The organism is Bradyrhizobium frederickii (assembly GCF_004570865.1).
GTDB lineage: Bacteria > Pseudomonadota > Alphaproteobacteria > Rhizobiales > Xanthobacteraceae > Bradyrhizobium > Bradyrhizobium frederickii.
The window spans coordinates 57,308-113,171 of the sequence record NZ_SPQS01000019.1 but is presented as its reverse complement, the minus strand read 5'-3'; the positions used below and the strand labels follow the sequence as shown (position 1 = coordinate 113,171).

Sequence of the window (55,864 nt, the reverse complement as noted above, 5' to 3'; positions counted from 1 at the left end):
ATCAAGAACATCTACCGCAAGCTCGAGGTGCATACGCGCAGCGAGGCGGTGTTCGAGGCGGTGCAGCAGGGCCTGATCAAGCTGTGAGCGAGATCGCGGCCAAAGCACCTACGAAGGCACCGACGAAGGCAGCGGCCAAACCCGCGCGGCGCCGGCTGCTGGCCTCCCGCCTCGTGCCCTATCTGCTGCTTCAGGCCCTGATCGCGATCGTCACCATCCTCGGGCTTCGGCAGCTGCAGCCGAGCGATCCCGAAGACTTCGCGTTGAGCGATTTTTCGGCGCGGGAAGACGGCCTGATCCGCCCCGTGACGCTGCCGCATTTCACGTCGTCGCGCTACTCCCTGGCCGACCCGCCGTTCTACACCGGCGCCTTCACGTTCCCCGGCGGCGATGCGGCCTCGGGCTGGTCGGTCTATCTGCCGCGCTTCAGCAACGCGGTGGAGGTCGCCGTCAACGGCGTCGTCGTGCTCGACTCCCGGCGCGACGCCAATGCCAACCGGCCCGACCGCAACACGCCGCAGATCGCGGCCATTCCCGCTTCGCTGCTGCGCGAGGGCGGCAACGAGATCACTGTACGGCTGTTCGTGTGGGGACCGCTCAAGGGCTTTCTCGATACCGTCTATGTCGGCCCGGACGTCGCCTTGCGCCCGGCCTATGAGACGCGCACGCTGCTGTTCGTCACGCTGCCGGTGGTGTTCTCGGCCTGGCAGGCGATCCTCGCCGTCATCCTCGCAATCATGTGGCTGATGCGGCGTCATGAGCCGGTCTACGGCGTGCTGGCCGCGGCGATGGTGCTCGGCGTGGTGCAGGCGTTCGCGCCGCCGCCGGTGCCGCCGGCCGCCACGTCGCGGCTTGCCGCCGTGCTGCTGGCCTCCGCGCCGATCGAGAGCGCGCTGATCGTCGTGTTCGGCGTGCTGTTCTTCGGCTGGCGCTGGCCGCGCTACGGCACGCTGCTGTTCGTGCCCGGAATCGTCGTGTTCGTGGTCGGGCTGATCGGGGGCCCGCCGCTGCCGCGCATCCTTTTCCTGGTGCTCGGCATTCCGACGGTCGGGCTTTGCCTGGTCCTGATGGCTTGCATCACGGCAACAGCCGTGCTGCGGCGGCAGGACGCGGCGAGCTTCACGATCGGATGCGCCGTCACCATCGTGCTGACCTGCTGGATCCAGGACATGCTCACGGTGCTCGAGATCGTGTCCAACGACCGCATCTTCGTCTCGCGCCTGTCCTATTCGGCAATGCTGGTCGCGATCGGCGCCGGGCTGACCTGGCGCTTCGCCCGCGCCTTGAACCAGGTCGACAGCTTTGCCGGCCAGCTCGTGACGCGCGTGCGCGAGGCCGAGGAACGGCTGAAGGCGAGCTTTGCCCGCGAGGAGGAGCGCGCCCGCGCCGCCGCGCTCGCCAACGAGCGTACGCGCCTGATGCGCGACCTGCATGACGGCCTCGGCGGCCAGCTCGTCAGCATCGTCGCGCTCTCCGAGCGTGGCCATGAGGGCGCGATGATCACCGATGCGGCCCGTGCCGCGTTGAAGGATCTGCGTCTCGTCATCGATTCCATGGACGACATCGGCGGCGACCTGATGCTCGCCCTCGGCTCCTGGCGCGAGCGCACGACGGCGCAATTGCGACCGCACGACATCACGCTCGACTGGCGCGTGGCGACGCCGCAAGGCGTGCCGCTGCATCCTGAACTGCGGCCATGGCACGTCATCCAGATCGTGCGCATCCTCGACGAGGCCGTGACCAATGCGGTCAAGCACGCGCAGGCGCGCCGCATCGCGGTCACCATCGACACGTTCGACGCAGGCCGGGGACCGTACGGCGTGATCAGCGTGACCGACGACGGCCACGGCTTCGCGCCGGCCGGCAATGGCGAGGCCGCTCGCAACGGCCAGACCGCGCGCGGCCTGCGCAACATGAAAAGCCGCGCCGCGCGCTGCGGCGCCGTGCTCGATCTGAGTTCGGATTCTTCCGGCACGCGCGTGCGGCTGCAATTGCCGCAGCGTTTTCCCGACAGCGACATGGCGGCGGGCTGAAAGGCCCCCTCCCCGAACGTGTGGGGCGCACGGAGAGAGGGGACGGGCCGGGAAATTCGCCTGCGGAGGACGGGGGGTGTTCGTCCGCAGGCTCCGTTGGCCCGAAGCAATGCAATCAATTCAATGGAAATATCAGCGCACGCCGACGCGGTTGACCGGGCCGCCGCGATTCATCGGCGTTCCCGCGCGCACGCCGACACCGGGCGCGCCGACGCCGGGCGTTGCGACCGCCGCCGCGGCGACCGGCGCACCGGGCGCCACCACCACCGCCGCCGTCGGCCGTACCACGCAGCCCTTGGGCACGCCGACCGTCTTGCAATAGACCACCGCCTGCGCCGGGCTCGTGCCCAGCGACACCATCGCCGCGCCCGCGAGCGCCACGACCGTCAGCCCCGCGCTCAGCGCTCCAGCTCTCTTCGACATTCTGCTCTCCTGCTTCCCGTTCGGCGTCCCGATGCAATCACCGGTTTCGCAGCCGAGGTGCAGCTGAATGGCAAAAGACGGCGCGCGAATACATGCCATGAAGATGGGGGTACCGCGGCCGGGAGGGCTTGCCGGTACCATGAACATGGCATGGACCGGCGCCCGGCCTTTGCGGGATGGTCCGGCCCGGTTGATCCCGGTCGGGACCAACGAGAATTCCAAAGAGGTGCTTTATGAAGATTTCGGTTCTTGCCGCGCTGCTGCTCGCTGCCACCGCCCTGCCCGCTGCCGCGCAATCCGGTCCGTCGGTCCAGGAGCAGATGGCCTGCCGCGGCGACGCCGGCAAATTCTGCGCCGAACATGTCGGCAAGCCGCCGCAGATGAACGCCTGCCTGCGCGAGAACAAGTCGAAGCTCTCGGAGTCCTGCCGCAAGGTCGTTGAATCGCGCGGCGGCTAGTCGGTCGTCGTTCTCCGTCCTCATCCTGACGGCCCGCCAAAGGCGGGCGTCTCGGTGCTGCACCTAGGCTAGAGTGACCGGCGCCAGGGAGGCGTGACGCGGCGGCGCTAGGTTGGCTTGCGGCGCAGATGGACGATGACGTCGAACCGCGCGATCTCGTGGCCGGGAAGCGCCTCGGGGATCTTGGTGAAAGCGAGGCCGTCGGCAACATCGACCAGTACATCCTCGCCTTCGAGGTAGAAGTGCGGATGGACCGACGTGTCGGTGTCGAAGAACGACTTGATGCCGTCGGCCGCAATCCGGCGCAGCAGGCCGGCCTCGGTGAACTGGTTCAGCGTGTTGTAGACGGTCGCGAGCGACAGATACGCGTTCGCCGCCATCGCCTCTTCATAAAGGCTCTCGGCGGTGACGTGACGGTGGCCGCCCAGGAACAGCAACTGGCCGAGCGCGAGACGCTGGCGCGTCGGGCGCAGGCCGGCATTGCCGAGCAATTGCAGGCAGCGCTGCACGCCCTCATCCGGCGGTGGCTCGAGGCTGGCGGCATCAGCTCCGTTATCGTCAAACGCCGGGATATGGGTGGCCTGGATGTCCATCGATCGTCTCACGGCTCAAGGAAGCAGGACAGGCAGCGCCTGCCTTCCGCCAGTTGCTATTGGATCGCAAAAGCGGTGGCCCGACTTTGAGCCAGATCAAATGCGCAGGCTGCCTCTGACCTATCGCAAGGCGGCCCGGTCCATTCCCGGCCAGGATCGGCCGGTATCGATGAGGCTCATATGTCCAGAATGGTTCCCGACAAGGCAGAGGTCGCGCTCGAATATCCCGACAAGTTCTATGTCGGCACTTTCGAGCATTCGTCGCGCTTCGAGGCGCGGCTCGACGGCAGCGGCGTTGCGCTGACGCTGCAGCATCCGGGCGCTGCCGACGAGCGCAAATCGGTGCACCTGCACATCAATTTCGGCCTTCTCGCCGGAATCCTGCGTGAGCTCGCCGGCAGCGTCGCCGGCATACCCAAGGACGATATCGCACACCGCGAGCAGCTCGCAGAGGCGCTCGACGAATTGCGACGGGCGCTCAGCGCATCATGACGGCCTGATGCTTTTGGTCGCAGGCGCAAGCTTGTGCACCGCCTCCGCAAGACTCTCGACACGACCGAAGCCTCCTGATTGCTCCGTGCGCGAAGGCCTACGGGGAAAACAGGACGCGCTGTACATTTTTTGTGCTGATGCTGTCGAGACTTTCATCTTGCGGCGCCGAACGAGACTATGTGAGCCTCGATATCGGATGGGGACTGGGATGGGCCGGCCGTCGCTTTGCGCGCGAGGACGTTGCGAAGCGTTTTCGGCCGGCCTCGCTTGAGAAAGTTGCGATATGCCAAAACGAGTATTGCTTGGTCTCCTCCTGGCTTGCGGCCTTGCGGCCCCGGCTCTGGCGCAAGAGCCGAAGACAGGCGGTGTGATCAATGCCGTGATCCAGCCCGAGCCGCCCGGCCTGATGCTGGCACAGGTGCAGAACGGTCCGACCCAGATGGTGTCGGGCAACATCTTCGAGGGGTTGCTGCGCTACAGCCCCAAGCTCGAGCCCCAGCCGGAGCTCGCCGAGAGCTGGAGCGTCAGCGAGGACGCCAAGACCTACACCTTCAAGCTCAGGAAGGGTGTGACCTGGCATGACGGCAAGCCCTTTACCGCGGCGGACGTGCTGTTCTCGATCGAGATGCTGAAGCAGACGCATGCGCGCGCCCGCACCAATCTGGCGCAGGTCGACAAGGTCGAAGCGCCCGACGATCACACGGTGGTGTTCACGCTGAAGCAGCCGTTCGGCCCGTTCCTCGGCATCTTCGAAGTCGGCTCGATGCCGATGGTGCCGAAGCATCTCTATGAAGGCACCGACTGGAAGACCAACGCCTACAACAACGCGCCCATCGGCACCGGCCCCTTCATGTTCAGGGAATGGCAGAAGGGCTCGTTCATCCGCCTGGTCAAGAACCCCAATTATTACGAGAAGGGCAAGCCCTATCTCGACGAGATCTACTGGCAGATCATTCCCGACGCCGCGGCGCGCTCGGTGGCGTATGAGACCGGCAAGGTCGACGTGCTGCCCGGCGGCTCGGTCGAGAATTTCGACGTGCCGCGGCTGTCCAAGCTGAAGGACACCTGCGTCACCGGCGCCGGCTGGGAGTTCTTCTCGCCGCTGGCCTGGCTGTGGCTCAACAACCGTCAGGGTCCGCTCGCCGACAAGCGGGTGCGGCAGGCGATCATGTTTGCGATCGACCGCGATTTCGCCAAGGACGTGATCTGGAACGGGCTCGGCAAGGTCGCGACCGGCCCCTCGGCCTCGACCATCAAATATTACACCGATGACGTGAAGAAATATCCGTACGATCCGGCCAAGGCCAAGGCGCTGCTGAAGGAAGCCGGCTACAAGGGCGAGAAGATCCGCCTGCTGCCGCTCGCCTATGGCGAGACCTGGCAGCGCTGGGGTGAAGCCGTGAAGCAGAACCTCCAGGACGTCGGCATGACCATCGAGACCATCGCCACCGACGTTGCCGGCGGCAACCAGAAGATCGGCGACTGGGACTACGACATCGCCTTCACCTATCTCTATCAGTACGGCGATCCCGCGCTCGGGGTCGGCCGCAACTACATCTCCAGCAACATCGCCAAGGGCCAGGTCTTCAACAACGTCGAAGGCTATTCCAACCCGGAGATCGACAAGCTGTTCGCCGACGGCGCGGTCGCCACCCCCGATTCCAAGCGCAAGGAGATCTACGAGAAGGCGCAGAAGATCCTGGTCGAGGACGTGCCGGTGGCCTGGATGCTCGAGCTGCAATTCCCGACCATCACGCGCTGCAAGGTCAAGAACCTGATCACCACGGGGATCGGGGTCAATGACGGCTTCAAGGACGCATGGCTCGACAAGTGAGCCCTGCTCTTTTCACCTCTCCCCGCTTGCGGGGAGAGGTCGAATGTGCGCGAAGCGCATATTCGGGTGAGGGGGTACCGGTCCATCGGCATTCCCACGTGTGGAGAGAAGCCCCTCACCCCAACCCTCTCCCCGCAAGAGCGGGGCGAGGGGGCGCACCGTCAACGTGGCTTCAGATCACGCTCCAAGATATGACCGTTTAAAATGCTCTCCTTCATCTCCCAGCGTGTCCTCAAGGGCGTGATCGTCCTGCTCGCGATCGTCGTCCTCAATTTCTTCCTGATCCGGCTCGCGCCCGGCGACCCCGCAATCGTGATGGCGGGCGAGGCCGGCGCCAGCGATCAGGTCTTCGTCAAGCAGCTCCGGGAAAAGTTCGGCCTCGACAAGCCGCTGCCCGAGCAGCTCTTCATCTACGTCAAGGGCGTGGTCAGCCTCGACCTCGGCTTCTCCTTCCGCCAGCAGGCGCCGGTGGCAAAGCTGATCGGCGAGCGGCTGCCGGCGACGCTGCTGCTGACACTGACCGCGTTTGCGATTTCGCTGATGCTCGGCATTGTCTTCGGCACCTTCGCCGCGCGCTTCGCCGGAACCTTCCTCGACACCGCCATCACCGTCTTTGCGCTGATCTTCTACGCCATGCCGATCTTCTGGGTGGCGCTGATGGGTATCCTGCTGTTCTCGGTCACCATGGATTGGTTGCCGAGCTTCGGCTACGAGACGGTCGGCGCCAACCTCACCGGCTTTTCCCACGCGGTCGACGTCGCAAAGCACCTGATCATGCCGGCGATGACGCTCGGCCTGTTCTTCATGGCGACCTACACCCGCATGACGCGCGCCTCGATGCTGGAGGTGAAGCGGCTCGATTTCGTCAAGACCGCGCGCGCGAAAGGCCTTGGCGACGCCGTGATCCAGCGCCGCCACGTGCTGCGCAATGCGCTGCTGCCGGTGGTGACGCTCGCCGGCGTGCATTCCGGCACGCTGATCGGCGGCGCCGTCATCACCGAGACCGTGTTCGCCTGGCCCGGCATCGGGCGGCTGATGTACGACGCCCTGCTCCAGCGCGACTACAATCTGCTGCTCGGCGTGTTCGTGATCTGCTCCGCCATGGTGCTGATCTTCAACCTCATCACCGACCTCGTCTATCGGCTGGTCGATCCGCGCATCGAATTCGCCTCATGAGACAGTTCTGGAAATCGATGTTCAAGAGCCCGAGTGGCGTCATCGGGCTCGTCATCCTCCTGCTCGCGATCTCCGTCGCATTGTTCGGACCGATGCTGTTTCCGAATTCGCCATGGCGCATGGTGCAGCGGCCGTTCCTGCCGCCCTTCACGCTCTCGACCGTGCCGCTCGGCACCGACGCGCTCGGCCGCGACGTCTTTGCCGGCATGATTTTCGGCGCACGTGTCTCGCTATTGGTCGGTCTCGTCTCGACACTGGTCGCGCTGGTCGTCGGCATTCCCATCGGCGCGATGGCCGGCTATTTCGGCGGCAGGGTCGACGACGCCCTGATGCGCTTCACCGAGTTCTTCCAGACCATTCCGAGCTTCGCGCTCGCGATCGTGCTGGTCGCGATCCTGCAGCCTTCGATCTACTCGATCGTAGCCTCGATCGCGGTGGTGAGCTGGCCGCCGGTCGCCCGTCTCGTGCGCGGCGAGGTGCTGTCGCTGCGCACGCGCGAATATGTCCAGGCGGCAATCGTCACCGGACAGAGCAACACCTGGATCATCCTGCGCGAGATCCTGCCCAACGCGCTGTCGCCGGTGATCGTGCTGGCCTCGCTGATGGTGGCGACCGCGATTCTCCTGGAATCCTCGCTGTCCTTCCTCGGCCTCGGCGATCCCAATCTGATCTCCTGGGGCTACATGGTCGGCGCCGGCCGCACCGTGATCCGCCAGGCGTGGTGGATCACGGTGTTTCCCGGCATCGCCATCCTGATCTCCGTGCTCGGGCTGAACCTGATCGGCGAAGGCCTCAACGACGCGCTCAATCCGCGCCTGTCGCGGGAGGGACGCTGATGCTGATTGCCCCGCCTGCCGTCTCCATCAGGAACCTCAGGATCGCGCTGCCGAAGGGCGCCGAGCGGCCCTTCGCGGTCGACGGCGTCTCGCTGGACTTGCGTCCCGGCAAGATCGTCTGCGTCGTCGGCGAGTCCGGCTCCGGCAAGTCGATGTGCGCGCATGCGCTGATGGGCCTGTTGCCCGATACGGTGTCTGTCGCCGCCGGCGAGATCCAGTTCGAAGGCCGCGACCTGCTCAAGCTCGATGACGACGGCTGGCGCGACCTGCGCGGCCGCCGGCTGGCGATGATCTTTCAGGAGCCGATGACCGCGCTCAACCCGCTGATGCGGATCGGCGACCAGATGGCGGAGATGTTCGAGGCACACGGCCTGCTGACGCCGAAGCAGCGGCGCGCCAAGGCGCTGGCGCTGGCGCGCGAGGTCGGCTTGCCCGACCCTGAAAGGATCGTACGCGCCTATCCGCACCAGCTCTCCGGCGGCCAGCGGCAGCGCGCCATGATCGCGATGGCGCTCGCGCTCGAGCCCGCGGTGCTGGTTGCGGACGAGCCGACGACCGCGCTCGACGTCACCACGCAGGCGCAGATTCTCAAGCTGATCCGCAACCTCCAGCGCGACCGTAACATGGCCGTGATGTTCATCACGCACGATTTCGGCGTGGTCGCCGACATCGCCGACCAGGTCGTGGTGCTCCGCCATGGCAAGGTGGTGGAGGAAGGCCCCGCCTCTGCCGTCTTCAACGAGCCGCAGCACGACTACACCAAGGCGCTGCTCGCCGCCGTCCCCTCGATGGATCCGCCGGCACGCAAGCCCCTCGACGGTCAGGCCAGGGCGGTCGAGGTGATCGGTCTGGACAAGACCTATGTGACATCAGGCGGGTGGTTTCGCGAGGACCGCCGGGTCGATGCCGCGCGCGCGGTCAATTTCGACATCCTCAAGGGCGAGACGCTCGGCCTCGTCGGAGAATCCGGCTCCGGAAAATCATCGGTGGCACGCCTCGTGGTGCGGCTGATCGAGGCTGATCGCGGCACGGTGCGGATCGGCGAGACCGATCTCACCTCCCTCTCCGGCAAGGCGCTGCGCGCCGAGCGCCATCGCATCCAGATGATCTTCCAGGATCCGTTCGCCTCGCTCAATCCGCGCCGCAAGATCGGCCACATCATCGCCGCCGGCCCGATCGCGGCCGGTATCGATCCGAAGATCGCCTTCGACCGTGCCCGCGACCTGCTCAAGATGGTCGGCCTCGATGCCGGTGCACTCGAACGCTATCCGCACGAATTCTCCGGCGGCCAGCGCCAGCGTATCGGCATTGCGCGCGCGCTGGCGCTCGAGCCGGAGATCATCGTCGCGGATGAAGCCGTCTCCGCACTTGACGTCTCCGTGCAGGCGCAAGTCTTGAGGCTGCTCGAAGACCTCAAGGCACGCCTCGGCCTCTCCATGCTGTTCATCACCCACGACTTGCGCGTCGCCGCCCAAATCTGCGACCGCATCGCGGTGATGCAGCGCGGCGCCATCGTCGAGCTGAAGCCGACGGCACAGCTGTTCGCCGCGCCGGAGCATGCCTATACGCGCGAGCTGCTGGCGGCGGTACCGGGACGGAAAGAGCGCGCGCCGGCGGCGTGAACCCTGCCCGCATCAGATCGCCAAATCTCGGGCTTGTTCCAAAAAACTTGCATCCCCCGAAGGTGAAACATATTCGGGCCAACGGCATTTGCTTTCCGGAATAATCCTTGCTGATGAAAGCAGGGAGCAAGGCTGACACCGGCATTCGCTCGCATGGCTCCAAGGGGCCTTTTGCAAACGAATATGAACTGGTGAGCGGCTTCTCAACCCGGCGCATCAGGGCGCCGGATGTTTTGAGATGCCCGGGTGCGCTCACGCGGTTTTTATTCCGTCGTGATCGGCCGGGCGTTTCAAAGGCGAAGCCGGCACCATACATCGCGATGGAATGATTGACGTCATCTGATGACGGATGCCAATTGATACGGAGCCAACATGGGCGAAGTTATTCGATTTGTCTCGAAGTCCGAGCGCGAGCGGATGCGTCTCATCCAGGAGGCGCGCGCCATCTACGACAGCATCTTTCCTTCGGCTGATCCGGCCGGCGCAGGTCAGGATAAGGCGCCGCTTGGCCGGGCGTTCGTCGGCGACGGGAGCACCCGATCGTGATCAAGATCATCGCGGTGCTTTGCAGTCTGGCTTCTCCGACCAATTGTCACGAGCAGATCGTCACCACCTCGGATTTTGCCGAGGTCTCGGTGCAGTCCTGTCTGATGGGCGCGCCGCAGCTCGCCGACTGGATGAACCAGCATCCGACCGAGCGACTGGCAGCATGGCGCTGCGTGATCGGTCAACAGGTCCGCCGCGGAATTTAGCTGTTCGCGCCTTGCCGGCATCCGCTGATCGACGTCGCTCTATCGGGTGGTGTTGCTCCAGGTCGGAACGGAATTGGTCACGCCGACCGACGGCCAATTGTACGATCCGATCGACGGCGCCGTGACCGTGCCGACCGACGGTCCGGACGAGCCGTAGGACGCCCTCGGCTGCGCCGCCGGTGACGCGGCGCCGCCATAGTTCGGGGCCACCACGCCAGCGCCGTATTGTCTGCTCGAGCGCTGCTTTTTCGCCTCAGCCGTGAACGGCGCGAGCAGAAGTCCGGCCCCGATAAAGGCGGCAATGGCGAATTTGATGCCAGTGAATTTGATGCCAGTGAATTTGAATCCCATCATGGCTGATCCCTTCGAAGCTGGCGCCCTTGTAGCTATGTGTCCATTCAGCGGACGATATCCAGGGCCGCCCCGTTCATAACTCCGTGCGCGGGGGGAAGGTGCCCGGTCCGCCTTCGGATGGACCCGAATCAGCGTTAGTGCATTGGCCTCATCGACTTCGCGGATTGAGGCGACATGACCGGCCCTGAACTGAAGCAACTCCGCGCCGACCTCTCCGACGCCCTCGAGCGGGAGCTCACCGCGGTCGACATGGCAAAGCTCTGCGGATTGCCGGAGAAAGGCGGCGCCGACACCATCCGGCGTTGGGAGGTGAGCGGCCCGACGCCCTCGGCGACCAAGGTGCTGCACGTGCTCGCCATGGCGAGCGAGCGCTATCCGATCCTGGAGAAGTTCGACATCTTCGATCGCCATGACGTGCGCGAGGAGGACCGACCTGCAAAGCGCGCGGCGTTTCGCCAGCAGATGCGGGACGAGGCGCGCCGGCGGCTAGGTTAACGAAGTGCGCATGGACGTTACCGGAACGCTGCGGCGTTAAACCTTCCTTCAGCATTTCTTAAGCCGGCATTAAGCACGAAAATCAATTGCAGCCCAATAAGTTAGGTTGGGTCTCGCTGTGCCATGCATGTGACAGCATTTTCATCAAAAGCGAGCTATCTGCAAAACCAACGCCGGCGCGGAAAGCGCGCCTGCCGGGGAAATTGAGTGCTGGAGTTCAAGACGATGAAGAAGATTCTGTTTGCGATCGTGGCGCTGCTCGCGATGGGCGCGGCTGCACCGGCCGTCGGCGCCGATCTCGGCAACCGCAACTATTACAAGTCGCCCGCGCCGGCCTATGCCGCGCCGATCTACAACTGGACCGGTTTCTATATCGGCGGCCATGTCGGCGGCGCCTTCTCCAGCGACAACAATTTCAGCGGCCTCTCCACCGGCAACAACGGCAACGGCCGTTTCCTCGGCGGCGTGCAGGTCGGTGCGGACTGGCAGTTCCATCCGAATGTGGTGGTCGGCGTCGAGGGCCAATATTCCTGGCTCTCCGGCAGCGTCGGCGCCGTGTTTCCGGGCGGCATCGCCTACACCAACGACCAGCGCGGTCTCGGCTCGATCACCGGCCGCGTCGGCTACACCTGGGGTCCCGGCCTCGTCTACGTGAAGGGCGGCTATGCCTATTCGGACAACAACGAGAAGGTGACCGTCGGCGGCGTGCCGACCGGCTTCGTCATCACGGGCGATCACCGCAACGGCTACACCGTCGGCGCCGGCCTCGAATACATGTTCGCCCCGAACTGGTCGGCCAAGGCCGAGTACCAATATTACAATTTCGGCGACGCGCACTTCACCGCGGGCCCGCTTGTCGGCACCGGCAACTTCACCACCGACGACCACACCATCAAGGCGGGCGTCAACTACCGCTTCAACTGGGCAAGCCCGGCGGTCGCGCGCTACTGATCCGTTACCGCAACTTTACCATGAGGAAGGGCCGGCGCTGTCGCCGGCCCTTCTTTTTTCGCCCTGCGGAACGCACGCAACCGTTTGCGGATATTGCGATTTTTTTAACCGGCGGTGCCGATACTGCCGGCCACAAAGAGAAGCAAGAACGTTGGGGGAATTTTCGATGGCGATCCGTCTGGGCGTTGGCCGTTTGCTTGGTCGATTCAAACCTCGATTCAAGATGCCGACATGGGGCGTGCGCGGCAGCCTGTTTGCGGCGTTCGCGGTGATCGCGGGCATGGGCCTCGTGATCGCAGCCGGCGCCGGCCTGGCGCTGCAGAATCTCGGCGGACGCATGACCGAGCTGAGCGGACGGGACATTCCGCGCCTGACCGCCAGCCTGCAATTGTCGGCGCTGAGCGCGAGCCTTGCGGCACAGGGACCGGCGCTGCTCGCGGCGCAAAGCGAGGAAGCCCTCAACGAGCGCACCAAGAAGCTCAAGGAATTGCAGGAGCAGACGCAGCAAAAGCTCACCGAGATCATCCAGCTCGGCGGCGACAAAACCGTCGTCTCCGGACTGAGCGAGACGATGAAGAGCATCAACGAGGCGGCGCAGAGCCTGGCCAAGGCGGCCCGCGAACGGCTGGATATCGCTGCCCTTCACGACAAGCAATATGACGCGCTGCGCAACGCGCAGGGCGCCTTCGTCGGCGCGGCCAGCCCGGCGATGCTCGACGCGCAGACCCGGGTCAACGCCATTCTCGGCTCGGCCGACCTGTCCGCCGCGGATGCTTCCGACGCCGCGCAGACCGTCGGCCAGCTCGGCAACGTCGTCGCCAGCGGCAATCTCGCGGCCGCCGACATGAGCGCGGCGCTGTCGGCCAACAGCAGCGACAAGCTCGACGACATCCAGAAGGAATTCAAGACGGCACAGGGCCGCCTGCGATCCAACCTCGATCTGCTGCCGGACAACCAGGGCAACAAGATGCTGCGCGAGACGGCGGAGAAGCTGCTGGCGCTCGGCACCGGCAAGACCGGCGTGTTCAATCTGCGTGAGAAGGAGCTCGACTCCATCGACTACGGCCAGACCATCCTGGACGAGACCCGCAAGCTCAATGTCGGCCTCGGCATCAGCGTGCAGCAGCTCGTCGACGGCGTGCAGAAGGAGACCAACGCCTCGACCTCCCAGGCGCAGCAGGAGACCTCGCTCGCGACGACCGTGATGCTGGCGCTCGGGGCCTTGATGCTGGTCGGCTCGGCGCTGTTCGTCTGGCTCTATGTCGGCCGCAACATTCTGCGCCGGATCCGTGAGCTTCAACGCGCGATGCAGCTGTTGTCGGCCGGCGACCTCGACACCGAGATCGTCCGTTCCCGGCAGAACGATGAGATCGGCGTGATGAAGGAAACGCTGACCGTGTTCCGTGACAGCATGATCGAAGCCCGGGCGCTCGCCGGCGAGCAGGAAAAAGACCGCGTCGCCAAGGCCGAGCGCGCCGCGCGCATGGAAGCGAAGATCGCGGAGTTCGAGAACACGGTCCGCGCCGCGCTCGACAACCTGGCGCAGTCGGCCAATTCGATGCAGTCGACCGCGCAGAGCATGTCGACCACCGCCGACCAGTCCAACGCGCTGGTCAACGCGGTCGCCTCCGCCGCCGAGGAGACCTCGGTCAACGTGCAGACCGTCTCGTCGGGCACCGAGCAGCTGTCGTCCTCGATCGAGGAAATCAGCAAGCAGGTCGTGACCTCGGCCGCGATCGCCAAGAAGGCGGTCGACGAAGCCGGCGCGACCGACGCCACGGTGCAGAGCCTCGCCGACAGCGCGAGCCGCATCAGCGTCGTGGTCGATTTGATCCAGACCATCGCCTCGCAGACCAATCTGCTTGCGCTCAACGCCACCATCGAGGCGGCGCGCGCGGGCGAGGCCGGCCGCGGCTTCGCCGTGGTCGCCTCCGAGGTGAAGAGCCTCGCGAGCCAGACCGCCAAGGCGACGGAGGAAATCCGCACTCAGATCGCCAGCATGCAGGACATCACGACCTCGGCGGTCGGCGCCATCCAGGGCATCGGCCGGATCATCGGCGAGATCAACGACGTGACCACGACGATCGCGGCCGCGGTCGAGGAGCAGGGCGCCGCCACCCGCGAGATCGCGCGCAACATCCAGCATGCGGCCGGCGGCACCAGCGAAGTCTCCAGCAACATCGTCGGCGTCTCCACCGCCTCCGCCGAAGCCGGCGCCGCGGCGAGCGAAGTGCTGGGCGCCTCCGACGCGCTACGGCGCGAGGCCGACCTGCTGCGCGGAGAGATCGACGCGTTCCTCAACAACATGCGGGCGGCGTAGAACGCCGCGGCATCGGCACTGCGCGCCCTCTCCCGCAAGCGGGAGAGGGTCGGGGTGAGGGTGTCTCCGCAATGGGATTGTCACGGTGTATCGAGAATATCCCGGTGTGGAGAAAGCCCTCACCCGGCGCTTCGCGCCGACCTCTCCCGCAAGCGGGAGAGGTTGAGGGAGCCCGCGTCTCGCAGTCCCACATCACGGAAAAAGCCCCCGGTATGACCGCCATGCGCAGACCCCGCCCCGTCCTTTTTCGGCTGGCGCCCCGCGCGCGCTGGGTTTAAGCGGATAGCATGAACGCGAAAACCGACACCGCACCGTCCTCGGCCGAGGCGCTGCGCTATCCCTGGGACCAGCATCCCGGCCACGACGAGATCGTCGAAGTCAAGCCCGGCGTGTTGTGGGCGCGGCTGAAGCTGCCGTTCCGCCTCAACCACGTGAACATCTACCTGCTCGCCGACGGCGACGGCTATGCGATGGTGGATACCGGCTTCGGCAACGAGGAGACGATCGAGGCCTGGACCAAGCTGTTCGACGGGCCGCTGCAGGGCGTCAACATCACGCGCCTGATCGTCACCCACTCCCATCCCGACCATGTCGGACTTGCGGGCTGGGTGGTCGAGCGGTTCAACTGCCCGCTGGTGATGTCGCAGGTCGAGTATCTGCAATCGGTCTATCATCAGAACCGCGGCACCGCGGAGCGGCAGGAGGCGCAGCGGCTGTTCTTCCGCCGTCACGGCATGGACGAGTCGCTCACCGAAAAGCTGCTGGGCCGCGGCCAGGATTATCTCAAGCGCGTCTCGGTGCTGCCGCCCTCCTACCGTCGCATCTCCCATGGCGACGACGTCGTCATCGGCACGCGCCGCTTCAAGGTGATCACCGGCGGCGGCCACGCGCTCGACCAGGTGATGCTGTATTGCGCCGACGACAAGCTGTTCCTCTCCGCCGACCAGGTGCTGAGCAAGATCTCGCCCAATGTCAGCGTCTGGGCGGTCGAGCCCGATCAGAACTCGCTCGGCGAATACCTGGCCTCGCTCGCCAGCCTCACCACGACGCTGCCCTATGACGTGCTGGTGCTGCCCGGCCATGGCGTGCCGTTCTACGGACTGAAGACGCGCATCAAGCAGCTCGCCGACCACCATGAAGAACGCTGCCGCCTGATCGCGGAAGCCTGCCGCGAGCTGCCGCAGACCTCGCGCGCCCTGGTGCCTGTGGTGTTCAACAAGCATGTGCTCGACGAGCACCAGATGGGCTTTGCCGCCGGCGAGCTGGTCGCCCATGTCAACTACATGATCGTCGAGGGCCGGCTGACGGCCGAGACGAAGGACGGCGTGCTGCAATTCAGGACGACGTGAGTCTTTGCCTCTCTCCGCCTGCGGGGAGAGGCCGGAATGCGCGCGCAGCGCGGATTCCGGGTGAGGGGGACTCTCCGCGAACTCGACTCTTACCGTGATTGCGGAAACAGCCCCTCACCCCAACCCTCTCCCCGTAAGAACGGGGCGAGGGAGCGCACCGCCGCCCTCGCGAGCATCTCACTTCATATTCGCGATGGCGTGCAGCGCCGCGATATAGCCGAACGGGCCCAGGCCGCAGATCACCCCGGTCGCCACGAACGAGATCTTGGAGTGGCGGTGATATTCGTCGCGGGCGTGGATGTTGGAGATGTGGACTTCCAGCACCGGGCCCTCGAACGTCTTGATCGCGTCCATGATCGCGACCGAGGTGAAGGAGAAGCCGGCCGGATTGATGACGATGGCGTCGGCATCCTGCCGCGCCGACTGGATCAGGTCGACGAGCACGCCTTCATGGTTGGACTGGTGGAAGGCGAGCTTGAGGCCGAGCTTGGCCGCCACGTCCGCGCAGCTCGCGTTGACCTCCGCGAGCGTCGTCGTGCCATAGATATGGGGCTCGCGGATGCCGAGCATATTGAGGTTGGGACCGTTGAGGATCATGACACGTTTCATCGGGCGTCCTTTCGCATGAGCTTGGCGGGCACCGATCCGCGTCCCGACGAAAACGAGACAACGAAGTCGGCGCGACCGGCTCGGCCATCATGGACGCAGGGCGGCCCATGGACAAAATGTCCAAGCCGGCCGCAGCGGTCTCCGGCTTTCGCAGGGACCGCAATCCACGGCGGCGGGCAGGCGTTAGGCGTTTGATCCACATCAACTATCGCCTGCGAGACGACGCTATCAATATACCCGCGCAGCTCGCACCAAATGTGTGCTGGCGCATAGACATTGGAGCTGGAAAAGCTCTAAAAATGAGCGGCCGCCGTGGCCGGGTTCCGTTGCAGGTCTTGCCGATGGATTACAACCAGTTCTTCGATTCCGCCCTCGATCGTCTCCACGCCGAGCGGCGCTACCGCGTATTCGCGGACCTCGAGCGCACGGCCGGCCGGTTCCCGCACGCGGTCTGGCACTCGCCCAAGGGCAAGCGCGACGTCGTGATCTGGTGCTCCAACGACTATCTCGGCATGGGCCAGCACCCGAAGGTGGTCGGCGCCATGGTCGAGACCGCGACGCGCGTCGGCACCGGGGCCGGCGGCACTCGCAACATCGCCGGCACGCATCATCCGCTGGTCCAGCTCGAGGCCGAGCTTGCCGATCTCCACGGCAAGGAAGCCGCGCTGCTGTTCACCTCGGGCTATGTCTCGAACCAGACCGGCATTCCGACCATCGCAAAGCTCATTCCGAACTGTCTCATTCTGTCGGACGAGCTCAACCACAATTCGATGATCGAGGGCATCCGCCAGTCGGGCTGCGAGCGGGTCGTGTTCCGCCACAACGATGTGGCGCATCTCGAGGAGCTGCTTAAAGCGGCCGACCCGCACCGCCCGAAGCTGATCGTCTGCGAAAGCCTCTATTCCATGGACGGCGACGTCGCCCCGCTCGCCAAGATCTGCGATCTCGCCGAGAAATACGGTGCGATGACCTATGTCGACGAGGTCCACGCCGTCGGCATGTACGGCTCGCGCGGCGGCGGCATCGCCGAGCGTGACGGCGTCATGCACCGCATCGACGTTCTCGAAGGCACCCTCGCCAAGGCGTTCGGCTGCCTCGGTGGCTACATCGCCGCTAGCGGCCAGATCATCGATGCCGTGCGCTCCTATGCGCCGGGCTTCATCTTCACCACCGCGCTGCCGCCGGCGATCTGCTCGGCCGCGACCGCCGCGATCAAGCATCTGAAGACCTCGAACTGGGAGCGCGAGCGCCACCAGGATCGCGCCGCCCGCGTCAAGGCGATCCTCAACGCCGCCGGGCTGCCTGTGATGTCGAGCGACACCCACATCGTGCCGCTGTTCGTCGGCGATCCCGAGAAGTGCAAGCAGGCGTCCGATCTCCTGCTCGAGGAGCACGGCATCTACATCCAGCCGATCAACTATCCGACGGTCGCCAAGGGCAGCGAACGGCTGCGCATCACGCCCTCGCCCTATCACGACGACGGCCTGATCGATCAGCTCGCCGAAGCCCTGGTGCAAGTGTGGGACCGCCTCGGCCTGCCGCTGCGCGCCAAGTCGCTGGCGGCGGAGTAGGCTGTTCTTTCGCCTCTCCCCGCTTGCGGGGAGAGGCCGGATCGCATCGTCAGATGCGATCCGGTGAGGGGGACTCTCCGCGAGTCCAACTGCCACCGTCCCCGCGGAGAGCCCTCCTCACCCCACCTCTCCCCGCAAGCGGGGCGAGGGAGACTGGCAGCTCGCTCCGGACCCTTAACGACAACCCCAGTTCCCGCCCCAGCCCGGCATTTCGCTGTCGCCTCGCCCCGTCCAACGCGCTAGATTTGCAGGGAAAATGAGCTCGGGCGCCACCGGCGCCCAGGGAGAAGCGTGCTCGCCATGCTGCACGACTGGGGCGTGATCGCCGCGGCCTTCGGCTATATCGGCTTTCTGTTTCTGGTGGCGAGCCATGGCGACCGCCGTTCGCCGGCCGGGCGCGGCCGCACCCCCGGGCTGATCTATCCGCTGTCGCTGGCGATCTATTGCACCTCCTGGACCTTCTTCGGCTCGGTCGGCTTCGCCACCCGCACCTCGACCGACTTCCTCGCCATCTATGTCGGCCCGATCCTGATGATCGGGCTCGGCGTCGGCGTCCTGCGCCGCGTGATCCAACTGGCGAAAGCCCACAATATCACCTCGATCGCCGACTTCATCGGGGCCCGCTACGGCAAGAGCCAGGCGGTGGCGGCCACCGTCGCCGGAATCGCGATCATCGGCTCGGTGCCCTACATCGCGCTTCAGCTCAAGGCGGTCGCCTCCTCGCTGGAGACGATCCTGAGCGAGGACCAGGCCTTCTCCCACATTCCGATCGTCGGCGACGTCGCGCTGATGGTGACGCTGGCGATGGCGGCCTTCGCCGTGCTGTTCGGCACCCGGCAGACCGACGCCACCGAGCACCAGCACGGCCTGATGCTGGCGGTCGCGACCGAATCCATCATCAAGCTGGTCGCCTTCCTCGCCGCCGGCATCTTCGTCACCTTCTGGATGTTCTCGCCGCAGGAGCTGATCGAGCGCGCCATGAAGACGCCGGAGGCGGTGCGCGCCATCAACTACTCGCCGTCGATCGGCAACTTCCTCACCATGACGCTGCTGTCGCTCTGCGCGATCATGCTGCTGCCGCGCCAGTTCCACGTCAGTGTGGTCGAGAACTCCTCCGACGCCGAGGTCGGCCGCGCGCGCTGGCTGTTCCCGCTCTACCTCGTCGCCATCAATCTGTTCGTGATCCCGATCGCGCTCGCCGGCCTCGTCACCTTCCCATTCGGCACGGCCGAACCCGACATGTACGTGCTGGCGTTGCCGATGGAGGGAGGTGCGGATCTGCTCAGCGTCGTTGTGTTCGTCGGCGGCCTGTCCGCGGCGACCGCGATGGTGATCGTGGAATGCGTCGCGCTCTCCATCATGGTCTCGAACGACCTCGTGGTGCCCCTGGTGCTGCAGCGGCGGCCTGAGGGGCGCACCGGCGGCGCCGATTTCAGCAACTTCCTGCTGCGCTCGCGGCGGCTCGCGATCTTCGCCATCATGGTGATGGCCTATTTCTATTACCGCGCGCTGGGCAATACCCAGCTCGCGGCGATCGGCCTGCTCTCCTTTGCCGCCATCGCCCAGCTTGCACCGAGCTTCTTCGGCGGATTGTTGTGGCGGCGCGCCACCGCGCGCGGCGCGATCGGCGGCATGCTGGTCGGCTTCGCGGTGTGGCTCTACACGCTGTTCATGCCGAGCTTCATGGATTCCTCGACATCGGGCATCCTGTTGCTCCAGCACGGCCCGTTCGGCATCGAGGCACTGCGGCCGCGGGCGCTGTTCGGCTCCGACCTGCCGCCGCTGATGCACGGCGTCATCTGGTCGCTGTCGCTCAACATCCTGACCTATGTGCTGCTGTCGCTGGCGCGAAGGCCCTCGTCCATCGAGCTGTTGCAGGCCGATCTGTTCGTGCCCGATACGCTTGCGCCGATCTCGCCCAGTTTCCGGCGCTGGCGCACCACCGTCACCGTGCAGGACATCCAGACCACGGTGGCGCAATATCTCGGACCCGACCGTGCGCGGCATTCCTTCGAGGCGTTCTCCGCGCGGCGCAATCTGCGACTGGAGTCCGGAGCGCCAGCCGATTTCGAGCTGTTGCAGCACGCCGAGCACCTGATCGCCTCCTCGATTGGCGCCGCCTCCTCCCGTCTCGTGATGTCGCTGCTGCTGCGCAAGCGGACGGTTTCGGCCAAGGCCGCGCTGAAGCTGCTCGACGATTCCCACGCGGCGCTGCATTTCAACCGCGAGATCCTGCAGACCGCGCTCAACCACGTCCGCCAGGGCATCGCGGTGTTCGATGCCGACCTGCAGCTGATCTGCTCCAACCGGCAGTTCGGCGATCTCCTCAATGTGCCCCCGCACATCGTCCAGTTCGGCACGCCCCTGCGCGAGATCCTGGAATTCATGGACGTGGGCGGTCCGGACCGTCAGGCCGACAGCGAGGCGATGATCGAGCAGCGGCTCGCGGCCTACACCACCGACAGCGAGCCCTATCTCGAACGCCTGCCGGAACGCCACATGGTGATCGAGGTGCTCACCAACCGCATGCCAGGCGGCGGCTTCGTCATCACCTTCACCGACGTCACGCCCAGCTTCGAGGCGGCCGAAGCGCTGGAGCGCGCCAACGCGACGCTGGAAAAGCGCGTGCGCGACCGCACCGAGGAGCTGACGCGGCTGAATTCCGAGCTCGCCCTGGCCAAGAGCGCGGCGGAAGACGCCAGCATCTCCAAGACCCGGTTCCTCGCCGCCGCCAGCCACGACATTCTCCAGCCGCTCAACGCGGCCCGGCTCTATGTCACGAGCCTGGTCGAGCGCCAGCACAGCGGCGAGGAGACCCGGCTGGTCGAGAACATCGACGAATCGCTGCAGGCGATCGAAGAGATCCTCGGCGCGCTGCTGGACATCTCGCGGCTGGACGCCGGCGCGATGACGACCTCGATCTCGAGCTTCAAGATGGCCGATCTGATGCGCTCGCTGGAGATCGAGTTCGCACCGATCGCGCGCGCCAAGGGCCTCGAGCTCGTCTTCGTGCCCTGCTCGCTGCCGGTCGAATCGGATCGGCTCCTGCTGCGGCGCCTGCTGCAGAACCTGATCTCGAACGCCATCAAATACACCCCGCGCGGCCGTGTGCTGGTCGGCTGTCGCCGCCAGGGCCCTTCGCTCAAGATCTGCGTCTACGACACCGGGGTCGGCATCCCGCCGATCAAGCGCGGCGAGATCTTCAAGGAATTTCATCGCCTGGAGCAGGGGGCGCGCATCGCGCGCGGCCTCGGCCTCGGGCTCTCGATCGTCGAACGGCTGGCGCGGGTGCTCAAGCACGGCATCGCCATCGACGGGACCGCAAGCGGCGGCTCGGTGTTCTCCGTGACGGTGCCGACGGCGAAGGCGATCACCCACACCGCGGCCGTGACCAGCGCGACGCCGCTGGCGCGCACGCCGATCTCGGGCGCGCTGATCGTCTGCATCGAGAACGACGCGGCGATCCTCGACGGCATGCGTACGCTGCTGAAGGCGTGGGACGCCGAGGTGATCGCGGTCGCCGATCCCGAAGGCGCGATCGCCGCGATCGAAACCGCCGGCCGCCGCGTCACCGGCCTTTTGGTCGACTATCATCTCGATCGCGGCAACGGCATCGCCGCGATCCGCGAGATCCGCCGCCGTTTCGGCGACGGCATCCCCGCGATCCTGATCACGGCCGACCGCAGCCCCGCCGTGCAGATCGCCGCCCGCGACGAAAAGGTCGCGGTGCTCAACAAGCCGGTCAAGCCGGCCTCGCTCCGCGCCCTGCTCGGCCAGTGGCGCACGCAGCAGATGGTGGCGGCGGAGTGAAGCCGCCTTCCTGACGAAACCCAGCAGGCCCACCTTCGCCGCTCGGGGCGCGAGCCGGCGGCGGAAGTGCCTATCCCGCCGGGGTGCCCTGCTTCCACTGGCCGCCGGCGATCTTGGCGGCCGCGATCACCGCCTGGGTGCGGCTTTCGACGCCGAGCTTTTGCAGGATCGCCGAGACATGCGCCTTGATGGTGGCCTCGGAGACCCCGAGCTCGTAGGCGATCTGCTTGTTGAGGAGCCCCTCCGACAGCATCATCAGGACCCGGACCTGCTGCGGGGTCAGTGTCACCAGGCGGTCGCGCAGGCGCGTCATGTCGGGGTCGCTGGCCGCGGACAGGTCGGTGTCGGCGGGAACCCAGACGTCGCCCTCCATCACCTTGAGGATGGCATCGCGCAAGGTCTCGACGCCGAACCGCTTCGGGATGAAGCCGGAGGCGCCGAAATCGAGCGAGCGGCGGATCGTGGCACTGTCGTCGGACGCCGAGACGATCACCACCGGGATCGCCGGATATTGCGCGCGCAGATAGATCAGGCCGGAAAAGCCTGAGATCCCGGGCATCGAGAGATCGAGCAGGATCAGGTCGACATCCGAGGTCTGTTCCAGGAGCTTGGTCAGATCCTCGAACGATCCGGCCTCGTCGATTCTGGCCGAGGTCAGGACGCCGGCCACCGCCTGCCGCAGCGCGTCGCGGAACAGGGGATGGTCATCGGCGATGACGAGATGGGTCGATGGAGCGTTCATCGTTCTCTTGCTGTCGTTCGCAGGCCGGCGCACCGATCCCGGGCGTGGCAATTCTTCCCCGAGCGGCCGTGGCATGCAAGTGGACATTATCCCTTTGCTGCAAAGGGGTTAATCCGCATCCCCCGGGATTTGCGCACCGGCGCCCGATACCGCACGTCAGCTGCAGGTCAGTGCGCAAGGCCGAAAGTCGTATTGGGGCGGGTTTCACGCCGATGTTACCTTACGGGCAAGACCTGGATTGATCCGGCATGTCCGGACATCTGGGGACGCGAGGAAACACGTTTCGGGGAGCGACTCAACATGTCGACAATGGCTGTATCTCAAGCAGGCGCAGGAGGGATGACGAAGGACGAACGGTTCGTCATTCTCGCTTCCTCGCTCGGTACCGTTTTCGAGTGGTACGATTTTTACCTCTACGGCTCGCTGGCCAGCATCATCGGCGCGCAGTTCTTCTCGGCCTATCCGCCGGCAACCCGCGACATCTTCGCGCTGCTTGCGTTCGCAGCCGGCTTCCTGGTGCGTCCGTTCGGCGCGATCGTGTTCGGCCGCATCGGCGACATCGTCGGCCGCAAATACACCTTCCTCGTCACCATCCTGATCATGGGTCTGTCGACCTTCATCGTCGGCCTGTTGCCGAACGCGGCGACCATCGGCATCGCGGCTCCGATCATCCTGATCGCGCTGCGCCTCGCCCAGGGCCTGGCCCTCGGCGGTGAGTATGGCGGCGCGGCGACCTATGTCGCGGAGCACGCTCCGAACGGCAAGCGCGGCTATTACACCTCCTTCATTCAGACCACCGCGACGCTCGGCCTGTTCCTGTCGCTGCTGGTGATTCTGTTCACCCGCAGCGCCCTCGGCGAACCGGACTTCGCCGCCTGGGGCTGGCGCATTCCGTTCCTGGTCTCGGTGCTGCTGCTCGGCATCTCGGTCTGGATCCGGCTCCGCCTCAATGAATCCCCGATTTTCCAGAAGATGAAGGACGAGGGAAAGAGCTCGAAAGCGCCGCTGACCGAAGCCTTCGGCAACTGGCAGAACGGCAAGCTCGTGCTGCTCGCGCTGCTTGGCGGCGTGATGGGCCAGGGCGTGGTCTGGTACACCGGCCAGTTCTACGCGCTGTTCTTCCTGCAATCGATCCTGAAGGTGGACGGCTACACCGCCAACCTGCTGATCGCCTGGTCGCTGCTGCTGGGCACCGGCTTCTTCATCGTGTTCGGCATGCTGTCCGACAAGATCGGCCGCAAGCCGATCATCCTCGGCGGCTGCCTGATCGCGGCACTGACCTTCTTCCCGATCTTCAAGATGATCACCACCAACGCCAACCCGGCGCTGGAAAAGGCCATCGCGCAGACCAAGGTCGAGGTGGTGGCCGATCCCGCGGGCTGCGGCGACCTGTTCAACCCGGTCGGCACCCGCGTCTTCAGCGCACCTTGCGACACCGCACGTGCGTTCCTGTCGCAGTCGTCGGTCAAGTACACGACCACGGCAGGCGCGGCCGGCTCGGGCGTGAAGGTGACGGTCAACGGCAAGGAAATCGCCTACACCAACGCCAAGGACAGCAACCCGGCAGTCCTCGCCGCGGTGCAGGCGGCCGGCTATCCGAAGACCGGCGATGCCGGCATCGTGAAGATGGCGCATCCGCTCGACATCTTCCGTCCGCAGGTGGCGGCGATCATCGGCCTGTTGTTCGTGCTCGTGGTCTACGTGACCATGGTGTACGGCCCGATCGCGGCGATGCTGGTCGAACTGTTCCCGACCCGCATCCGCTACACCTCGATGTCGCTGCCCTACCACATTGGTAACGGCTGGTTCGGCGGCCTGTTGCCGGCGACCGCCTTTGCCATCGTGGCCTCGACCGGCGACATCTATGCCGGCCTCTGGTACCCGATCATCTTCGCCTCGATTACCGTCGTGATCGGCTTCTTCTTCCTGCCCGAGACCAAGGACGTCGACATCAAGGGCACCTGATCGAACCGATCTCAACCGACACCAACCGGCCGCGGTCTCCGCGGCCGGTTTTGTTTATGTCAGTTCTTTGCTTTGACGCGCTTTCTTGGCGCGAACCGGCGCCCGCCTGGCTCGAAAGCGCTCTACTGATTGCTGCCGACGAATTGCAGCACCACCTCGCGCCGGTGCGGGCGCTTGCGATGCTCGATCAGATAGATCGCCTGCCAGGTGCCGAGCGCGAGCCTGCCGTTCAGAACCGGGACCTGCAGCGAGCTCCCGGTCAGCATCGTCTTGACGTGGGCCGGCATGTCGTCCGGTCCTTCGGTGTCGTGGGTCCACCCGGCATTCTCCGGCGCGAGCCGGGACAGCGCCGTGGCGAGGTCGACGAGCACGGAAGGGTCGGCGTTCTCCTGGATCGTCAGCGAGGCCGAGGTATGGCGGATGAACAGCGTCAAGGCACCGTCGCGCGCGCGAACCTCGTCGATGAATTTGGCAGCTTCGCTGGTGAGATCGGTGAAGCCATGGCCCGATGTCTGCACCGCCAGCAGTGAGGATGAGATGGTGGTGGCTTGCACCGTCGATGGCGCCGAGCGTGTGACGGATTTGCCTGATGTCATGGAAGGTCTCTCAACTCGGAAAGCCGCCGTAGGTGGGCAAAGCGAAGCGTGCCCACCAATCCGTGCGACAATATCAAGATGGTGGGCACGGCGCTTTGCGCCTTTGCCCACCCTACGGCGCTTTCATCGTGGAAACATGGTGGGCACGGCGTAAGAACGCCTTTGCCCACCCTACGAGAGCTTCAACGCGTGGATAGCGCGTAGGGGTCCTCAAATCCTTCCCGACACATCCTTTTGCACGCGGTTGGCCATGTCGATCAGCCGCCGCCAGGCCTTTTCCAGAAACGACATCACGCGATCGACGTCCTGCTCGCTCGGCAGCGGGATCTCGATCTTGCGCTCGCCCTCGGCGCTCCTGGGCTCGGCTTTCTTCAGCGGGTCGGATTTCGGCAGCGCCTCGTCGACCTTGCCCGACACCGTCGGCCCCGCCGCGAGCTGCCCCTTCAGCTTCTCGACCTCGGCCTGGAGCCTGCCGATCTCGGCGTCGAGCGCGGTCCGTTCGTCGGGCACCGCATAGCAGGCCCAGCCGGCGCCGTTCTTGGTGCAGGTCGAGACCGTGCCGGTGCGGGTGTCGAGCCGCAGCACGCCCTCGGGGATGGGCGTCATGCTGTAGCGGCCGTTTTCGCCGTCGGGCGCGGATTGCGCAGCCACAAGATCACCGCCGATCGCCATCGCCGCGGCAAACGCCGCCGCCGCAAGCCAGGATGTTGTGGATGACGTTGCTGGTCTCATCGCGCTCTCCGCCACGGCGTGCAGGTGGTAATCTGGCAAATTCTACACCCCGGCGAGGTGATCCGCCGCCCAAAACGCACACCGACATCAACGATCGCGGCGGCGTCTTCGATCCCGGCAGCGCGGCGAAAGGGCGGCCGCATCCGCCGATCATGCGGCGAGCTGCTGCGGTGCGGCGTCACGCTGTGTGCAGCGCTGCCGTTCACGCCAATATTGTCAAATAAATCAGTTACATAACCGAAAGCGACGCAATCGTGACTTGGCTTGACTTGATTATAGGCCATCAGTATGGTCCGCGCGGCTTTTGAGGGTGGCGGGCGTAATTTCCATTCAGCCGCGGCGTTTCGGGTCTTCGTTGCATGACACAGGGCACGGGGCACGGCGAGAATGGGGATCGCGATAGATCGTCCGAGGAAGCTGCGCTTTCCGAACGGCTCGGAAGTCTTGATCACAGGTTGTCCGAACTTCGCGACCGCCGGATCAAGACCGAGCAACCCGCAGGTGACGGTGGAGACGGAGCGGCCAGAGCCTCGGCGATGGCGCTTGGTTTCCGACTATCCTCGGAGTTGATCGCCGGCGTCGCTGTCGGAGGGGGAATTGGCTGGGGTTTCGACCGCTTGCTGTCGACCTCGCCTTTCGGGTTTATCGTGTTCCTGTTGCTGGGCTTCGTCGCCGGCGTAGTGAATGTGGTGAGAACGGCAGGCGCGGGTCAGAATAGGCGCGGTGGATCTTAGCCGATCCGCACCAGAAGAGTGATCGTGCCGGCCTTGCCGGTACGGGCCGGCCCGGCCGGCAGACCGAGACCCGCCGGCATTGCCCGGCAGACAAGAGATGCCGCGCTGATGAAAATCGATCCGATCCACCAGTTCAACATCGAGCCTCTCTTCACCCTGGGCCATATCGGCAATCACACGATCGCCTTCACCAATTCGTCGCTCTATATGCTGGTGGCGGTGGCGATCATCTCGCTCCTGATGCTCGCCAGCGGCACGCAGCTGATTCCCGGGCGCCTGCAGTCGGTCGCCGAGATCTCCTACGAATTCGTCGCCTCGACCATCCGTTCGACGGCCGGCACGGAAGGCATGAAGTTCTTCCCGCTGATCTTCTCGCTGTTCATGTTCATCTGCGTCTCGAACCTGGTCGGCATCATCCCCTACACCTTCACGGTGTCGAGCCACCTGATCGTCACCGCAGCGCTCGCACTGCTGGTCTTCTTCACGGTCCTGATCTACGGCCTCTACAAGAACGGCCTGAAGTTCTTCAAGATTTTCGTTCCCCACGGCGTCCCCATCTACATCCTGCCGCTGGTCATGTTCATCGAGATCCTGTCGTTCTTCCTGCGGCCGGTCTCCCACAGCGTCCGTCTCTTCGCCAACATGCTGGCCGGCCACATCGCGCTGAAGGTCTTCGCGGGCTTCGTCGCCATGCTCGGCTTCTCGCTCGGCGCCCTCGGCTGGGTCGGCGGCGTGCTGCCGCTGGCGCTCACGGTCGCGCTGACCTCGCTGGAAATCCTGGTCGCGTTCCTGCAGGCCTACGTGTTCGCGATCCTGACCTGCATCTACCTCAACGACGCCATTCATCCGGGACACTGAACGGTCCGGGGAATTTCCACCCACAACCCAATCTTTCTTCCAAGGAGTCTAAAATGGATCCGGCAGCAGCAAAACTTATCGGCGCGGGCATCGCGTGCATCGGCATGGGCGGTGCGGGCGTCGGCGTGGGCGTGATCTTCGGCAACTACCTCGCCGCAGCCGTCCGCAACCCGTCGGCCGCTCAGGGCCAGTTCGGCAACCTGATCTTCGGCTTCGCCGTGACCGAAGCGCTCGGCATCTTCTCGCTGCTGATCGCACTGTTGCTGCTGTTCGTTCCGCTCTGAGGACGACGTTTTTCGCGCCGTTCCAATCCCTGGGACGGCGCGTGTGACAGCAACAGGAGAACTCCATGGCTGAGAGTCATGGCGGCGCAAAAGGTCCGGCGGCGGGCGCTCATACCGCGGCTGACGGTGGTCACCACGGTGGCGGCTTTCCGCCGTTCGAGAGCAGCACCTACGCTTCACAGCTGGTGTCGCTCGCGATCTTCTTCGTCCTGCTTTACGTGATCGTGTCCAAGCTCGCTCTGCCGCGCATCGGCGGTGCGATCGAGGCGCGTCAGAACAAGATCGAGGGTGACCTCGCCGAGGCGCAGAAGCTGAAGGATCAGTCCGAGGCGGCGCTGAAGGCCTACGAAAACGAGCTCGCTGCGGCGCGCTCGCGGGCGCAGGCGATCGGCAACGAATCCCGCGACAAGGCGAATGCGCAGGCCGAAGCCGAGCGCAAGGCGCTGGAAGAGCAATTGGCGGCCAAGCTCGCCGGGGCGGAGAAGACCATCGCCTCGACCCGCGCCGCCGCCATGAGCAATGTCCGCGGCATCGCGGCCGATGCGGCCGGCCAGATCGTGCAGCAGCTGACCGGCGTCGTTCCCGACGCCGCGTCGGTCAATGCCGCGGTCGATGCGTCCCTGAAAGGTTAGTCGAAATGTTCTTCGAACCTGAATTTTGGGTCGCCGTCGCCTTCGTGATCCTGATGGTCGTGTTCGGCTATCTCGGGGTCTTCAAGACGGCGATGACCGCGCTCGATCATCGTGCCGCCCGCATCAAGGCCGAGCTCGACGACGCCCAGCGCCTCAAGCAGGAAGCCGCAAAGGTGCTTGCCGACTACAAGGCGCGCACCGCCTCGGCCGAACGCGAGGCCGCCGAGATCATCGCCAACGCCAGAAGCGAAGCCGAGCGCATCGCGACTGAGGCCAAGGCGAAGATGGAAGACTTCGTCGCCCGCCGGACCAAGACCGCGGAGAGCAAGATCGCGCTCGCCGAGGCCCAGGCGCTGGCCGACGTCCGCGCCGCAGCCGCGGAAGCCGCCGTCCAGGCCGCCTCGACGATCCTGTCGCAGTCGGTCAAGGGTCAGGTCGCCGACGATCTGCTGGCCAAGGGCATCAGCGAAGTCAGGCAGAAGCTGAACTGAGGGTCTTGCCTCACCAATCAAAAAGCCGGCGCGATGAGCGCCGGCTTTTTTGTTGGTCGATCTGGAGCCGCAAACTGGGTGTCATCGCCCGCGAAGGCGGGCGATCCAGTACGCCGAGGCTTCTCGGTTCAAGCACCGCGGCCTCCGGAATACTGGATTGCCCGCCTTCGCGGGCAATGACAGCTGAGATTGCCGCAACACCTCGCCTACTTCTTCTTCCGCCCCTTCGGCTCGGGCGAGAGCGCCTGCGGATCGAAGCCGACATAGAAAATGTAGTTATCGGCGACCGCGGGTGCCGGCACCGGATAGGTCATATCCTCGATAACGAACGTAAAGGGCACGCTGCCCCCCGGGGTCATGTCGACCGTGGTCCGGTAGGCCTTCGAGGCGATCACCTTCTCGCCGACGCCGCCCTCCACGACGGCGAAGCGCAGGGGCACTTCGACGGAAGCAGGCGCACCGGCGGGACCGGCGATCACGCGGCCTTGGATGCCAATCCGGGCTGTGATGCCGGCGCTGCTACGGACACATTCGCGCGCCATCTTGGTGATCGAGGCCTGGAAGCGAACCTCGTTGCCGGCGGCCGGCTTGCCGGCGGCGCCAACTGCGTAGGTCGAGGCACCCGCACGCACCGTGACCTGCGGGCAATCGAGCTCGTCTTCGGCCGGCTGGCCGGGCGCAGGCGGTGGCTTGGGCTGGGCCGGCTCGTCGGAGTTGCCGCCGAACAGGCTCTTGAAGCGGTCGGTCAGTGACTGGGCCTTCACCGGCGAGACCGAGGCGAGCACTACCGACAATGCCAGCGCGATTCCCCCTCCCAGCCGCAACGCATTCCGCGATGACCGAAGCTGCTGCACCATCGACGCTTATACTCCAATGACAATTGCCCGGCCGATCGCCGTCCGGGCATGCGGTTATATCGCCAAAATCGGCGAACCCAAGGCAGCAAAAAGGGGACTTGGCCGCCGGCGCGGCTCAGCCGCGGAAATCCTCATGGAGCAGGCCGAACAGCAAGTGATCCTGCCAGACCCCGTTGATGCAGAGATAGCGGCGGGCGAGCCCCTCGCGTGAGAAGCCGCACTTTTCCAGCACCCGGATCGACGGCGCATTGGTGGGGATGCAGGCGGCCTCGACCCGGTGCAGATTGAGCTCGCCGAACAATGTCGGCAGCAGCACCCGCAGCGCGGCCGTCATGTAGCCGCGATGGGCATGAGGCTGCCCGACCCAATAGCCGATGGTGCCGGCCTGCACGATGCCGCGGCGGACATTGGCCAGCGTGATGCCGCCGACCATGGCGCCGTCGAGCTCGCGGAAGATCAGAAAGGGATAGGAACGATCCGCGGCGATGTCCTCGGAATAGCGGCGCAGACGGCGGCGGAAGCCCGAGCGGGTGAGATCGTCCGACGGCCAGATCGGCTCCCAGGGCGTCAGGTAGTCGCGGCTGGACTCGCGCAGATGAGCCCATTGCAGAAAGTCCGACATCTGCGGCGCGCGCAACAACAGCCCGTTGCCGCGCGGTGCGAGGGCGGCGGGTCCACTGGACGGCAGGCGAAAGAGGGCCATGGTGATGCTTTCCGGGGCGGTCCGCCGTTGCGCGGCTCCTAGTGCAGCCGGGCCTTGGCGCGCGCCCGGGTCAATCCTTCCGCAAAAGACACCGCCGTGTCCAGACCCCTGCCACTGCCCAATGCGACAACGGCAGGCCGGCTCCGTGACAACAGCGCACGCGCGGCGTCCCGGGTCGATTCGACGCTGACGGCATCGATCCGCCCGACCAGTTCCTCGACCGTCTGCGGCCGGCCATAGGCGAGGACGTGCCGGGCGAGCTGCTCGGCGCGGGAAGAGCAGCTCTCCAACGCCATCAGCAGACCCGCCTTCATCTGCGCCTTGGCGCGCGCGATCTCTGCCTCGGTCAACGTTTCCACCGAATCATTCATGATGTCGACCACGACTTCCATCATCTCCGGCGCATCGGCCGGGTCGGTGCCGGTGTAGAGGCCGAAAAACCCGGTATCGGTATAGGGCGCGTGGAACGAATAGATGGAGTAGCAGAGGCCGCGCTTCTCGCGCACCTCCTGGAACAGGCGCGACGACATTCCGCCGCCGAGGACGTTGGTGAAGACCTGGAGCGAGAACAGCGACAAATCGCTCTGCGGCACGCCTTCCAGCGCCAGCGTCAGATGCGCCTGCTCCAGCTCGCGATGCACCACCTTGGCGCCGCCCTTGCCGAACTGAGCGGTTTGCGGCTTCGGGCCAGGCGTCGCCTCGAAACTGGCAAAGCGCTTCTCGGCCTCGGCGACCACCTGATCGTGATCGACCGCGCCGGCCGCCGCCACCACCATGTCGGGCCCGCGATAATGCGTCGAGAGGTAACCGCGCAGCATGTCGCGGTTGAAGCTGCGCAGCGTCTTGGCCGTGCCGAGCAGCGAGCGGCCCATCGGCTGGTCGGGATAGCAGAGCTCGTTGAGATGCTCGAACACGACGTCGTCGGGCGTATCCTGTGCGGCTCCGATCTCCTGCACGATGACGTTCTTCTCGCGTTCCAGCTCGTCGGGCTCGAAGGCGGGATTGGCAAGGATGTCGGCGAGCACGTCGAGCGCGAGCGGCACGTCGGCCTTCAGCACCCGCGCATAATAGGACGTGGTCTCGGTCGAGGTGCCGGCATTGAGGTCGCCGCCGACCGCCTCGATCTCCTCGACGATCTCGCGCGAGGAGCGCTTCGTGGTGCCCTTGAACGCCATGTGCTCGAGCAGATGCGAAATGCCATGCTCGTTCGGCTTCTCGTCACGGCCGCCGACGCCGGCCCAGACGCCGAGCGCCGCGGTCTCGAGTTGCGGCATCTTGTCGGTGACGACGGTGAGGCCGGAGGCAAGCTTGGAAATCTCGACACTCATCCGGCAACTCCCTGCTTTGCGGCGCGGCTGACCGACAGCACAAAGCGCTCGACCTCGGCCTGATCGTTCTTCATCACCTTCATGTGTTCGGATTTGGTCATCAAACCGTCGAGCCAGGCCGGCAGTTGCGGCCGCTGGCCGCAGGCCGCTTCGACGGCGTCGGGGAATTTGGCCGGATGGGCGGTGGAGAGCACGATGCTCGGCACCCGCGTGTCCGTGGTGTCGCGGTCGGCGACAGCGAGCGCCACCGCCGTATGGGGATCGACCAGCTCGCCCGCCTCGCGCCAGCCGGCGCGGATCGCGGCCGCGGTCTCGGTCTCGTCGGCGCGCCCGGCGTCGAACTCCTCGCGGATGGCGGCCAGCGTCGCATCGGGCAGCACGAAACGCCCGGACTGCTTCAGCGAATCCATCAGGCGGCGCACGCCCGCCGCATCGCGCCGGCCGGCCTCGAACAGCAGCCGTTCGAAATTCGACGAGATCTGGATATCCATCGACGGCGACGCCGTCGCGTGCACCTCGCGCACTTCGTAGATCCCCGTCTTCAGCGTGCGCGCCAGGATGTCGTTGACGTTGGCGGCGATGCGCAGGGTCCGCACCGGCAATCCCATCCGCTTGGCGACGTAGCCGGCAAAGATGTCGCCGAAATTGCCGGTCGGCACCACGAAATCCACCGCGCGCGCCGGCGCACCGACGGCAACGGCCGAGGTGAAATAGTAGACCACCTGGGCGACGATGCGCGCCCAGTTGATGGAATTGACGCCGGAGAGAGAGGTGGCATCGCGGAAGCGATGGTTGTTGAACATCCCCTTCACGAGCGCCTGGCAATCGTCGAAATTGCCCTCGATGGCGAGCGCATGGACGTTGGCCGCGCCCGTCGTCGTCATCATCCGCCGCTGCACCTCGGAGATGCGGCCGTGCGGAAACAGCACGATCAGGTCCACGTTCTCGAGGCCGGCGAAAGCCTCCACAGCGGCGCCGCCGGTATCGCCTGACGTCGCGACCACGATGGTGGTGCGCTGGCCGCGCTTGGCGAGCACATGGTCCATCAGCCGCGAGATGAGCTGCATCGCCACGTCCTTGAAGGCGAGCGTCGGACCGTGGAACAGCTCCAGCACGAACTGGTGCGGCGACATCTGGCGCAGCGGCACCACCGCCGGGTGGCGGAAGGTCGCATAGGCCTCGTTCGCCATGCGGCCGAGCTCGGCGTCGGTGATCTCGCCGCCGGTGAAGGGACGAATCACATCGACCGCGACCTCCCAATAGGGACGGCCGAAGAAACCGGCGATGGTCTCGGTGGAGAGCTGCGGCCAGATGGTTGGCACATACAGGCCGCCATCGCGCGCGAGCCCGGTCAGCATCACGTCGCAGAAGCCGAGTTCGGGGGCCTCGCCCCGGGTCGAGATATAACGAGTCAAACTGCCCTCCAAAGGCCGGGCGGCCTGGGCCGCCCGTTAAGCCTTTGATTTCACGAAATTACTTGTTAGCGGCCAGAGGCTTTGAGCCACCATAAAGTGTTTTGCGGCATCAGGAAACCGCTTCCCACCTGGACCCGGTCCAACGAAAAGGGGCTGCGGTCGTACCGCAGCCCCTCTCTTGGAAGGTCTGTCGTTGATGTGTGCAGACCGGTTTGCCTGTCGGGGTCGCCGCCCCGTCAAAACTGTTCGCGCAACCTTTCGTCGCCTGTCACGAAACCGTCAAGGGTGAAAACGATGCGGAGGAGAAAATGTTCCTATTTTTCCCGACAAAGATCCGGACCCGGCAAGCGCAGCCAGGCAGCGACACGCCGCGCATTGCCGTTATTTCCCGAACTCTCGGAGATCTCCGGAACCAATGCCGCCCTCCCTCCACTGGGATCGGCGGATGGGTGTCGACGGTGTCCATGCATTGCCCGGCTGCACCCTGACACCGATCCGTTCCGCCGAACCGGCTGCGTCCTGGAGCGGCCGGTTCGGTGCTTCCGGGCCGCCAGTGTCCGGGCCGCCAGTGCCCCGGGCCGCCAGCATCCAGGACGTCAATTCATCCCGATTTCCACTGCGATCCTGATCAGGTCGGAATGGTTCTTGGCCCCCAGCTTCTGCTTGAGCAGGGACGTGGTGTTGGCGACCGTCTTGTAGGAGATGCCAAGCGCCTTCGCGACTTCCACGATCTTGTCGCCGCGTCCGAGCAGGCGGAGGATCTCGAGCTCCCGCGGCGTCATCTGCGAGGCCGGGTTGGCCTTGATCGCCGCGCCGGAAAACGTCACGGCTTCCGCGAGTTGCGGTGAGATGAAATTGTCGCCCGCGACCACCTTGCGCACCGCTTTCAACAGGATCCTGGGATCGTCGCCCTTGGAAACATAGCCTTGCGCCCCAAGCTCGACGGCCCGCACCACGAAGGCAGGATCGTCGTTCATGCTGAACATGATGATCTTGGCGTCAGGATCGTCCTTGCGGATTCGTCGCATCAGCTCGAAACCGGAGACATCCGGCAGGCTGATGTCGATCACGGCGACGTCGGGCCGCTTGCTGACATAGGCACGATGCCCGGATTTGGCGTCCGTTGCCTCCTCGATACGGATCGAGTGGTCGGAAGCGAACAGGGTGCGGCAACCGGACAGCACCACGGGATGGTCGTCGACAATCAGGACCCTGGTCCCCGGCTTCGCAGTCTCTTGCATCGCGCGCTCTCTTGTTTCTCGATTCATAGACCGGCGGGAACAAATGGAAAGAGCAAATTCCGCCGATGCGCGTTAGAATTGACCTAATGTGGCAACGACTCTCGTTCAGAACGCAACTGTTTCTTCCGCTCGGCGCGAGTTTTCTGGCGGCGCTGATCCTGGGGGGCATATTGCTGCAGATATTTGCAGCCGGGCAGCTCGACGACGAGCACGAGCCCGCTCGACGTTCCATCCGAACGATCGCCACCGCACTCAACGACACTTTGCGGGCGTCGGACCATCCGCAGAAGACCCTGGATGCCTTCGTCCAATCCCTGGCCGGATCCTCGGACATCCACTTCCGTTCTGCGGAAGGCGTTCCTGTGCCTTCGCCAAAGGACGCCATGCGAAATCCGCAAGGGGTACCGCAGTGGTTTGTCGACCTGCTCATGGTGCCGGACACGGACGCTGCGGCGCCGGTGCTGATCGACGGCAGACATATCGGCGATATCGTGTTCTTACCGGACCTGTCAGCCGACCTGTTCGAGAAGTGGATCGGCTTCCTCGCGCTGACCAGCCTCGTCGCCGTGCTGATGGTGCTCACCGGAATCATCGCCTACATCTTCGCGGGATCGGCGCTACGACCGTTGCAGCATCTCGGCGAAGGCCTGACGCGGATGCGGCGTGGGGATTACGCAAAGCCGATCCCGGTCGGGGGACCGCCGGAGATTCGGCAGAGCTGTACGGAAGCAAATGCGCTGGCTGCAACGCTTGCGCAATTGAGCCAGGACAATCGCGATCTGATGCATCGCCTGGTGTCGCTCCAGGACGACGAGCGGCGCGATCTCGCCCGCGAGCTGCACGACGAGCTCGGGCCGCTGCTGTTCAGCATCCGCGCGGGCACGATCGCGCTGGTGGAGGCCGCGCCGTCGGCGGGAAATCTCGGCAACCCGGCTCAGCAAGTGCTGCAATCGGTCGAAGCGCTCCAGCAGACCAACCGCCGCATCCTCGACCGGCTGCGGCCGCTTTACATCGAGGAGCTGGGCCTCGCGACCAGCGTGCAGACGCTGCTCCGGAATTTTCGCAAGCAGGCACCCCATATCAACCTGACGGATACGATCGATCCGGATCTCAACGTGATCGACGGACCGCTGGCCCGGACCGTCTATCGGGTGATCCAGGAGGCACTGACCAACGTGCTGCGCCACGCCAAGGCCGGCAGCGCCCATGTCCAGGCGACCATCGCCGGTGAGACGCTGGTCATCGAGATCTCGGACGACGGCGGCGGCTTCCCCGCCGACAATGTCTTCGGCCGCGGCCTGACCGGCATGCACGAGCGCGTGCGCGCGCTCAGCGGATCACTGTCGCTGCTGCGGGTGGACGAGCGAACCTATGTACGCTGCCGCCTTCCGGCTGCACCGACGCGCGAGGCGCCGGTCAACCGCTAAAGCACGATGGAGTGAGGTTCGATCGGCGCGGGCGATGACCTCTCCCCGACGGGGAGAGGTGATCCGAGTTCTCCGCACGCATCGATTCAACCAAAACCCATTCCGCTTTAGCACGCGCAGCCGTTATGCGCGTTCTGCCGCGCGGGCTCGCACAGCGTGCTGTGGATCTTGCCTTCCGGACTGAAGCGAAACGAGGCGCGAATACGCAGCGCACCGGCGACCGAATATTCGAGATCGACGCCATGTGGCATCGGGTGGATCTCCTCCAGCCCGAAACCCGCCAGCGAGAACGCGCTGAGCCGCGGCTGCCAATAGGCCTCGAGCTCGCTCCGGCCGCGGTAACGCCGCGCGCCGTTACACATGCATTCGACCTGGGCGTCGTCGGCATAGAGGTCGAGCAACGTCGCGAGGTCGCCGCTCCGGCAGGCATCCACCCAGTCGACGACAATTCCCATCTGATCGAAATCACTCACGCCGCAATCCTGTCTGCCGCGGAAAACCACCGGCGGCTTAGGGCCACCCTCGTGAATGTGCGCTGAATAATAAACCCCGGGCGATACCGGGTTCCGGCGCGGAGACCGACCATCTCAGCTCCGTCGCCGGCCTCTGGCCCACACGGCGAAGGCGATCAGCACGGCGCCGGCGAGCAAGAACCAGGTGACGGCGTATTGCAGGTGGTCGTCCTTCAGGTGCACGTCGAGCGGCCCCGGACGCGGAATTCCGTTCTCGGGCGCTGGCTGCTCGAGATCGACATAGAACGGCGCCACCGCGCCCCAGCCGAGCGCGCTTGCGATAGCCCGATGATCGCGCACGAACCAGAGCCGTTTGTCACGGTTTTCGGCGGGCGTCAGCCAGCCGGGCGCCTCGGGAAAGCGCAGATAACCGGTCAGCGCGACCGGCTGCCCGGTCACGAGCTTCTTCACCGCCCGATCCTCGACGCCGCGGTCCTGCATCGTGTTCTCGACGAAGCCCGCGTCGATCACGACCGTCTCGCCGCTCGGCAGCCGCGCCGGCAGGAAGGCCCAGGTGCCGGGGCCGGAGGCGTCCTTGCGCACCGCCGAGCCGGACGAATAGACCATCGCATCCGGCAGGGCTGCGTAGGTCGCGGTGAAGCTGACGCGGCGGAATTCATCGCGCGCGGGATTGAGGCCGGCCCATAGCGCCGGCGGCGGCAGCGGGACCGGCGCTGTGGCCAGGCGCTCGGTGAGCGCCGCGACCAGCTCGTGCTTGGCGGCCCGCCGCTGCAACTGCCAGACGCCGAGTGCGACGAAGACAGCCGTCAGGAACAGCGTGAACAGCGCGAAGCCGGCCACGCGGGGCTTGCGCGCAGGGTGGTTCATTTCGCGCGGTCGACCAACCGGCCCGGCGCCGCCTTGTGGTGGAATTGCAGCGCGATCAGCAGCGACTTCATCGCACGCAGCGGCAGGAGCGTGGTGGCCAGGATCAGCGGCAACCACAGTACCGCATGCAGCCAGTACGGCGGCTGGTATTTGACCTCGACGATGAGCGCTGCCGCAACGACGATCCCACCGGCCAGCATGATGATGAAGATTGCCGGACCGTCGCCGGTATCGATGAAGGCGTAGTCGAGACCGCAGCGGTCGCAGGCGGGCGCGAGGGTCAGGAAGCCTGCATAGAGCTTGCCCTGGCCGCAGCGCGGACATCTGCAGGCAAGCCCGCGCAGCGCGCTCTGCAGGACAGTGGTCTCTGGCTCGGACTTGCCGGCGGTCTCGTTCATGATGGCGGACTCTAGCACAGTTTTCGCCGAAACTTTCCGGCGGTCCAAAAACGAAGGGCGGCCCTGCGGCCGCCCCTTCTGGTCGATTCCTCGCGGCTCAGTGCGCGCCGTGGGCCATGCTCTCGGCGCCGCGTCCCCAGACGTAGATGCAGAGGAACAGGAACAGCCAAACCACGTCGACGAAGTGCCAGTACCAGGCGGCGAACTCGAAGCCGAGGTGCTGCTTCGGCGTGAAGTGGCCGGCATAGGCGCGGAACAGGCAGACCAGCAGGAAGATGGTGCCGACCAGCACATGGAAGCCGTGGAAGCCGGTCGCCATGAAGAAGGTCGCGCCATAGACGTTGCCGGCGAAGGAGAACGCCGCGTGGCCGTACTCATAGGCCTGCACGCAGGTGAAGAGCGCGCCCAGCACCACGGTGAGGATCAGGCCGTATTTCAGCCCCTGGCGGTCGTTCTCGAGCAGTGCGTGGTGCGCCCAGGTCACGGTGGTGCCCGAGGTCAGCAGGATCAGCGTGTTCAGGAGCGGCAGGTGCCAGGGATCGAAGGTCTCGATGCCCTTCGGCGGCCAGGTGCCGGGGACCGCGCAGGCGCCGGGCTGGGTGCCGAGGCCGCAGCCGAACACGGCGTCGCGGGTGGCGTGGACGGCGTCGGCCGGAAACAGCGCCGCGTTGAAATAGGCCCAGAACCAGGCGACGAAGAACATCACTTCGGAGGCGATGAACAGGATCATGCCGTAGCGGTGATGCAGCTGCACGACGCGGGTGTGGTCGCCCTTGTACTGGGCTTCCTTGATCACGTCGCCCCACCAGCTCGCCATGGTGTAGAGCACGCCGACGGTGCCGACGCCGAACACGATCGGCGCAGCCGAGAACATGTGATGCATCCAGGCGATCGCGCCGACCGCCATGATGAAGGCCGAGAGCGAACCGACGGCCGGCCACGGAGAGGGATCGACCAGGTGATAGTCGTGATGCTTGGTGTGCGCCGTTGCCATTTGCGGTCTCTCTCCTCAATCCCGTGCCTGTCAGGCACTTATCCCCTTGTTTCCGACCTTGCGAGCGCGAGCCCGGCGGTCAGAGATTACCCTTGCGCTTGTCGCTTTCGCCCGATGCCAGCGGCTTCACCACGGGATCCTTCACCGGATAGAAGGTGTAGGACAGCGTGATCGTGTTCAGCCCGTCGTTCTCGTGATCGTCGGCGATCGACGGATCGACGTAGAACACGACCGGCATTTCGCGCTTCTCGCCCGGCGCCATGGTCTGCTCGGTGAAGCAGAAGCAGTTGATCTTCTGGAAATAGGAGCCGACCGTCAGCGGCGCGACGTTGTAGGCAGCCTGCGCGGCCGTGGTGCGCGCGGCCTGGTTGGTCACGGTATAGAAGACGGTCGTGACCTCTCCGATATTGACCTCGATCTCGTTCTGCTCCGGCTCGAATTTCCAGGGCAGGCCAGGCGCGACGTTGGAATCGAAGCGCACCGAGATCTTCCGCGCGATCGGCCCGGTGGCCGGCGCGGAGGTCGCCACTTGCGTCGTGCCGTTGAAACCGGTGGCGCGGCAGAACCAATTGTAGAACGGCACCGCCGCGTAGGAAGCGCCGACCATCAGCGCGACCACGCCGCCGCAGATGGACGCAACCACCGCATCGCGACCCAGCCCGCGGCGCGTGCCAGGCTTACGATCGGCCGGCCTGGCGCGCTCATCCTGCGATATGGTCGGCCCCTGATTCATCTTTGCTACATCGGCCGCACGAGAACTGCCGGTCCCTTGACCATGGTGACGGCGAAGAACAGCACCACGAGCACGCCGAGCGCGAGTGCGATCGCAATCGAGCGCTGACGACGGCTCTTCTTCTGCGCCTCGGTGAGGACGATTCCACCTGTCTCGGGTTTGTCGGCCATCGCTGTGATCATGCGCCCCCTACCATCGGAGCAAGCGCCCGGACCACGACCTCGGCCAGCAGGGTCGCGAACAGCACGAACAGATAGAGGATCGAAAAGGCAAACAGCTTGCGGGTCGCGCGCAGCGACGCAGCTCGCTCGCGGCGCAGATAGACGTTGATCGCGAGCCCCAGCATGCCGGCCCCCAGGATCAGCGAAACGATGCCGTAGACGGCGTCGAAATAGCCAAGCGCCCAGGGTGCGGCGGCGACCGCGATCAGCACGACGGTGTAGAGCAGGATCTGAAGCCGCGTCGCATCGGGACCGGCGACGTTGGGCAACATCGGAATGCCGGCGCGCGCGTAGTCGTCGGAGCGGAACAGCGCCAGCGCCCAGAAATGCGGCGGGGTCCAGAAGAAGATGATGGCGAACAGCAGCAGCGGCTCGACGTCGACCGTGCCCGTGACGGCGGCCCAGGCCACCACCGGCGGCAGCGCGCCGGCGGCGCCGCCGATCACGATGTTCTGCGCGGTCCAGCGCTTCAGGACCATCGTGTAGATCACGACGTAGAAGAAGATGGTGAAGGCGAGCAGGCTGCCTGCGATCCAGTTGACGAGGATGCCGAGCGTCATCACCGAGAAGAAGGACAGCGTCAGGCCGAACGCCATCGCCTCGGGTCGGGTGATGCGGCCGCGCGGGATCGGCCGGTTCGCCGTGCGCGACATCTTGGCGTCGATGTCGCCTTCGAGCGCCATGTTGAGCGCGCCGGAGGCGCCGGCACCGACGGCGATGCAGAGCAGCGAGGTGAACGCGAGCACGGGGTGGAAGTGTCCCGGCGCCATCGCCATCCCCACCAGCGCGGTGAAGATCACCAGCGACATCACCCGCGGCTTCAAGAGCGCGATGTAGTCGCCGACCTCCGCCTCGGAGATGCGGGGATTGATGTCGATGGCGTTCTGGTCGAGGACGGACACGAATTCAACTCGCTTCGTTATAAGAGCCGCGGCGCCCGTCACGGGCGCCGCGGTGATCGCTTATTGCACGCGGGGCAGCACTTCGAACTGATGGAAGGGCGGCGGCGAGGGCAGCGTCCATTCCAGCGTGGTCGCGCCCGCACCCCACGGATTGTCGCCCGCCGGCACCTTCTTCATGAAGGCGTCGACCACGCAGTACAGGAAGATCAGCACGCCGAAGCCGGAGATGTAGGAGCCGAGCGACGAGACCAGGTTCCAGCCCGCGAACGCATCGGGATAGTCGACGTAGCGGCGCGGCATGCCGGACAGGCCGAGGAAGTGCTGCGGGAAGAACACCAGGTTGACGCCGATGAAGGTGACCCAGAAGTGCGCCTTCGCGAGCCCTTCATTGTACATGTAGCCCGACATCTTCGGGAACCAGTAGTACCAGCCGGCGAAGATCGCGAACACCGCGCCGAGCGAGAGCACGTAGTGGAAGTGCGCGACGACGTAATAGGTCTCCTGCAGCACGCGGTCGACGCCGGCGTTCGCCAGCACGACGCCGGTGACGCCGCCGATCGTGAACAGGAAGATGAAACCCACGGCCCAGATCATCGGGGCGCGGAATTCGATCGAGCCGCCCCACATGGTGGCGATCCACGAGAAGATCTTCACGCCGGTCGGAACCGCGATGACCATCGTCGCGGCGACGAAATAGGCCTGCGTCGCCGACGACATGCCGACCGTGTACATGTGGTGCGCCCACACCACGAAGCCGATGCCGCCGATCGCGACCATGGCGTAGGCCATGCCGAGATAGCCGAACACGGGCTTGCGCGAGAAGGTCGAGACGATCTGGCTGATCATGCCGAAGCCGGGCAGGATCAGGATGTACACCTCGGGGTGACCGAAGAACCAGAACAGATGCTGGAACAGCACGGGGTCGCCGCCGCCGTCGGGTGCAAAGAACGTCGTGCCGAAATTGCGGTCGGTGAGCAGCATGGTGATCGCGCCGGCGAGCACCGGCAGCGACAGCAGCAGCAGGAACACCGTCACCAGGATCGACCACACGAACAGCGGCATCTTGTGCAGGGTCATGCCCGGCGCGCGCATGTTGAAGATGGTGGTGATGAAGTTGATGGCGCCGAGAATCGACGAGGCGCCCGCCAGATGCAGCGACAGGATCGCGAAGTCGACGGCCGGGCCCGGATGCCCGGAGCTCGACAGCGGCACGTACATGGTCCAGCCGGCGCCGACGCCGTTGGCGCCCGGCTCGCCCTCGACGAAGGTCGACATCAGGAGCAGGGCGAAGGAGGCAGGCAGCAGCCAGAACGAGATGTTGTTCATGCGCGGGAACGCCATGTCGGGCGCGCCGATCATCAGCGGAACGAACCAGTTGCCGAAGCCGCCGATCATCGCGGGCATGACCATGAAGAAGATCATGATCAGACCATGCGAGGTCACGAACACGTTATAGGTGTGGGTCTCGTGGAAGACCTGCACGCCCGGATACATCAGCTCGGCACGGATCGCGATCGACATCACGGCGCCGATGACGCCGGCGATGACCGCGAAGACCAGGTACATCGTGCCGATGTCCTTGTGGTTGGTCGAATAGACGTAGCGGCGCCATCCGGTCGGATGGGCATGCTCGTCATGTCCGTGGGCGTGATCGCCGTGTGCCGCTGCGCTCGTTGCCATTTTCAAATCCTGCCTTGCGTCCCATTCGGACCTTTGGAGGTCCCGCCCTTATATCGCTTCCAGTGCCTCAAGCCCTCACCCGACGCTTACTGCGTCGGGCCGGCCGCGGAGGCGTAGGTGCTGGCGCCGCCGCTCGCATATTTCTTCTTCGCCGTCTCGACCCAGGAGGCGAATTCCTGGTCGCTCACCACGCGCACGGCGATCGGCATGAAAGCGTGGTCCTTGCCACACAATTCCGAGCACTGACCGTAATACATGCCGGTCTTGGTGGCCTTGAACCAGGTCTCGTTCAGGCGGCCCGGAATGGCGTCGATCTTGACGCCGAAAGCCGGCACCGCGAAGGCATGAATGACGTCGGCGCCGGTGGTCTGGACGCGAATCACCTTGTTGACCGGCACCACCATCTCGTTGTCGACGCCGAGCAGACGGGGCTGCTTGTCCTGCGCCATCAGCGAGTCGAACTCGAACTTGCCGTTATCGGGATAGGCATAGGACCAGTACCACTGCTTGCCGGTCGCCTTGATGGTCAGATCCGCTTTCGGAATGTCGAGCTCTAGGAACAGCAGCCGGAACGACGGCACCGAGATGCCGACCAAGATCAGCACCGGAACGAGCGTCCAGGCCACCTCGATCAGCGTGTTGTGAGTGGTCCGCGACGGCACCGGATTGGCCCGCGCGTTGAACTTGACGACCACGACCACGAGCAGCGCCAGAACGAACAGCGTGATCAGCGTGATCAGCACGAACAGGAAGTTGTGGAACCAGACGATGTTGTCCATCACCGGAGAACCGGACTGCTGGAGCGTCCACTCCCACGGAGCCGGCTGCCCGACCTCGGCGAATGCCGCGCCACCCGTCGCCAGCGTGACGCCAGCCGCCACCACGGCGATGGTGGCCAATCCCAGCAGATGCTGGCCCACCCGACCCATCGACATCCTCATGCCGTTCGCGCTCCCCTTACGAAATCACCCCAAGTGCGCTGCCCTGTGTCCGGGCAACGCTTATTCGATCCGCCCGCCTGACAAACCGCCGCGCAAGAATACCTCTAAGAGGAATTCGGGCCAGATCGCTAGAACGCCGAAATCTAGCCTCTCAAACCATAATTCTTGATCTATCGCAATGCAGTCTTGAGCCTGATCTGCCAGCCATCACCCGCAGGATAATTCCTAGTAACATCGGACAAAAATACCGTTGGCCGGGATGCTGCCGCTTGACAGCGGAATTGCCCGCGTTAGGCACTGGCAGATGGCCGCGCAGGAACCTGATTCGTGCGGGCGGCGGCGGTGCGAGACGGCGCGGAATTTGCTTGGCAATCGCCTTCAAGACGCCGTCATTCCCGTATCAGTCCGCCAGATGAGTCCGCCAAGCGCGAGCGAGGAAGGCGAGCAGAGGGACCGACCCGATGGGGCTTTCGAAATCGATGGCAAGGCCGGCCACAAGGCAGCCTAACCGCCTCCCGGCGCTGACCGCCCTGCTGGTTGCGCTCGCCCTCCTGGCGCTCCCCGGCCTTGCCCATGCGCAGGGCGCGGTGCGCTCCGTCCATGGCGACTGGCAGATTCGCTGCGACACGCCGCCCGGCGCCCAGACCGAGCAATGCGCCCTGATCCAGAGCGTGGTGGCGGAAGACCGCTCCAATGCCGGCCTGACCGTGATCGTGCTGAAGACCGCCGACCAGAAGAGCCGCCTGATGCGCGTGGTGGCGCCGCTGGGTGTGCTGCTGCCCTCCGGTCTCGGCCTCAAGCTCGACAACCAGGACGTCGGCCGGGCCGGCTTCGTCCGCTGCCTGCCCAATGGCTGCGTCGCCGAGGTCGTCATGGACGACAAGCTGCTCGGCCAGCTCCGCAGCGCCAAGACCGCCACCTTCATCATCTTCGAGACGCCGGAAGAGGGCATCGGCTTCCCGCTGAGCCTGAACGGCCTCGGCGAGGGCTATGACAAGCTGCCGTAGGGCGGCACTCGATCGCCCGCTCTCCCTTCCGTCATCCTGAGGCGCGAGTTCGGCAGCGCAGTCGCGCTGCCGTGCGAGCCTCGAAGGATGAGCGGCCGAACTGACAGCCGGGCCGTCGCCCTTCGAGGGCCGCTGAAGAAGCGGCCGCCTCAGGGTGACGGTGATAGATTGATGCTTGCCGCGATGTCCTCCACGAGCGTCTCGCCCCATCCTATCGTTTCCGTAATGTGACGCCCCGCCCCTCGCGGAACCGATCCGAAACCATTATCTTGCCCTAGATCTTCCGCTAATGGATGGACGCATGACCAATCCTGCCACGACCTCCCTGCTCGACCGCGCCAATCTCGACCGCGACCAGGTTCGCCACGAGGTCGCGCGCGGGCTTTCCGGTGCCGACGACGGTGAGCTGTTCCTGGAGTACAGTCAGACCGAAGCGCTGATGTTCGACAATGGGCGGCTGAAGCAGGCGACCTACGACACCTCGCAAGGTTTTGGCTTGCGCGCGGTCAAGGATGATGCCGTGGGCTACGCCCATTCCTCCGACGTCTCGCTGCCGGCGCTGATGCGCGCCGCGGACGCGGTCGCGGCCGTGCGCGGCGGCTATTCCGGCAGTTTTGCCGCGCCGCCTCCGCACACCAATGTGCGGCTCTATGGCGACGACAATCCGCTCGACGCACCGGGCTTCGAGACCAAGGTCAAGCTGCTCGCCGAGATCGACGCTTACCTGCGCGACAAGGATCCGCGGGTGCGGCAGGTCAGCGTCAGCCTCGGCGCGACCTGGCAGGTGGTCGAGATCCTGCGGCCGGACGGCGAGAGCTATCGCGACATCCGTCCGCTCGTGCGCGTCAACATCTCCGTCGTGGCTGGCCAAGGCGACCGCCAGGAGAGCGGCAGCAAGGGTTATGGCGGCCGTGCCGGCTATGCCGAATTCATCGAGAGCCGGAATTGGCGTGACGCCGCCGACGGCGCGCTGCGCGAGGCGCTGGTCAATCTGGAATCGATTCCCGCCCCCGCCGGCGAGATGGACGTCGTGTTAGGGGCCGGCTGGCCCGGCGTGATGCTGCACGAAGCGGTCGGCCACGGCCTGGAGGGCGATTTCAACCGCAAGAAGACCTCTGCATTCGCCGGCCTGATGGGCCAGCAGGTCGCGGCCAAGGGCGTCACCGTGGTCGACGACGGCACCATTGCCTCGCGCCGCGGCTCGCTGTCGATCGACGACGAGGGCACGCCGACCAATCGCACCGTGCTGATCGAGGACGGCGTCCTGGTCGGCTACATGCAGGACCGTCAGAACGCGCGGCTGATGAACATGAAGCCGACCGGCAACGGCCGCCGCCAGGGCTATGCCCATGTGCCGATGCCGCGCATGACCAATACCTACATGCTCGCGGGCGACCGCGATCCGGGCGAGATCCTCGCCTCGGTGAAGAATGGCGTCTTCGCCGCGAATTTCGGCGGCGGCCAGGTCGACATCACCTCGGGCAAGTACGTGTTCCAGTGCACCGAGGCCTACAAGATCGAGAACGGCAAGTTAGGGGCCCCGCTCAAGGGCGCCATGCTGATCGGCAACGGGCCGACCGACCTGCATCGCATCCGCATGATCGGCAACGATCTCGCGCTCGATACCGGCATCGGCACCTGCGGCAAGAACGGCCAGGGCGTGCCTGTCGGCGTCGGCCAGCCGTCGCTGCTGATGGAGCGCATTACCGTGGGTGGAACGGGTGCATGAGCGTTGAGAAAGTGACTGTCACCTCCAAGAAGGGCAGCGGCTGGGGCGGGCAGATCGTTCAGCTCGCCGGCATCGTCGTCGCCGTGTTCATCGCCAAGGGCGCGCTTGCCGAGCCGTTCTACGTGCCGTCGGGCTCGATGGAGCCGACGCTGCTGATCGGCGATGCGCTGCTCGCCTCGAAATTCCCCTATGGCTACGGCAGCTCGTCGCTGCCGATCCAGATCAGCCTGCCCGAGACCGGCCGCGTGTTCGCGGAAACGCCGAAGCTCGGCGACGTCGTCGTGTTCCGCTGGCCCGGCGATCGCTCGCAGGCCTGGGTCAAGCGCGTCGTGGGTCTGCCCGGCGATCGCATCCAGATGCGGCAGGGCCAGCTCTTCATCAACGACCGCGCCGCCGAGCTCAAGCCGGACGGCGTCGGCGCTGCCGAGGACGACAATGGCCGCAACGAGCCCGCCTACCGTTATGTCGAGACGCTGCCGAACGGCGTCTCGCATCTGATCTTCAAGATGCGCGACAACGGCCCGCTCGACAACACGCCGGAGGTGACGGTGCCGGCCGGTCACCTCTTCGTGCTCGGCGACAACCGTGACAATTCCTCCGACAGCCGCGTGTCGCTGCGCTCCGGCGGCGTCGGCCTGTTGCCGATCGACAATCTGATCGGCCGTGCGGACGCGGTGCTCGGCTCCTGGGATCTCGGCATGCGAAGCCAGCCGGTGTGGACCTGGCTGTCCGGCTTCCGGCTGGCGCGGTTCTTCACCGCCGTGCATTGATACTCCACGTCTCACGATGAATCGTGACGAATTCCTCGCGCTCGCGCTGAGAAATCCCGTCAGCGTCACGGTCATCGATGAACTCGATCGCCTCGCCCTTCCCGATGCGTGGCTGGTTTCGGGATGCCTGGTGCAGACCGTATGGAACGTGCTCACGCGCCGTCCGATCAGCCACGGCATCGCCGATTACGACGTGTTCTATTTCGATCCCGACACTTCGTGGGAGGCGGAGGACGCGGTCATCCGCACGCTGCAGGCGCGGCTCGCGCATCTCGGCGTCAAGGTCGAGACCCGCAACCAGGCCCGCGTGCATCTGTGGTACCCGGCCAAGCACGGCCTGCCCTATCCGCCCCTGAGAAGCTCGCGAGAAGGCATCGACCGCTTCCTCACGCAGAACACGCAGATCGGCATCAGGCGCGCTCGAGATAGCTACGAGGTCTACGCGCCGCACGGGTTTGACGACGTTGCAGCCCTGATCGCGCGGCCGAATCCAGGACCGAATTTTTCCGCGGCGAATTACGCGGTGAAAGCCGCGCGATGGAAGGCGCTGTGGCCGGAGCTCACGGTGATTGCGGCGGAGTGAGGTGCCGTAGGGTGGGCAAAGCGGAGCGTGCCCACGCGTCTGTCGCCATATCGGAAAGATCGTGGGCACGGCGCTTCGCGCCTTTGCCCACCCTACGGCACCTGCGCCCGGGGCGCGAGTACGAGCATCACCGCACCACGCCCGACGTGAAGCCCGCCTTGCGGCGCGGCGGCTTGATTTCCTTTTTCAGGAAGCAGCGCGCCTCGCGCCCGGTGTAGCCGGGGCGGGCATAGGTGAAGGCGCGGCATTTGTTGTCGGCGGTGCATGCGGCCTTGCAGACCTCCACGCCCTCGCCGTCCTTCAGATCGAAATTGCGCAGGTCGCCGCCGGGGCGGTCGATCGACGTCTCCACGCCCTCGACCCGCGGCTCGATCACGCCGGCGCCGCGCACGCCGGAGATACAGCAGCTTCCCGGCACGCGCGACGGCACGGTGTTCTTCAGCCAACACACCGCCGAGCCGCCTTCGACGTCGGGATAGTTGAAGCTCCACGAGCGGCAGCGGCGGTCGCGCTCGCACAGCAGCGCGCAATCCTCCGGATCGCCCGACGCAACCGGTGAGCTGAAATAGTCGCCGCCGGGGCGGTCGAACGCGGTCTGGGCGCGCGCCGGCACGCCCGCGAGTGCGAGCGAGAGCAGCGTGACACATGTCACGACGCTTGCCAGGACCTTTGCCAGGACCTTTGCCATGACGGCGCCGGACAGGTGGCCCTTCCCCATCGGAACAGCTTTCGAGTTATTGAGGACTCTCAGGTTTTTTCAGCCGGTCATTTGATCGCCGCAAACCTGTATGGGCGATGAACGGCTGAACTCCCGATCAGTGTCCTAAAGCATGATCCGGAAAAGTGCGCAGCGGTTTTCCGAAAAGATCATGCTCAAACAACAACCTAAAGCGCGATGACGATTCATCCTAATCGCATCGCGCTTTAGAACGCGTATTCCGCGTAGGCCGGTTCCACCGAGCCCTTCCAGGGACCGTTGAACTTGTCCAACATTTCCTCGGCCGGCGTCCGGCCGGAATCGATGATGCGGTCGAGCGGCTCCAGATGCCGCGTTTCGTCGCGGCCGAGCTGGTCGATCCGTCCCCGCCGGCGCAGGCCGGAATGTGCCAGAACGAGGCATTCCTTGGCGATCTCGAACAGATAGCGATCCTTGATCCGCGCCTTGAAGCCCATGCGCGGCACGTCGTCGCGCAGGGCCTGGCGCTCCTGCGCGGTCCAGTGCTTGACGATCTCCCAGGCCGCATCGAGCGCGACGTCGTCATAGAGCAGCCCGACCCAGAACGCCGGCAGCGCCGGCAACCGGCCCCACGGACCGCCGTCGGAGCCGCGCATCTCGAGATAACGCTTGAGCCGCACTTCCGGGAAGATGGTCGACAGATGATTGGCCCAGTCCGACAGCGTCGGACGCTCGCCGGGAAGGTTGTTGTTGCGGCCGTCGAAGAAGGCGCGGAACGAGGAGCCCGACACGTCGATGTACTCCTCGCCGCGCTTGACGAAATACATGGGCACGTCGAGCGCGTAATCGACATAGCGCTCGAAGCCCATGCCGTCCTCGAACGCCCACGGCATCATGCCCGACCGCGCATTGTCGGTGTCGCGCCAGATCTCGGAGCGGAAGGAGAGGAAGCCGTTCGGCCTGCCTTCGGTGAACGGCGAGTTGGCGAACAGCGCGGTTGCGACCGGCTGAAGCGCCAGCGACACCCGCAGCTTCTTGACCATGTCGGCTTCGGAGGAGAAGTCGAGATTGGTCTGCACCGTGCAGGTCCGGTACATCATGTCGAGGCCGTATTGGCCGACCTTCGGCATGTAATTGGTCATGATCTTGTAGCGGCCCTTGGGCATCATCGGGATCTCGGCGCGCGACCAGGACGGCGTCATGCCGAGGCCGAGGAAGCCGATGCCGAGCGGCGCTGCGATCTCGCGCACCTGTGCAAGATGCGCCATCAGCTCGCTCTGGGTCTGGTGCACGTTCTCGACCGGGGCGCCGGAGAGCTCGAACTGTCCGCCGGGCTCGAGCGAGATCGCACCGCCGCCGGTGACGTCGTAGAGGCCGATGATGTTGCCCTGCTCCATGATCGGCTCCCAGCCGAGCAGGAGCTTCATGCCCTCGAGCAATGCACCGATGCCTCGCGCGCCTTCGTAAGGCACCGGACGGTGGCCTTCGAGCGTGAACGGCGTCTTCTCGTGCTCGGTGCCCATGCGGAATTCGGACGGGTCCTTGCAGCCGGCCTCGAACCACGCCACGAGCTCGTCGCGCGATTGCAACGGCGTCATATCGATCTGGTCTCGCGCCATATCAAACTCTAATCAAAGGCGCTTCGGTCGAATGCGCGCGGGTGACGGGGATGGTCCGCGAACCCACCGGGCGCACGGACGAACGGGTGTGCCGCGCGGTCATCGCGACGGCGTGCTTTCGTTGACGTTGGCGACGGGCGGCAGTTTCATCTCGCCGCAGGAACAGCCCAGGCGGTCGAGCAGATCGCTGAGCTTGACGGCATCGGCATCGGACAGTTTCGAACCGACATATTTCTCGATCGCGGCCGAATAGGCGCTCCACATCCGCTTCTGCAGCTCGCGGCCGGCTTCGGTGATCTCGACGAATTGGCCGCGCTTGTCGATCTTGCATTCGCGCCGGGAGGCGAGGCCCTCGTCGACCAGGCGGTCGATCAGGCGCGAGGTGGAATATTGCGGAATCAGCATCTGCCGTTCGAGCTCCACCGGCCGCAGCTCGCCCGACGGCGCCCGCGACAATTCGAGCAGCGCGTCATACCAGGCCAGCGGCGGGAAACCGGCTCGCTTCAAGTCCTGCTCGACGCAATCGAGCACGCGGCTCTGCACCCGCATCAGGCGGATCCAGGCGGCAGTCGCCTCGGTCGATGGTTTGCGTTTCATGGTCCCGCTCAAGCTCGTCGCCCGTCTCTTACCCCATTTGATGCAGCTGCATCAATCTTGACTATTCCAAGCAGTTGCATGTAATCGCTCTTTCGGCCGAACCAAGCTTCAAGAGAAGGAAATTCCATGAAACTGTACTATTCGCCCGGTGCCTGCTCGCTGTCCCCCCACATCGCGCTCCTGGAAGCCGGCCTGCCCTATGAGCTGGTCAAGGTCGATATTCGGGCCAAGAAGCTCGAAAATGGTGAGGATTATCTGAAGCTGAACCCCAAGGGTCAGGTGCCTGCGCTGGGCCTCGACAGCGGCGAGATCGTGACCGAAGGCCCCGTGATTGTCCAGATGATCGCCGATCAGGCTTCGGCCAAGGCGCTGGCGCCGGCCCACGGCAGTTCCGAGCGCTACAAGCTGCTTGAATGGCTCAACTTCCTCACGTCCGAGGTGCACAAGAGCTTTGGTCCGCTATTCGCGCCGGCCCTGAACGACGAGGCCAAGGCTTTCTTCAAGGACCGCGTCATGGGCAAGCTGAAATATATCGACAGCCAGCTCGCCGGCCGCGACTACCTCATGGGCAAGCAGTTCACGGTGGCCGACGGCTATCTCTTCACGATGCTGACCTGGGCGGACCGGATGAAGTTCGACCTCTCGGCGATGCCGAACCTTGCCGCCTACAAGGCCCGCGTCACGGCGCGGCCGCAGGTGCAGGAAGCACTGAAGAAGGAAGGGCTGGTCCAGGCGAAGTAAGGCGAGACTCAACAGACGAGATGATGGAAGAGCCGGATCGATGATCCGGCTCTTTCTGCTTGAACCGGTTGCGGAAGCCCGGACGTGCGAGATGTCCGGGACATCAATTTTACGAGCATTGTCGGAGTTAACAATAATTCCGCCTTCTGTGCTCTGCGGAGGTTAGCATCGTTGTGACAGCGATGCAGTCGGCTCAAGTTCAGCCATGGACCGCGATACGGACCTGCGAACCGGGAAGCTCTGGTGACAACCATACTCCTGCTCTTGCTCGCGAGCATGATCGCCGGATTATCGACGGGACTCTTCTTCCGGGTCTGGACTCTATTGTTGGTTTCGCCGGCGACCGCGATCCTTGCTGCAATAGTACTTCAGACCTCGGGCTTCGGATTCTGGACGGGCATCCCAATCGTCGTCGCCTGCCTCATTGCCGGCCAGGTCGCCTATCTGGCGGCCACGCTCTACGTGCACAGAGGCGATCTCTCAATGCAGGACGACATCGACGGCGACCCAGGCAAGCGCGGCTATCGCCGCATCGACGATGAGAACGAGTAGGGCCAGGCCGGCCCATGAGGGGATTTTTCTGCGCAGCCTGAAGAGCCTGCGGCGGGGCCACGGCCGCCCCATCGGAGACAGGGGAGCGTATCTTACAGCAACGCCGGCTGCGTTGAGTTGAGACACCGTCGGGATCATTGCGGGACACTTTCAATGCGAATGGCCATCCGTTGGATCCGTTAGCAAGAGCGGTGCCAGCGCGAAGCGAGCGGTCTCGCCGACGAGGCGGTATCAGGCCGCACGATCTCCCCCATTCGGCGATGGAAAACAAAAAGGCCGGATCAATGATCCGGCCTTTCATCTGTGCGTAGCCCGGATGGCGCGCAGCGCAATCCGGGGCTGCGGGCCCCGTCAGGCCGCCGCCTTCTTCGGCGCGAATCGGCCGTAGAAGGTTTCGCCCTTCGCCGCCATCTCCTCGAGCAGTTTCGGCGGGGTGAAGCGCGAGCCGTACTTCGCCTCAAGCTTGTGGCAGAGCTCGACGAACTTCTTCGTGCCCATGAAATCGATGTAGGACAGCGTGCCGCCGGTGAACGGCGCGAAGCCAAAGCCGAGGATCGAGCCGACATCCGCCTCGCGCGGATCGGTGATGACGTGATCCTCGACGGTGCGCGCCGCTTCCACCGCCTGCACCACCAGGAAGCGCTGCTTCAGCTCCTCGACGTCGAGCGTATCGGGGTCGAGTTGCTTCGGCTGCAAGGCCGAGAGGCCCGGCCACAGGCTCTTCTGGCCCTTGCCCTTCTCGGGATAGTCGTAGAAGCCCTTGCTGTTCTTGCGCCCCAGGCGGCCCTGCTTCTCGACCATCTCCACCATCAGCTTCTTCTGATCGGGGTTGATGGCGTTGGGACCGAGATCGGCCTCCGTCGCCTTCATGATCTTGAGGCCGAGGTCGAGCGCGACTTCATCCGAGAGCGAGAGCGGGCCGACCGGCATTCCGGCCATCTTGGCGCAGTTCTCGATCATCGCCGGCGGCACGCCCTCGAGGAACATCTCGTTGCCTTCGGCGACATAACGGCCGACGCAGCGGTTGGCGAAGAAGCCGCGCGAATCGTTGACGACGATCGGCGTCTTGCCGATCTGCCGGACGTAGTCGAGCGCGGTCGCCAGCGCGACGTCGCCGGTGTTCTTGCCGAGGATGATCTCGACCAGCATCATCTTCTCGACCGGCGAGAAGAAGTGGATGCCGACGAACTTGCCCTGGTCCTTGAAGCTCTCGGCCAGCGAGGTGATCGGCAGCGTCGAGGTGTTCGACGCGAAGATCACGTCCGGCTTCAGATATTCCTGCGCCTTGGCGAAGGTCTCGGCCTTGACCTTGCGGTCCTCGAACACGGCCTCGATGACGAGGTCGACGTCCTTCAGCGCCGCATAGTCGGCCGTCGGCGTGATGCGCGCGAGCAGCGCTTCGGCATCCGCAGGCTTGGCGCGGCCCTTCTTGATCTGCTCCTCGATCAACTTCTGCGCGTGCGCCTTGCCCTTGTCGGCGCTCTCCTGGTCGCGATCGATCAGGACGACGTCGAGGCCGGCACGGGCCGAGACGTAGCCGACGCTGGCGCCCATGAAGCCGGCGCCGATCACGGCGATCTTCTTCACCTTGGTCGGGGCAACGTCCTTCGGACGGCGGGCGCCCTTGTTGAGCTCCTGCATCGACAGGAACAGGCTGCGGATCATCGCGGCCGCCTCCTTCGAGCGCAGCACCGAGGTGAAGTAGCGCGACTCGACGCGCAAGCCAGCGTCGATCGGCAGCTGCAAGCCCTCATAGACGCAGCTCATGATCGCGCGCGCGGCCGGATAATTGTCGTAGGTCTCGCGGCGATAGATCGCGTTGCCGGCGGGGAACATCATCATGCCGGCCTTGGAGAACACCGGACCGCCGGGCAGCTTGAAGCCCTTCTCGTCCCAGGGCGCGATCGCCTTGCCGCCGCCCTTGATCCAGTCCTTGGCGGCCTTGATGAGATCGGCGGCCGGAACGATGGCGTGGATCAGGTTCAGCGCCTTGGCCTTCTCGATCGTGACAGGATCGCCCTTGAGCAGGATCGTCATCGCATCCTGCGGCGGCACCAGGCGCGGCACGCGCTGCGTGCCGCCGGCGCCCGGGAACAGGCCAACCTTGACCTCGGGCAGACCGAGGCGGGTCTTGGGATTCTCCGCCGCGACGCGGTAATGGCAGCACAGCGTGATCTCGAAGCCGCCGCCGAGCGCGAGGCCGTTGATCGCGGCCGCCCACGGCTTGCCCGAGGTCTCGATCGAACGCAAAACCTGCGAGAAGCGGCGGCTCTGGTCGAACAGCATCTGGTTCGCCGCGGTCTCGCCCTGCTCCTTGAAGACCTTGGCGTAGGCCTGGTTCATGCCTTCGAGCATCGACAGATCCGCGCCGGCGCAGAACGCTTCTTTCGCCGAAGTGATGACGACGCCCTTCACCGCGGCGTCAGTCGTGGTCGCCTTGACGATCGCATCGAGCTCGTTGGTCGAGGTCTCGTCGAGCACGTTCATGGAACGGCCCGGAATGTCCCAGGTGACGAGCGCGATGCCGTCTGCGTCGGTCTCAACCTTGAAATTCTTGTACGACATGTTGGTTGCTCCTCGGTGCCGCAGCCGATGCCAGGCGCGGCGGTTGATGGGGGTCTCGTAGGGTGGGTTAGCGAAGCGTAACCCACCAACTTTGTTGACGTGGCACGGTGGGTTACGCCTTCGGCTAACCCACCCTACGGCTACACCCGCTCGATGATGGTCGCGGTGCCCATGCCGCCGCCGATGCACAGCGTGACCAGGGCGGTGGACTTGTTGGTGCGCTCGAGCTCGTCGAGCACGGTGCCGAGGATCATCGCGCCGGTGGCCCCTAACGGATGGCCGAGCGCGATGGCGCCGCCATTGACGTTGATCTTGGCGCTGTCGATGTCGAAGGCCTGGATGTAGCGCAGCACGACGGAGGCAAAGGCCTCGTTGAGCTCGAACAGGTCGATGTCCGACTTCTTCATGCCGGAGCGCGCGAACAGCTTCTCGGTGACGTCGACCGGACCGGTCAGCATCATCGCCGGCTCCGAGCCGATATTGGCGAAGGCGCGGATTTTTGCACGCGGCTTCATGCCGTATTTCGTACCCGCCTCCTTGCTGCCGAGCAGCACGGCGCCGGCGCCGTCGACGATGCCGGAGGAATTGCCGGCGTGGTGAACGTAATTGACGCGCTCGATCTCGGGGTGCGACTGAATTGCGACGCCGTCGAAGCCGCCCATCTGCGCCATCATCGTGAACGAGGGCTGCAGCTGCGCCAGCGACTGCATCGTCGTCGACGGACGCATATGCTCGTCCTTGGCGAGGATGGTGAGGCCGTTGATGTCCTTCACCGGCACCACGGACTTGTTGAAGCGGCCCTCGTCCCAGGCCTTGGCCGCGCGCTGCTGGCTCTGCACGGCGTAAGCGTCGACATCGTCGCGCGAGAAGCCGTATTTGGTGGCGATCAGATCGGCCGAGACGCCCTGCGGCATGAAATAGGCCGGCACCGCCATCGAGGGATCCATCGGCCAGGCGCCGCCGGACGCGCCGATGCCGACGCGGCTCATGGATTCGGCGCCGCCGCCGATCACCAGCTCGTGCTGGCCGCTCATCACCTGCGCGGCGGCGAAATTCACCGCATCGAGGCCAGAGGCGCAGAAGCGGCTGATCTGCACGCCCGGAACGGCCTCGCCGAGACCGGCCTTGAGCGCGGCGAAGCGCGCGATGTCGCTTCCGGCCTCGCCAACCGGATCGACCACGCCGAGGATGACGTCGTCGACGGAATCTTCCGGCAGATTGTTGCGGTCCTTCAGCGCCTTCAGCGGCACGGTCGCGAGCGCGAGCGCCGTGACTTCGTGCAGCGCGCCGTCCGCCTTGCCGCGGCCGCGGGGGGTGCGAACGTGGTCGTAGATGAATGCCTCAGGCATGACGCCCTCCTGATGTGATGTTCGATGCGATTGGGAGCGGGCAGCGGAAGCAGGCTCAGAACGCTTCCGCCGGCAATTCCATGATGGTGGCGCAGCCGGCCTGGATGCGCGCGAGATTGGCCGCCGTCTCCGGCAGCATCCGCTCCATGAAGAAACGGCCGGTGACCAGCTTGGTCGAGAGATAGGGCGTTGCCCCGCTCTCGGCAATCTTGGCATTCGTCACCTTGGCCATCTTCGCCCACATGTAGCCGAGCGCGACGAAGCCGAAGAGATGCAGGTAATCGGTTGCGGCGGCGCCGGCATTGTCCGGCTTCGCCATCGCGTTCTGCATCAGCCAGGTGGTGGCCTGCTGGAGATGGCCGAGCGAGGCCGAGAGCGGGGTGATGAACGGCTTCAGCGCCTCGTCGCCGCCGTTCTCCTTGGCGAAGGCCATGACCTCGCCGAAGAAGGCCATGATGGCGCGGCCGCCGTCGCGCGGCAGCTTGCGGCCGACGAGGTCGAGCGCCTGAATGCCGTTGGCGCCTTCATAGATCATCGCGATGCGCGCATCACGCACGAACTGCTCCATGCCCTGTTCGGCGATGTAGCCGTGGCCGCCATACATCTGCTGTGCCTGCACCGCATTGGCGAAGCCGTAGTCGGTCAGGAAGCCCTTCAGCACCGGGGTCATCAGGCCCATGTGGTCGTCGGCGGCCTGGCGATCCTTCGGGTCTTCGGAGCGGTGGGCGACGTCGCTCTTCAGCGCGGTCCACATCACGAAGGCCCGCGCGGCCTCGTTGAAGGC

Annotated in this window: 58 protein-coding genes (2 of these 58 cut by a window edge); 30 read left to right on the top strand and 28 right to left on the bottom strand. The window is 65.2% G+C overall.

The genetic code is table 11. The features are described 5' to 3' along the window. Both E4K64_RS28555 and E4K64_RS28550 read left to right on the top strand, forming a co-directional pair. Positions 1-87, top strand: partial view of a response regulator transcription factor gene (locus E4K64_RS28555; protein ID WP_167772310.1) — the end only. Its footprint begins 597 nt before the window's first position; the window shows 87 of its 684 coding nt (coding positions 598-684); its start codon lies off the left edge, out of view; the stop codon is at positions 85-87. Further along, positions 84-2,033: a sensor histidine kinase gene (locus tag E4K64_RS28550; protein ID WP_135166453.1), complete on the top strand. Its 1,950-nt coding sequence runs from the start codon at positions 84-86 to the stop codon at positions 2,031-2,033. Before E4K64_RS28555 ends, E4K64_RS28550 begins: the two co-directional genes overlap by 4 nt. A gap of 132 nt (positions 2,034-2,165) precedes the next feature. On the opposite strand, the gene E4K64_RS28545 is transcribed toward E4K64_RS28550, so the two are convergent. Then, a complete protein-coding gene (locus E4K64_RS28545; RefSeq protein ID WP_126259327.1) occupies positions 2,166-2,456 on the bottom strand; it encodes a hypothetical protein in 291 nt (96 codons plus the stop codon). A gap of 233 nt (positions 2,457-2,689) precedes the next feature. Here E4K64_RS28545 and E4K64_RS28540 point away from each other — a divergent pair, with 233 nt between their 5' ends. Beyond that, complete coding sequence (locus E4K64_RS28540; protein ID WP_126259326.1) at positions 2,690-2,914, top strand: hypothetical protein; 225 nt, start codon at positions 2,690-2,692, stop codon at positions 2,912-2,914. Between the two features lie 107 nt (positions 2,915-3,021). Here E4K64_RS28540 and irr read toward each other — a convergent pair whose 3' ends face one another. Beyond that, a complete protein-coding gene (gene irr, locus E4K64_RS28535) occupies positions 3,022-3,507 on the bottom strand; it encodes a Fur family transcriptional regulator Irr (protein ID WP_135166452.1) in 486 nt (161 codons plus the stop codon). 180 nt (positions 3,508-3,687) lie between these two features. On the opposite strand from irr, the gene E4K64_RS28530 reads away from it, so the two are divergent. The 8 genes from E4K64_RS28530 (at position 3,688) to E4K64_RS28500 (ending at position 10,219) form a co-directional block, all read left to right on the top strand. Next, positions 3,688-3,999, top strand: a complete 312-nt coding sequence (locus E4K64_RS28530) for a hypothetical protein (protein ID WP_135166451.1) — start codon at positions 3,688-3,690, stop codon at positions 3,997-3,999. A 283-nt stretch (positions 4,000-4,282) separates the two neighbouring features. Continuing rightward, positions 4,283-5,833, top strand: coding sequence for an ABC transporter substrate-binding protein (locus E4K64_RS28525; RefSeq protein WP_135166450.1), 1,551 nt, complete (start codon positions 4,283-4,285; stop codon positions 5,831-5,833). Positions 5,834-6,037: 204 nt separating this feature from the next. Then, entirely contained in the window at positions 6,038-7,009 is a 972-nt protein-coding gene (locus tag E4K64_RS28520; RefSeq protein ID WP_135166449.1) for an ABC transporter permease, read from the top strand. Beyond that, positions 7,006-7,845 carry an ABC transporter permease gene (locus E4K64_RS28515; RefSeq protein ID WP_135166448.1) on the top strand — a complete coding sequence of 280 codons (840 nt, stop codon included), beginning with the start codon at positions 7,006-7,008 and terminating at the stop codon, positions 7,843-7,845. The genes E4K64_RS28520 and E4K64_RS28515 overlap by 4 nt, the downstream gene beginning before the upstream one ends. A 2-nt stretch (positions 7,846-7,847) precedes the next feature. Then, complete coding sequence (locus E4K64_RS28510; RefSeq protein ID WP_167772313.1) at positions 7,848-9,467, top strand: ABC transporter ATP-binding protein; 1,620 nt, start codon at positions 7,848-7,850, stop codon at positions 9,465-9,467. A gap of 107 nt (positions 9,468-9,574) precedes the next feature. Further along, positions 9,575-9,796, top strand: a complete 222-nt coding sequence (locus tag E4K64_RS28505; protein ID WP_135166447.1) for a hypothetical protein — start codon at positions 9,575-9,577, stop codon at positions 9,794-9,796. A gap of 43 nt (positions 9,797-9,839) precedes the next feature. Then, on the top strand, positions 9,840-10,013 hold the full coding sequence (locus E4K64_RS40605; RefSeq protein ID WP_164718815.1) for a hypothetical protein: 174 nt from the start codon (positions 9,840-9,842) through the stop codon (positions 10,011-10,013). Further along, on the top strand, positions 10,010-10,219 hold the full coding sequence (locus tag E4K64_RS28500) for a hypothetical protein (protein ID WP_135166446.1): 210 nt from the start codon (positions 10,010-10,012) through the stop codon (positions 10,217-10,219). Before E4K64_RS40605 ends, E4K64_RS28500 begins: the two co-directional genes overlap by 4 nt. A gap of 39 nt (positions 10,220-10,258) precedes the next feature. On the opposite strand, the gene E4K64_RS28495 is transcribed toward E4K64_RS28500, so the two are convergent. Continuing rightward, positions 10,259-10,573 (bottom strand): hypothetical protein, encoded by a 315-nt coding sequence (locus E4K64_RS28495; protein ID WP_235884806.1) that lies wholly within the window; start codon positions 10,571-10,573, stop codon positions 10,259-10,261. Between the two features lie 174 nt (positions 10,574-10,747). Between E4K64_RS28495 and E4K64_RS28490 the strand changes: the two genes are divergently transcribed. The 4 genes from E4K64_RS28490 to E4K64_RS28470 all read left to right on the top strand — a co-directional run bounded on the left by E4K64_RS28490 (position 10,748) and on the right by E4K64_RS28470 (position 15,688). Beyond that, positions 10,748-11,068, top strand: coding sequence for a hypothetical protein (locus tag E4K64_RS28490; RefSeq protein ID WP_135166445.1), 321 nt, complete (start codon positions 10,748-10,750; stop codon positions 11,066-11,068). A gap of 225 nt (positions 11,069-11,293) precedes the next feature. Then, positions 11,294-12,019, top strand: a complete 726-nt coding sequence (locus tag E4K64_RS28485; protein WP_135166444.1) for an outer membrane protein — start codon at positions 11,294-11,296, stop codon at positions 12,017-12,019. Positions 12,020-12,185: 166 nt separating this feature from the next. Then, on the top strand, positions 12,186-14,339 hold the full coding sequence (locus E4K64_RS28480; protein ID WP_135166443.1) for a methyl-accepting chemotaxis protein: 2,154 nt from the start codon (positions 12,186-12,188) through the stop codon (positions 14,337-14,339). 287 nt (positions 14,340-14,626) lie between these two features. After that, on the top strand, positions 14,627-15,688 hold the full coding sequence (locus E4K64_RS28470; RefSeq protein WP_135166442.1) for an MBL fold metallo-hydrolase: 1,062 nt from the start codon (positions 14,627-14,629) through the stop codon (positions 15,686-15,688). Positions 15,689-15,865: 177 nt separating this feature from the next. Here the strand turns inward: E4K64_RS28470 and aroQ are convergent, their stop codons facing one another. Next, the gene (gene aroQ, locus E4K64_RS28465) at positions 15,866-16,297 is read right to left on the bottom strand and encodes a type II 3-dehydroquinate dehydratase (RefSeq protein ID WP_126259315.1); all 432 of its coding nucleotides are present in this window, start codon (positions 16,295-16,297) and stop codon (positions 15,866-15,868) included. A 341-nt stretch (positions 16,298-16,638) separates the two neighbouring features. Between aroQ and hemA the strand changes: the two genes are divergently transcribed. Both hemA and E4K64_RS28455 read left to right on the top strand, forming a co-directional pair. Beyond that, positions 16,639-17,868 carry a 5-aminolevulinate synthase gene (gene hemA, locus E4K64_RS28460; protein WP_135166503.1) on the top strand — a complete coding sequence of 410 codons (1,230 nt, stop codon included), beginning with the start codon at positions 16,639-16,641 and terminating at the stop codon, positions 17,866-17,868. Between the two features lie 300 nt (positions 17,869-18,168). After that, entirely contained in the window at positions 18,169-21,678 is a 3,510-nt protein-coding gene (locus E4K64_RS28455) for a PAS domain-containing hybrid sensor histidine kinase/response regulator (protein WP_135166502.1), read from the top strand. A gap of 70 nt (positions 21,679-21,748) precedes the next feature. On the opposite strand, the gene E4K64_RS28450 is transcribed toward E4K64_RS28455, so the two are convergent. Continuing rightward, complete coding sequence (locus E4K64_RS28450; RefSeq protein ID WP_135166441.1) at positions 21,749-22,420, bottom strand: response regulator; 672 nt, start codon at positions 22,418-22,420, stop codon at positions 21,749-21,751. Positions 22,421-22,759: 339 nt separating this feature from the next. Here E4K64_RS28450 and E4K64_RS28445 point away from each other — a divergent pair, with 339 nt between their 5' ends. After that, positions 22,760-24,385: an MFS transporter gene (locus E4K64_RS28445; RefSeq protein WP_209311996.1), complete on the top strand. Its 1,626-nt coding sequence runs from the start codon at positions 22,760-22,762 to the stop codon at positions 24,383-24,385. Between the two features lie 122 nt (positions 24,386-24,507). Here E4K64_RS28445 and E4K64_RS28440 read toward each other — a convergent pair whose 3' ends face one another. The 3 genes from E4K64_RS28440 to E4K64_RS28430 form a co-directional block, all read right to left on the bottom strand. Further along, positions 24,508-24,981 carry a secondary thiamine-phosphate synthase enzyme YjbQ gene (locus tag E4K64_RS28440; protein ID WP_164719019.1) on the bottom strand — a complete coding sequence of 158 codons (474 nt, stop codon included), beginning with the start codon at positions 24,979-24,981 and terminating at the stop codon, positions 24,508-24,510. A 210-nt stretch (positions 24,982-25,191) separates the two neighbouring features. Continuing rightward, positions 25,192-25,713, bottom strand: a complete 522-nt coding sequence (locus E4K64_RS28435; RefSeq protein ID WP_135166439.1) for a hypothetical protein — start codon at positions 25,711-25,713, stop codon at positions 25,192-25,194. Beyond that, positions 25,710-26,165, bottom strand: a complete 456-nt coding sequence (locus E4K64_RS28430; protein WP_167772301.1) for a hypothetical protein — start codon at positions 26,163-26,165, stop codon at positions 25,710-25,712. Before E4K64_RS28430 ends, E4K64_RS28435 begins: the two co-directional genes overlap by 4 nt. Here E4K64_RS28430 and E4K64_RS28425 point away from each other — a divergent pair. From E4K64_RS28425 to E4K64_RS28405, 5 genes are all read left to right on the top strand, one after another. Beyond that, a complete protein-coding gene (locus tag E4K64_RS28425) occupies positions 26,073-26,447 on the top strand; it encodes an AtpZ/AtpI family protein (RefSeq protein ID WP_135166438.1) in 375 nt (124 codons plus the stop codon). The genes E4K64_RS28430 and E4K64_RS28425 overlap by 93 nt on opposite strands. Positions 26,448-26,555: 108 nt before the next feature. Further along, positions 26,556-27,305, top strand: a complete 750-nt coding sequence (locus tag E4K64_RS28420; protein ID WP_135166437.1) for a F0F1 ATP synthase subunit A — start codon at positions 26,556-26,558, stop codon at positions 27,303-27,305. A gap of 53 nt (positions 27,306-27,358) precedes the next feature. Further along, a complete protein-coding gene (locus E4K64_RS28415) occupies positions 27,359-27,589 on the top strand; it encodes a F0F1 ATP synthase subunit C (protein WP_007599451.1) in 231 nt (76 codons plus the stop codon). 65 nt (positions 27,590-27,654) lie between these two features. Then, complete coding sequence (locus E4K64_RS28410; RefSeq protein ID WP_135166436.1) at positions 27,655-28,221, top strand: F0F1 ATP synthase subunit B; 567 nt, start codon at positions 27,655-27,657, stop codon at positions 28,219-28,221. A 5-nt stretch (positions 28,222-28,226) separates the two neighbouring features. Next, entirely contained in the window at positions 28,227-28,712 is a 486-nt protein-coding gene (locus E4K64_RS28405) for a F0F1 ATP synthase subunit B family protein (RefSeq protein ID WP_135166435.1), read from the top strand. Positions 28,713-28,918: 206 nt separating this feature from the next. Here the strand turns inward: E4K64_RS28405 and E4K64_RS28400 are convergent, their stop codons facing one another. The 5 genes from E4K64_RS28400 to E4K64_RS28380 all read right to left on the bottom strand — a co-directional run bounded on the left by E4K64_RS28400 (position 28,919) and on the right by E4K64_RS28380 (position 34,256). Further along, on the bottom strand, positions 28,919-29,569 hold the full coding sequence (locus E4K64_RS28400) for a hypothetical protein (protein WP_135166434.1): 651 nt from the start codon (positions 29,567-29,569) through the stop codon (positions 28,919-28,921). A 115-nt stretch (positions 29,570-29,684) separates the two neighbouring features. Further along, entirely contained in the window at positions 29,685-30,272 is a 588-nt protein-coding gene (locus tag E4K64_RS28395) for a GNAT family N-acetyltransferase (RefSeq protein WP_011084002.1), read from the bottom strand. A gap of 38 nt (positions 30,273-30,310) precedes the next feature. Next, positions 30,311-31,600: a M16 family metallopeptidase gene (locus E4K64_RS28390; RefSeq protein ID WP_126261080.1), complete on the bottom strand. Its 1,290-nt coding sequence runs from the start codon at positions 31,598-31,600 to the stop codon at positions 30,311-30,313. Beyond that, positions 31,597-33,015: a threonine synthase gene (gene thrC, locus E4K64_RS28385; protein WP_164719018.1), complete on the bottom strand. Its 1,419-nt coding sequence runs from the start codon at positions 33,013-33,015 to the stop codon at positions 31,597-31,599. The genes E4K64_RS28390 and thrC overlap by 4 nt, the downstream gene beginning before the upstream one ends. Before the next feature lie 596 nt (positions 33,016-33,611). After that, positions 33,612-34,256 (bottom strand): response regulator transcription factor, encoded by a 645-nt coding sequence (locus E4K64_RS28380; protein ID WP_135166433.1) that lies wholly within the window; start codon positions 34,254-34,256, stop codon positions 33,612-33,614. An 86-nt stretch (positions 34,257-34,342) separates the two neighbouring features. Between E4K64_RS28380 and E4K64_RS28375 the strand changes: the two genes are divergently transcribed. After that, entirely contained in the window at positions 34,343-35,683 is a 1,341-nt protein-coding gene (locus E4K64_RS28375; protein ID WP_135166432.1) for a histidine kinase, read from the top strand. Positions 35,684-35,790: 107 nt separating this feature from the next. Here the strand turns inward: E4K64_RS28375 and E4K64_RS28370 are convergent, their stop codons facing one another. The 9 genes from E4K64_RS28370 to coxB form a co-directional block, all read right to left on the bottom strand. Next, positions 35,791-36,156, bottom strand: a complete 366-nt coding sequence (locus tag E4K64_RS28370; RefSeq protein ID WP_135166431.1) for a nuclear transport factor 2 family protein — start codon at positions 36,154-36,156, stop codon at positions 35,791-35,793. 114 nt (positions 36,157-36,270) lie between these two features. Next, positions 36,271-37,023: an SURF1 family protein gene (locus E4K64_RS28365; RefSeq protein WP_135166430.1), complete on the bottom strand. Its 753-nt coding sequence runs from the start codon at positions 37,021-37,023 to the stop codon at positions 36,271-36,273. Further along, positions 37,020-37,421 carry a DUF983 domain-containing protein gene (locus tag E4K64_RS28360; protein WP_135166429.1) on the bottom strand — a complete coding sequence of 134 codons (402 nt, stop codon included), beginning with the start codon at positions 37,419-37,421 and terminating at the stop codon, positions 37,020-37,022. The genes E4K64_RS28365 and E4K64_RS28360 overlap by 4 nt, the downstream gene beginning before the upstream one ends. Before the next feature lie 97 nt (positions 37,422-37,518). After that, positions 37,519-38,415, bottom strand: a complete 897-nt coding sequence (locus tag E4K64_RS28355; protein WP_135166428.1) for a cytochrome c oxidase subunit 3 — start codon at positions 38,413-38,415, stop codon at positions 37,519-37,521. A 79-nt stretch (positions 38,416-38,494) separates the two neighbouring features. Beyond that, a complete protein-coding gene (locus E4K64_RS28350; RefSeq protein WP_135166427.1) occupies positions 38,495-39,148 on the bottom strand; it encodes a cytochrome c oxidase assembly protein in 654 nt (217 codons plus the stop codon). 5 nt (positions 39,149-39,153) lie between these two features. Then, complete coding sequence (locus tag E4K64_RS28345) at positions 39,154-39,330, bottom strand: hypothetical protein (RefSeq protein WP_028134045.1); 177 nt, start codon at positions 39,328-39,330, stop codon at positions 39,154-39,156. Beyond that, entirely contained in the window at positions 39,327-40,271 is a 945-nt protein-coding gene (locus E4K64_RS28340; protein WP_135166426.1) for a heme o synthase, read from the bottom strand. The genes E4K64_RS28345 and E4K64_RS28340 overlap by 4 nt, the downstream gene beginning before the upstream one ends. Before the next feature lie 60 nt (positions 40,272-40,331). Further along, a complete protein-coding gene (gene ctaD / locus E4K64_RS28335) occupies positions 40,332-41,951 on the bottom strand; it encodes a cytochrome c oxidase subunit I (RefSeq protein ID WP_135166425.1) in 1,620 nt (539 codons plus the stop codon). 86 nt (positions 41,952-42,037) lie between these two features. Continuing rightward, positions 42,038-42,892 carry a cytochrome c oxidase subunit II gene (coxB, locus tag E4K64_RS28330; RefSeq protein ID WP_135166424.1) on the bottom strand — a complete coding sequence of 285 codons (855 nt, stop codon included), beginning with the start codon at positions 42,890-42,892 and terminating at the stop codon, positions 42,038-42,040. A 461-nt stretch (positions 42,893-43,353) separates the two neighbouring features. Here coxB and E4K64_RS28325 point away from each other — a divergent pair, with 461 nt between their 5' ends. The 4 genes from E4K64_RS28325 to E4K64_RS28310 all read left to right on the top strand — a co-directional run bounded on the left by E4K64_RS28325 (position 43,354) and on the right by E4K64_RS28310 (position 46,981). Continuing rightward, entirely contained in the window at positions 43,354-43,899 is a 546-nt protein-coding gene (locus E4K64_RS28325) for an invasion associated locus B family protein (protein ID WP_135166423.1), read from the top strand. 301 nt (positions 43,900-44,200) lie between these two features. Beyond that, a complete protein-coding gene (gene tldD / locus E4K64_RS28320) occupies positions 44,201-45,628 on the top strand; it encodes a metalloprotease TldD (protein WP_126261066.1) in 1,428 nt (475 codons plus the stop codon). Further along, on the top strand, positions 45,625-46,398 hold the full coding sequence (gene lepB, locus E4K64_RS28315) for a signal peptidase I (RefSeq protein WP_135166422.1): 774 nt from the start codon (positions 45,625-45,627) through the stop codon (positions 46,396-46,398). Before tldD ends, lepB begins: the two co-directional genes overlap by 4 nt. Positions 46,399-46,414: 16 nt before the next feature. Further along, complete coding sequence (locus E4K64_RS28310; protein ID WP_135166421.1) at positions 46,415-46,981, top strand: nucleotidyltransferase family protein; 567 nt, start codon at positions 46,415-46,417, stop codon at positions 46,979-46,981. 127 nt (positions 46,982-47,108) lie between these two features. Here E4K64_RS28310 and E4K64_RS28305 read toward each other — a convergent pair whose 3' ends face one another. The 3 genes from E4K64_RS28305 to E4K64_RS28295 form a co-directional block, all read right to left on the bottom strand. Beyond that, entirely contained in the window at positions 47,109-47,699 is a 591-nt protein-coding gene (locus E4K64_RS28305; RefSeq protein ID WP_135166420.1) for a PAN domain-containing protein, read from the bottom strand. Between the two features lie 206 nt (positions 47,700-47,905). Then, positions 47,906-49,276: a glutamate--cysteine ligase gene (locus E4K64_RS28300; RefSeq protein ID WP_135166419.1), complete on the bottom strand. Its 1,371-nt coding sequence runs from the start codon at positions 49,274-49,276 to the stop codon at positions 47,906-47,908. Between the two features lie 99 nt (positions 49,277-49,375). Beyond that, positions 49,376-49,873: a MarR family winged helix-turn-helix transcriptional regulator gene (locus E4K64_RS28295; protein WP_135166418.1), complete on the bottom strand. Its 498-nt coding sequence runs from the start codon at positions 49,871-49,873 to the stop codon at positions 49,376-49,378. A 126-nt stretch (positions 49,874-49,999) separates the two neighbouring features. On the opposite strand from E4K64_RS28295, the gene gstA reads away from it, so the two are divergent. After that, positions 50,000-50,614, top strand: a complete 615-nt coding sequence (gene gstA, locus E4K64_RS28290) for a glutathione transferase GstA (protein WP_135166417.1) — start codon at positions 50,000-50,002, stop codon at positions 50,612-50,614. 243 nt (positions 50,615-50,857) lie between these two features. Beyond that, entirely contained in the window at positions 50,858-51,166 is a 309-nt protein-coding gene (locus E4K64_RS28285; RefSeq protein ID WP_235884805.1) for a hypothetical protein, read from the top strand. A gap of 351 nt (positions 51,167-51,517) precedes the next feature. On the opposite strand, the gene E4K64_RS28280 is transcribed toward E4K64_RS28285, so the two are convergent. The 3 genes from E4K64_RS28280 to E4K64_RS28270 all read right to left on the bottom strand — a co-directional run. After that, on the bottom strand, positions 51,518-53,731 hold the full coding sequence (locus E4K64_RS28280; RefSeq protein ID WP_135166416.1) for an FAD-dependent oxidoreductase: 2,214 nt from the start codon (positions 53,729-53,731) through the stop codon (positions 51,518-51,520). A gap of 140 nt (positions 53,732-53,871) precedes the next feature. After that, complete coding sequence (locus E4K64_RS28275) at positions 53,872-55,080, bottom strand: acetyl-CoA C-acetyltransferase (protein ID WP_135166415.1); 1,209 nt, start codon at positions 55,078-55,080, stop codon at positions 53,872-53,874. A 55-nt stretch (positions 55,081-55,135) separates the two neighbouring features. Further along, on the bottom strand, positions 55,136-55,864 hold the final stretch of the coding sequence (locus E4K64_RS28270) for an acyl-CoA dehydrogenase C-terminal domain-containing protein (protein WP_135166414.1). Its footprint extends 1,062 nt past the window's final position; the window shows 729 of its 1,791 coding nt (coding positions 1,063-1,791); its start codon lies off the right edge, out of view; the stop codon is at positions 55,136-55,138.

Coding starts and splice junctions, on each gene's coding strand:
- E4K64_RS28545 (WP_126259327.1), bottom strand. CDS start 2,456: ATGTCGAAGAGAGCTGGAGCGCTGAGCGCGGGGCTGACGGTCGTGGCG.
- E4K64_RS28540 (WP_126259326.1), top strand. CDS start 2,690: ATGAAGATTTCGGTTCTTGCCGCGCTGCTGCTCGCTGCCACCGCCCTG.
- irr (WP_135166452.1), bottom strand. CDS start 3,507: ATGGACATCCAGGCCACCCATATCCCGGCGTTTGACGATAACGGAGCT.
- E4K64_RS28530 (WP_135166451.1), top strand. CDS start 3,688: ATGTCCAGAATGGTTCCCGACAAGGCAGAGGTCGCGCTCGAATATCCC.
- E4K64_RS28525 (WP_135166450.1), top strand. CDS start 4,283: ATGCCAAAACGAGTATTGCTTGGTCTCCTCCTGGCTTGCGGCCTTGCG.
- E4K64_RS28520 (WP_135166449.1), top strand. CDS start 6,038: ATGCTCTCCTTCATCTCCCAGCGTGTCCTCAAGGGCGTGATCGTCCTG.
- E4K64_RS28515 (WP_135166448.1), top strand. CDS start 7,006: ATGAGACAGTTCTGGAAATCGATGTTCAAGAGCCCGAGTGGCGTCATC.
- E4K64_RS40605 (WP_164718815.1), top strand. CDS start 9,840: ATGGGCGAAGTTATTCGATTTGTCTCGAAGTCCGAGCGCGAGCGGATG.
- E4K64_RS28495 (WP_235884806.1), bottom strand. CDS start 10,573: ATGATGGGATTCAAATTCACTGGCATCAAATTCACTGGCATCAAATTC.
- E4K64_RS28490 (WP_135166445.1), top strand. CDS start 10,748: ATGACCGGCCCTGAACTGAAGCAACTCCGCGCCGACCTCTCCGACGCC.
- E4K64_RS28485 (WP_135166444.1), top strand. CDS start 11,294: ATGAAGAAGATTCTGTTTGCGATCGTGGCGCTGCTCGCGATGGGCGCG.
- E4K64_RS28480 (WP_135166443.1), top strand. CDS start 12,186: ATGGCGATCCGTCTGGGCGTTGGCCGTTTGCTTGGTCGATTCAAACCT.
- E4K64_RS28470 (WP_135166442.1), top strand. CDS start 14,627: ATGAACGCGAAAACCGACACCGCACCGTCCTCGGCCGAGGCGCTGCGC.
- aroQ (WP_126259315.1), bottom strand. CDS start 16,297: ATGAAACGTGTCATGATCCTCAACGGTCCCAACCTCAATATGCTCGGC.
- hemA (WP_135166503.1), top strand. CDS start 16,639: ATGGATTACAACCAGTTCTTCGATTCCGCCCTCGATCGTCTCCACGCC.
- E4K64_RS28455 (WP_135166502.1), top strand. CDS start 18,169: ATGCTGCACGACTGGGGCGTGATCGCCGCGGCCTTCGGCTATATCGGC.
- E4K64_RS28450 (WP_135166441.1), bottom strand. CDS start 22,420: ATGAACGCTCCATCGACCCATCTCGTCATCGCCGATGACCATCCCCTG.
- E4K64_RS28445 (WP_209311996.1), top strand. CDS start 22,760: ATGACGAAGGACGAACGGTTCGTCATTCTCGCTTCCTCGCTCGGTACC.
- E4K64_RS28440 (WP_164719019.1), bottom strand. CDS start 24,981: ATGACATCAGGCAAATCCGTCACACGCTCGGCGCCATCGACGGTGCAA.
- E4K64_RS28435 (WP_135166439.1), bottom strand. CDS start 25,713: ATGAGACCAGCAACGTCATCCACAACATCCTGGCTTGCGGCGGCGGCG.
- E4K64_RS28425 (WP_135166438.1), top strand. CDS start 26,073: ATGACACAGGGCACGGGGCACGGCGAGAATGGGGATCGCGATAGATCG.
- E4K64_RS28420 (WP_135166437.1), top strand. CDS start 26,556: ATGAAAATCGATCCGATCCACCAGTTCAACATCGAGCCTCTCTTCACC.
- E4K64_RS28415 (WP_007599451.1), top strand. CDS start 27,359: ATGGATCCGGCAGCAGCAAAACTTATCGGCGCGGGCATCGCGTGCATC.
- E4K64_RS28410 (WP_135166436.1), top strand. CDS start 27,655: ATGGCTGAGAGTCATGGCGGCGCAAAAGGTCCGGCGGCGGGCGCTCAT.
- E4K64_RS28405 (WP_135166435.1), top strand. CDS start 28,227: ATGTTCTTCGAACCTGAATTTTGGGTCGCCGTCGCCTTCGTGATCCTG.
- E4K64_RS28400 (WP_135166434.1), bottom strand. CDS start 29,569: ATGGTGCAGCAGCTTCGGTCATCGCGGAATGCGTTGCGGCTGGGAGGG.
- E4K64_RS28395 (WP_011084002.1), bottom strand. CDS start 30,272: ATGGCCCTCTTTCGCCTGCCGTCCAGTGGACCCGCCGCCCTCGCACCG.
- E4K64_RS28390 (WP_126261080.1), bottom strand. CDS start 31,600: ATGAGTGTCGAGATTTCCAAGCTTGCCTCCGGCCTCACCGTCGTCACC.
- E4K64_RS28380 (WP_135166433.1), bottom strand. CDS start 34,256: ATGCAAGAGACTGCGAAGCCGGGGACCAGGGTCCTGATTGTCGACGAC.
- E4K64_RS28375 (WP_135166432.1), top strand. CDS start 34,343: ATGTGGCAACGACTCTCGTTCAGAACGCAACTGTTTCTTCCGCTCGGC.
- E4K64_RS28365 (WP_135166430.1), bottom strand. CDS start 37,023: ATGAACCACCCTGCGCGCAAGCCCCGCGTGGCCGGCTTCGCGCTGTTC.
- E4K64_RS28360 (WP_135166429.1), bottom strand. CDS start 37,421: ATGAACGAGACCGCCGGCAAGTCCGAGCCAGAGACCACTGTCCTGCAG.
- E4K64_RS28355 (WP_135166428.1), bottom strand. CDS start 38,415: ATGGCAACGGCGCACACCAAGCATCACGACTATCACCTGGTCGATCCC.
- E4K64_RS28350 (WP_135166427.1), bottom strand. CDS start 39,148: ATGAATCAGGGGCCGACCATATCGCAGGATGAGCGCGCCAGGCCGGCC.
- E4K64_RS28345 (WP_028134045.1), bottom strand. CDS start 39,330: ATGATCACAGCGATGGCCGACAAACCCGAGACAGGTGGAATCGTCCTC.
- ctaD (WP_135166425.1), bottom strand. CDS start 41,951: ATGGCAACGAGCGCAGCGGCACACGGCGATCACGCCCACGGACATGAC.
- coxB (WP_135166424.1), bottom strand. CDS start 42,892: ATGAGGATGTCGATGGGTCGGGTGGGCCAGCATCTGCTGGGATTGGCC.
- E4K64_RS28325 (WP_135166423.1), top strand. CDS start 43,354: ATGGGGCTTTCGAAATCGATGGCAAGGCCGGCCACAAGGCAGCCTAAC.
- tldD (WP_126261066.1), top strand. CDS start 44,201: ATGACCAATCCTGCCACGACCTCCCTGCTCGACCGCGCCAATCTCGAC.
- lepB (WP_135166422.1), top strand. CDS start 45,625: ATGAGCGTTGAGAAAGTGACTGTCACCTCCAAGAAGGGCAGCGGCTGG.
- E4K64_RS28310 (WP_135166421.1), top strand. CDS start 46,415: ATGAATCGTGACGAATTCCTCGCGCTCGCGCTGAGAAATCCCGTCAGC.
- E4K64_RS28305 (WP_135166420.1), bottom strand. CDS start 47,699: ATGGGGAAGGGCCACCTGTCCGGCGCCGTCATGGCAAAGGTCCTGGCA.
- E4K64_RS28300 (WP_135166419.1), bottom strand. CDS start 49,276: ATGGCGCGAGACCAGATCGATATGACGCCGTTGCAATCGCGCGACGAG.
- E4K64_RS28295 (WP_135166418.1), bottom strand. CDS start 49,873: ATGAAACGCAAACCATCGACCGAGGCGACTGCCGCCTGGATCCGCCTG.
- gstA (WP_135166417.1), top strand. CDS start 50,000: ATGAAACTGTACTATTCGCCCGGTGCCTGCTCGCTGTCCCCCCACATC.
- E4K64_RS28280 (WP_135166416.1), bottom strand. CDS start 53,731: ATGTCGTACAAGAATTTCAAGGTTGAGACCGACGCAGACGGCATCGCG.
- E4K64_RS28275 (WP_135166415.1), bottom strand. CDS start 55,080: ATGCCTGAGGCATTCATCTACGACCACGTTCGCACCCCCCGCGGCCGC.